The organism is Micromonospora sp. CMU55-4 (assembly GCF_011602315.1).
In the GTDB taxonomy this organism is placed as follows: Bacteria; Actinomycetota; Actinomycetes; order Mycobacteriales; family Micromonosporaceae; genus Micromonospora; species Micromonospora chalcea.
Window position 1 is genome coordinate 1 of sequence record NZ_JAAOLH010000018.1, and the last position, 56,915, is coordinate 56,915.

The window sequence follows — 56,915 nt, forward strand, 5'->3', positions numbered from 1 at the left end:
CTGATGAAGTGCGAAGGCTTATCGACTACGCCAAGTCGAGACGAGGTTAGTTCGGGACCCGGTACAAGGAAGGAGGCGAGCAGCGCACGTTGTGTCGTCCAGGGCTCTGCCGGCGGCAACTACGAAAGCCAGGGCCGGCCTCTCAGCGAGGCCGGCCCTGGATGACTACTTCCGAAGGAGTCGGCCAAGTTGATCGAGGATGGCGTGCGCTGCACAGTCCGGCATGCCCCGACGGGGAGCTGAGGAGCACTGGCATGGACGATGCTCCGAGCGTACGGCCGTTCCTGGACGCGTGCGGACGTGATGCACAGAGCTTGTAAGCGAGGTGTCAGAGTGCGCCGTGCCGCGAACCGGCGCTGCGGGTTCGCCTACTAGGAAATCAGGACTCACTCATACGTCTATCTCAACGCCTCTGGCGGGCGGCGATCGGCCGCAGCGTGCGACGCTTCTTTCCAGTCTTCATCGTGACAAAAGCTCGTGCCTCAACGGACACCGTCGCCTTGTGTATCGGTGATGGACCTTCCGCAATCCTTAAAGGCACCGTCATGCTCACGACCTCGGAATCGAAGCTATCGACCAGGAGGGGTGACTCATTGCATTTCCAGCCCACGAGGTGTCCCCTCCTCCCCATCCTTCGCTTCGGGACCCTCGTATACAAGACCACCCCTGCCTCTTCGGCGAACGTCCGAACCGCTCCGATGTTCGTAACTCGAATTTGGACCTCAAGGTGCGTCGGCCATCCGTGCAGGCTTCCGTCGACGTAGTTCCACGAAAAGTCTTCGTAGGTGAGCTTAATGCGCGGGGCACCCCGTCGGTAAGTCATTGTAGAAACTGCCATGCTCGCCAGCGCAATCAAAGCGCTCGCGGCTGCGATTGTTATCGCGACGCTGTTCGTGGCGGTCAACTGAGGTGCTCCTCGGTCTTTCGCATCATTGTTGATCAGCCTACGGACGTGGGTGGCGCTAGGTCAGCAGGGCCCCGCGCAAGCGGGGCCCTGCTATCTCCTGCTGTGGTTACCGGCCCCGGGACCCGGGCGCGAGTTCAGGGTCGACGCCGGCCCGGCGGAACAGCTCCCGCAGGCGCTGCTTGACGTCGACCGTGGCGTCCAAGGACTTCAGTACGGCCGTGGACGCGCGGTCCATGAGCTGGTCGAGTTCGTGCTCCTTGTCATGGTCCATGGGTTGCCTCCTTCCGGGTCGACTCGGGGTCCAGCATGCGGAGGAGCTTCTGACGGGCGTGCCGCAGATTCGACCGCACGGTGTCGCGCTGCTGTCCGGTGATCTCGGAAATCTCGGTGTGCCCGTAGCCGTCGTAGTGCAGCACGAAGACGACGCGCTGGGCCTCCGGCAGCGCCTGCAACATGCTCATGACCTCCGGCCGGTCCTCGTTGGCATCGAAAGACTCCATCGTGACGTCCTGCGCCACCCGCCGCGCCGCAGTGACGTCCCGCTCGGCCACCTGCCAGCCGCGATGCAGGCTCCGGAGGGCGACCGCCCGTGTGAAGGACTTCGGTGACTTGATGGTCGGCCAATTCATGAGGGCGACGTGCATCGCCTCCTGGGCGACGTCCTCGGCCTCGTGCCGGGATGCCCCCCAGCGGATCAGAAGTCCGACCAGGGGCTTGTAGTCGCCCTCGTAGTACGTGGCGAACTCTGCCACCTGCTCCTCGGTGAGCTGGATCTCGGTCTGTGACGGCATGTCTCATTCCTCCGTTCTCTCTGGACAAACCAGAGCCTCCGCTCTGCTTTGCGCATAAAAATCACCCTTCCTGCGTGCATATGCGTCCCGGACCTTCCGGTTCGCTGCGCGCCAGGTAGCGCGCACATCGGTCGTCGTGCGTGACGACGGCCAATGTCCAACTACCTGGCCCTCGTTAGTTGAGTACCGGGCGAGGGCTCAGCGTGCAACCGCTCGGCAAGAACCCCGAGGGCCAACCGGGGATCACCGGGCTCGGCGCGCCAAAAACGCGAGGACCATGACGACCGCCAACACGGCGGCGACCGCGGTGACGGCGAGCGAGTTCGACACCGCGTACGCGGAGGGAACCCCGACCAAGGCCCCGTTCATCACCACCAGGAGCTTGCCTGTGTCGTCGCGACCCTCGGGCCGCCGCTCGGCCGGCTCGCCCCCCCGTCTCGCCCATGGCGAGTTCCGGAGAGCCGTTCACCGTCTCGGGCACCTGATTCTCCAACCTGCCACCCGCTCGGGAGGCTCATGAGTGAGGTGCGCCGCGAGGGTCGCGTCGTGCAACCGCCAGGTGTCGATGACGCATCGTGGCTCGACAACGCCCCACTCAGTCAGGGGCGGACGGTCTCAACCGTGGTCTCATTCACTGCCGTACGTGGTCGTCCATGATGGTACGACGGACAACCGGACTGCTGGTCATGTGCGCTGTCGGACCGGCCCGGACGCGTGGTCGCAGACCTCGAAAGCGTGTGAGGGTTTACGCCCTCCGAGGGTTCAAATCCCTCCGCCACCGCTCGTGAACAGCGGGAACGCCCGGTCGATCCATGAGGATCGGCCGGGTGTTCCGTTTCTGGTCTCAGTTGGTACTTTTCGGCGCGTCTGCGCCGTCCGGCGGGCGTTCCCACAGCAGACCGCCGACACGCTTGGCGATGTCCCGGCGGACGTGTGCAGTCAGGTGCTGATATCGAGCCGTCATGGCGGAATTCGACCAGCCCATGATGCCCATCACGGCCGCGGCCGGCCGGGCCGCGCGGCCACAAGTCCGCGCGGCGTGGGGGAGCGCACGCCGGCCGCGTCGGCGAGCTGGCGGCGGTCGCGGGGTTGCTGCTACTGCGCCTCCGGCCGGGGGCGCTCCGGCCCCAGGATGGCCGGGGCTCCGTCGGCGGGTCACGGTCCGTGGGTGGTTGCGGAAGGAGCCATCCCGCTGGCCATCGACCCGGGCAAGCCGAGCAAACGACCGCTCAACCCGCCAGCGTCCGACCGTGCGTCAAGGTCCGCTTGACGTGGCGGGCCGGGCGGCGGCCCGCTCCCCAGCAGGGCGGGTCGATGGCAGACGGGGATGGCACCTACCGCTTCAGGCAAAGTTGGCGTTAGGTGTGGCAAACATGGTAATTACCTCGATCGCGACTAGGCGTATTAGCTCAATATCCGGGGTCAAGAAACTTGCCTCGTCGTCGGTAGGAAACAATGGGTCCGCCCCAACGGATCCACCAGCCGCCTTCGAATGCACTATTCGGCAGCGGAGATCGTAGATCCGCTCTGCTATCTCGCTCACGGTGTCTTTGTTCTTTGCGTTTTCTGAGGTGTTGATTAAACCCACATGCGCAATTGGCCCCCGTTTGGTGAAGTGGTCTTGGCGTCTGCTGCGCGCTATTTTGACGAGGGCCTCGGCCTTTTCCTGGGTCAGAGTAAGGCCAATTAGATCTTTGAAGGATTCCCGCTCACTCTTCGAGGTCTGCTTGCCTACAGTGCGAACAAGTTTAAGCAAGAATGTATCGTTGCCGAGATCGAAGCCAGGGCTGAATATGTCTCTCCTTAGACGTGCGATGCTGGTCCGCTCATCGCTGAATGGCAGGAAATATTCAATCGATTGGTAGTATGTCAAGTAGCGAGAAACCGGGCTGACTGCGTCCTCTGCACTTACGAACAAGGCGCTCGCTCGGGCATCGACAACTTGGGGCGGAAACCGGACGATGGCCGGCTCGTCCTGCCTTGGGGTGGGAAGCCGTTCTCTTTCTCTCAGTGGCTCGTGCAGCCTTGGTGCGCCCCGCCTCATGGCAGACAGCTCGAAGAAGAACGCGCTGACCACATCCTTGGCCCGCTTGACGGCAATATCAGCAGACGAAGGCTCCCGGAAGCGAACCTTGACGGAGTTGGCGGTCACCGGGTCTGCTAGGAATGGGCGCGTCACCAGCTCAAAGTATCGAGCAGCCAGCGTGGCACTAGGAGATGAGATCTCGATACAGTCACCATTTCTGTTCCCTGCGTGAAAGACGACGATCGCACGTTTGAGGCTAGAGAGGGTTGGCCGAGTTTCAAGGTGCAGCCTGCCAAACAGGGTGGGAAACTGAACCTCATGGCTCGGATCTAGTTCCGCAGAAATGCATCGCATTCGAGGTGAGATGTAGGGATGATTGGGGGGTATGTATCTCTGTCGAAAGTTCTCCCTTGAAATCATGAACTCGACGAATCGCCCGTCGGGCGAGGAGAGCCCGAGGTTCCCCTCGTGTATTGAGAAGTTCTCCTGCCTCTCGTAGAGGAAGGCGGGAATAGAAATACGAGGGAGTAGGCCGATAGCGTCCCGGTTGCCCTGGCCGGGCGGCATTATTCGGTACCAATTCTCGCCCGGCACCCTGCCGCCGCGACGTGGCTCAACGGGTACCAACTCAAATCCGTTGGCTTCGAGGCTGGCGATGGCAAGGTCAACCTCATCCTCGGTTTCGGTTCGCTGACCAGTCTCCTCATCGAGAATATCGTCGTCCTCATCGCCGACGAAATCGTCACTGGTGGTGCTAACTTCATGCTTCCTTTGAAGGTCGGGCTCTGCGGGCGCCGGCGATGGCACCTGCGTCATTGGCTGAACTTGTTCCATCCGGCAATTATTGCCACCTGGACTGTTCTAAAGTGTCGCACATCCGTCATTGACAGCGTTGGCCCCTGGGTTGCTGGCCGGGCAGTTCACCGGGGCCGTGGCGATCGTGGCCGGCGGGTTGGAGAGCGCCCGGCTGCTGCTGCGGGCGTCCGGGCGGATCTGAGCACTCGACCCCGGCCCGCCCTAGGTATTCGGGCTCGTGTATCTGCGGTGTCCTGCGGGTTAGTGTCAGCGTCCGCTCAAGGGAGGAATCGCTGTGGTTCTCACGCCTGAACAACCGTTGGCACCTGCCGGACCGGTCATGTCCCGTTCCGGTGGCTCCTTCCGGCCCCACCTGATCTGGGAGGCGGTGCTGCTGGCGCTGACCGTCGTCGCCGCGGTGGTGTGGTACTCCCAGGACGGGTCGCGGCTGTCGCCACTAGTGTTCAACATCGCCTCCGCCGGCCTGTTGGCGACCGCTTTCGCGCTGTCGCTGCGCACCGCCACGCCCAACCTCGCGGTCGTCGCCGTCGCGGCACTCGCCGGCCTGACGTACGCGGAGGTGCTCGACGCCGGCGCCCCGGTCCTCGTCGCGGCGGTCGCCGCGATCGCCGCCGCGGCGTTCTTCGGTGTCGGGATGGGCCTGATCGCCGGGCTGCTACAGGCGCCCGGATGGGCGGTGTCGCTGGGCGGGCTGGCCCTGACACAGGGCATTCTGCTCGCCACCACCGACAGCGGCGGTCCGCGGCGGCTCGCGAGCGAAGGTTGGATCCGGTCCGACGGCGCCGGTGCCGGGTGGCTGGTGCTGTTTCTCCTGCTGTCGATCGGCGGCGCGGTGGTGTGGTCGATCCCGGCGGTGCGGCGGGCACTGAGCGGCAACCGGGTCGTCGCCGGGGAGCCGCCGTCGCCGTTCGGTGCACGGCTGCTGGGCGCGGTCATCGGCCTGGGCGGTTCCAGCCTGATCGCGGGTGCGGCCGGAGTCCTGCTGGCCGGCCGGATCGGCGCCGCAACCGCATCGGCCGACATCGGCCAGCTGACGTTGGTGGCCGGCGCCGTCCTGCTCGGCGGCGTGAGCGTGTCCGGCGGGCGGGGCGGCTTCGCGGGCACCGTGCTGGGGGTCACCCTGCTGTGCCTGGTGCAGATGATCATCCTCGTCGCGGACGGCCCCCGGTGGCTGCCGACTGTCGTCTTCGCCTTGGCGATCCTTGCCGGCCTGGGCGTCAGCCGGGCGCTGGAGGCCCTGCAACCGGCACTGCCCGCGAGCGTGCCGGGCGCCGGGCCGGCCGAGCCGTCGCGGAAGTACTGACCGCTGTCAGCTCGGCCGGGCGTTCTCGCTGCCGGGGCCTGGTCAGCGCGGTACCGGCGACGAGCACTGCCGGAACATGACCCTCCGTTGGTGGCCTCGGGGCCGCGTCGGCGAGGTCACGGCGAGACGGGCGGGGCGGTGCGCCTCGACCGCGTCGAGGAAGCAGGTGATCGCGGCTTCCGGTATGCGGTCCATGAGCCCGAGCACGTGATCGCCGCAGTCAGGTGGTCGAGCCGAATGTCAGCAGGGGCCGTAGCCCTCGTCGAAGAGGCGGCGGGCCCAGTCCGCGTACCCGGCGATGATCTCGCGGACGGTGACGCCGTCGTGCAGGAACAGGTACGCGCGGTCGCCGTCGCGGGCGAGCAGCCCGGCGAAGCGGTGACTGCCGGGCGGCGCCGGCAGGTCGGTGGCGCCGGGGTACGCGGCGCGGACCTCGCCGATCGGCGTGCCGGCGCTGATGCCCTCCGGTGTGCTCATCGGGTCGTCCAGCCAGAGCAGGACGAGCCGGTCGTCGACGAAGATCGGGCTGACCGCCCCGTGCCCGACGAGTGCGGGCCCGCAGGCCTCCTCGTCGGCGCGCAGCACGCCGCGGCGGGTCAGGTCCGCCTCGGTGGCGCCGAACTCCGCGTCGCGCAGGCCCTCCAGGCTGACCACCTGGGCGGCGCCGACGGGCCGGGCCGGCCACTGTGGATGAACGCCGCTGCCCGCCACTGATGCGGCAGCAAGCAGTGCGGCAATAAAGCCGAATTGTCGTAATTTCATGCAATCCCCCAGTCACCAACGGGACCGGGGCGATGAGGTTGCTGGTGCTGGCCGGATTGGCGAAGTTCCCACTCTTCGGCCAGCTCGTCCCAGTAGTCGGCGGACAGCCCGCGCCGGCCGTGCGTCAGCCAGCCGTCGGTGTCGCGCTCTAGGTGCAGGCCCAGTTCGGCGAACGGGTCGATCCACGCGCCCGGCTCCGCGCCCAGCCTGGCCAGCGCCGTGTTGATCGGCCACTCGGTACGCGGCCGGTCCAGCGCGGCGTCGTACCGCGGCCCCCAGCTCACCTCGCCGCCGAGCCACACCACCGCCGACTGGTGGCCCAGCCCGCCCGCGAACTCCGCCTCCAGATACGCGATCGGGCCGCTGGTCGACCAGCGGGCCAGCACCTCCGCCAGCGGCGGCGAGAGCACCAGCCGGAACGGACGCTCGGCGCGCGGCTCGTCGGTGGCGAAGTCCGGCAGCCCGCCGGTCAGCTCCTGCACCAGTTGCGGGGTCACCGGCAGCAGCGCGAAGTCCTGACGGAGCGCGGCGAGTACCGCGTGGTCCAGGTCGGCGGTCTGCTCGCGAAGCAGCTCGACGTCGGCGACCACGGCGCTGAGCTGGTAACTCATCCGGTCCTCTCGGCGTCCACAGGCTGTGGATGGAACATGTGTACGACGATCTCAGGTGGCTCCGTTGGTCAGATACCTCGGGCGTCCGTCGCTCAGCGCGGCCACCGCGTGACGCAGCCGATGCCAAACGTACGGGCGAAGCAGCGCCTGCGCATCATCGAGCGCAACGAATCGTGCGTCAGCCAGTTCGCCGTCAGCCGGTTTCAACGGCTCGGCGGGAGGCAGTGCACCGCCGTCGAAGATGAACATGAGGCTGTCGTCCCACGGGCCGTGCGGTGCAACCCAGTCCACCACCAGCAACGGTCCGACGCGCAGTTCGAGACCCAACTCCTCGCGCACCTCCCGCTCGGCGGCCAGGTGCGGCGGCTCGTTCGCCTCCGCCATGCCGCCCGGCAGGTCCCAGTCCGGCTTGTAGCGCGGATCTACCAGCAGGACGTCGCCGTCACCGTTGCGCAGCAGTACGTCGGCCCCCACCCGCTTCCGGGGCTGCCGTGCGTTGCCCTCGGCGAGGTGGGCCTGCCAGGCTGCCGGATCTCGCTCGTACAGGGGACGCTCGTCGGCCATGCCGACGATTGTCGGCCGTCCTCACGCCGTCGGCAGCGGCCTCGGCGTTCGCGTACGAGAATCGCCTGGTCGATCTCGGCGGAGGTGGTCGGATCGGGGTGGAGGCGTTCGTAGCCGGGGTGACAGTGGCCGCGAGGCGGCCGGGGAAGGCGAAAGAGGAACCGATGGCGCAGTACCTGATCTCCGTACTCGACGACACGACCGGCTCGGCCACCGAGGCGGAGATGGCCGCGATCGGTGAGTTCAACGAGCGGTTGCGCGCCGACGGCCACTGGGTCTTCGCCGGTGGCCTCGCGGCACCGGAGACCGCCACCGTCGTGGACGCGCGGGACGGGAACCCGGTGTTCACCGACGGCCCCTACGTGGAGACGAAGGAGTACGTCGGCGGGTTCTGGATCATCGAGGCGCCCGACTTCGACGTGGCGCTCCCGCTCGCCGCGCTGGCGTCGCAACGGTGCAACAGGCGGGTCGAGTTGCGGCCGTTCCTGACCGCGTGACAGACATCGGCGAGGTGCTCACCCGGGTCCACCGCGAGGAGTGGGCCCGGGTGGTCGCCACGCTCGCCCGGCGCATCGGCGATCTCGACGTGGCCGAGGAGATGACCGCCGAGGCGTTCGCCGCCGCCGTCGAACGCTGGACGGCCGACGGCGTGCCGCCGAACCCCGGCGCGTGGCTCACCACAGTCGCGTACCGCAGGGCCGTCGACCGGATCCGGCGCGAGAGCCGGCGGGAGGACAAGCACCGGGAGGCGCTGATGCTGACCGACGTGCCGGAACCGCTCGGTGTCATCGACGACGACCGGCTCCGCCTGATCTTCACCTGCTGCCATCCGGCGCTGGCCATGGAAGCGCGGGTGGCGCTGACGCTGCGCCTGGTCGGCGGACTCACAGTGCCGGAGATCGCCCGGGCGTACCTGGTTCAGGAAGCCGCCATGAGCCGGCGGATCACCAGGGCCAAGACGAAGATCAAGGCGGCCGGGATCCCGTACCGGGTGCCGTCCCGCGAGGACCTGCCGGCCCGCGTCACCGGCGTGCTCGCCGTTCTCTACCTGGTCTTCAACGAGGGCTACCTCGCCTCCGACCCCGACAAGGAGGCGGTGCGCGCCGACCTGACCGGCGAGGCGATCCGGCTCACCCGGCTGGTCCGTACGCTGCTGCCCGCCGACCACGAGGTCACCGGTCTCCTGGCTCTGATGCTGCTGACCGAGGCCCGCCGGCCCGCCCGGGTCTCCGCGACCGGCGAACTCGTCGTCCTCGCCGAGCAGGACCGCAGCGCCTGGGACCGCGACCTCATCGCCGAGGGCCACGCCCTGGTCCGCGCGTGCATCGCCGCCGGCCGGCCGCCGGGCCGCTACCAGATCCTCGCCGCGATAAACGCCGTCCACACCGACGCCCGCGACGCGCGGGACACCGACTGGTCGCAGGTCGCCGCGCTCTACGACCATTTGGTACGCGTCGACCCGTCGCCGATCGTGCGACTCAACCGGGCGGTGGCGGTCGCCGAACTGGACGGGCCGCAGGTGGCGCTCGCCGAGGTGGAGGGGTTGCCGCTGGACGGGTATCACGCGTACCACGCGACGCGGGCCGAGCTGCTGCGGCGGATGGGGCGGGGTAGGGAGGCGCGGGCGGCGTACGAGCGGGCGATCGAGTTGGCGGGGAACAGCGCGGAGACGGCGTATTTGAGGCGGCGCCGGGACCAGTTGGGCTGCCGGTGAGGGACACCGCGGTTCGGGCCGTCACTGATGCGAGCGATACCCCCGTTCAGCAGAATCGGGTGGGGCAGAGCCACCCGGGGATGTTGAAGTCGTCATCGTCGTTGCCCGAACGTGGCGGGAGAGGGGGACGTCCACTGCTGGAGCCCTTCGGCGTCGGCCGTTGCTCCTGATCGCGCACCAGCAGGACGATGAACTGGCCCGGTCGAACCGGTTGCCCTGCCGCCGGGATGCTTCCCACCACGATCGATGATCCTGAATGGGACACCTTCAGCCCGGCCCGTGTCGCCACCTCCTCTGGCGGCTCGTTGCTGTACGGGGAGCAGGGGCGGTCGACGGCGGTAAGCGCACCCTTTTGTGCCATACCTTTGGCGTAGCGGAACAGGACCAACTGCTGCAGACCGGCGAGCGGGCCGTCGTCCTTGGTCGTACTCCCCGCCGCGATGCCCTTCGGGAGCCGGGGCATCGTCGGATGAGCAGCGAACCATGCCGCTTCTTCTGCCCTGAGTACGTGCAGTGAAATGGTTTCGTCCGGCGGGACGACTCTGCCCGGAGGCGGGCTTGTCGCAATGACGGTCCAGCTGGCATCCCACGCCCTCCTGCAGAGAGGCGCGGCGTCTGAGGTCCTCGAACGGAGGTTGAAGGCGGCGATCGAGCTGCGGGCACTGGGGAGGTCAAAGCCCACTACGTCTGGAACGGTCGGCACAACCGGGACGGTGCTCGGCGTGGCGGGCTCTGTTGTTCTTCCGTACAGGGGCGCCGGCCTCCCCTGACCGACGGACTTCGGCCCTGTTTCCGGCGGTGGCGCAACGACCGCAGCGATGGAGATGGCAACGGCCCAGGCGAGGAACGCCAGGCCCACCGTCTTCCATACCCTTGAACCGTGCGCCCGCGACCATGTCCAAGCCGCGACGGCCGCGGTGATCGCCAGGCAGCCGAGGAGCGCGATGCCGTACTCCTGAACCACGCCGCCAAGGACGATCAGTAAGGCGCCGAGCATTGCGGCAATGAGTGCGCCATGGCGCTTCAACCGAAGAAGGACCGGCTCCGGGGCAGCCTTCACGGGACCGAAGGTCTCCAGTGGCACGTCGGCGATGGCGGCAAGCTCGCCTCGCGTCGTCGCCGCGCCCAGCGCAAGCCTCAGGTCGGCGAGCTGATTCAGCTCGTCGTTCGTGATTCCGTTTTCGGACAAGGGCCGGGATGCGATCTCAACCGCGACCTCCCGGTCAGAATCAGTGGCCGGAAGCCGACCGGTGTACTCATGAGCTGCTTGTGCGCGGGCAGCCTTGGCACCCTCATCCATCGGGAAGCGCGGCCGTCTCCCGGCCCGGCGGTCAGCCTCATCCACGCGTCGATTCGCCGCGGAGATCAGGCTAAACAGCCCAACCACGAGGAGAACCGATGCCGCGATCGGCCACCACAGGAAGATCAGCAGGATGTCTGCGACGGGCTTGCCCGTCAGACGAAACATGGCAGACACGGGTCAGCCCGCCCAGCGCGTTCTCTGTCCGGCCGGAGATGCCGGTCTGGAGGTCACTGACCTTCGTGACGATGGGTCCGAGCGGACCCGCGTCGGTGCTGCCGATCGGCGCCGCCGCCCAGCAGGGACCGGTTCGGAACAGGCCAGCTCGATTCCGTCGAAGGTACGTATCAAGATGACCATCGTCGTAGCTTCGTATCCGGCCTCGCGACCGTGCCATCCAGCAATCGGATGATCATGGTGACGCTGGTCGGTGCGGCGGCCTGACGTGCTGGTCCCTCCGTGGATGACCGTCCGGTACCGGCACATGGCCGACCAGGTGCGGCGCGACGCCGCCCAGCTCAGCGGACTGCTCTGGGACACCCGCTGGGGAGTTCGGCGAGGATGACGGCGGCAGGAAGAGGGCAACTGAGACGAGAGCAGCCGCAGAGACGACGAAGGGTCGGCCCCGCACACTCCGCGCCGCATCCCTGCCCCGGCCGGCGGTGACTCGGCCCACGGTGCGCCGGTGCGACGGCCGCCGCGCCCCCGGCTGGCTGCCAGCCCACCAACTTCCCGCTCAACGGCCTGTCGTTCCGCGGCAGCCCTCCGGCTTCCCGCCTCCCGCGCCAGCCGCCGGGCAGACTGATGGGCGCTGTGGCCGAGTCTGTTGCTGCTGGGGGAGGGGCCGGTTGAGCAAGACCGTTGCTGTGATCCTGGACGACGATCACTGGCTTTGGACGTATGACATCAACCTCACGATTTTGGCGGTTGAGGTGCTGCACGTCGCCGATGCCGCAGAGTTGGCCGGCGAACCGTGGTGGGACGCCCTTCGCCGCGACCTCGGCATGGCAGTCAACGCACGGGGAAGCCTAGGGCTCGAAGTCCCGGCTGGCTTGACCGGCCGACAGCGAAAACGACTGCTGGAACTGTTCGCGAGGGCGGCTCAACGACTGAGAGCACGTCCCCACATCACGGCCGCAGACGCAGCCGAGCACTACGTCGTCGAGCAACAAGCGGTGTTCCTGCACGGCGCATCGTCTGTCGACACATCTGCCGTGGCTGACCTCGCTGTAGCCGTATTCAACCTAATTCGGGGCGACCTGCCACCGCCACCGCCCGGCACTACGGCGTGGTTCTACGGAGACGGCCCCCCTCGCGGGCTGTGACCCTCGGTTCCTGGAATGTCGGCTATCCGGCAACCAACTCTTCTGAACGCCTGGCATCATCCTGAATTGAACGATGACCCAGGAACGCGAGCGTGGCAAGGAACCGACGGCGGCTGCCGAGCAGGCGGCCTCTGAGGAGGGGCTCCTGGTCCTGGCTGGCCGTCGGACGGCCCTACCCTTGCCGGAGGCGCTTACCACCTTCCGAGAGCTTGTTTCCGCCGACATGGAATGGGCGGATTCGCGAAAGACACGATTCCGTCGTCGTTCAACCTGGTCCAAAGGGCTGTCGCTCGGTTTGACCGCGCTGTCGACGGTGGTCCTAGGAATCCCACAGATCCCGTTTAATGCATCGATCGCGTTGCCGATGGTCGCAGTGGTAACGCTGCTGGGATCACTCGAACTGTTCCATAACTGGCGATCGCGATGGATTTTGATGGAAGAGACGCGCTACCGCCTCAACCGCCTGCGCGACGAAATCGACTATGTCCTTGTAACTAATCCGGCGGACCAGGTCACCCGTGAACAAATGGATCGCTTCTTTGCCGATCAACAACAGATTTGGGCGGATGTTAGCCGGCAGTGGGTGGAGTTCAGGCGACAGGGCGACACCCAACAGCCCGGCCCGATTTCCCAAGCAACTGTCAGGTAGTCATGCGGTGTCGCGACACTACGTGCCGCCGACAGATGGCCGTCGCTCACCAAGTCATGACTGGCACAACCCCAACCCGGCCTGAGCGTTGACCAGCGAGCAGCGGCCCCTGTGCGACGGGCTGTCAGTGGGGCCAGAGCAGGGCAAGTGAGACGACAACTGAGACGGCAGCGACCGTAGAGACGACTCAGGGCCGGTCCCCGTGGGGGCCGGCCCTGTCGTTTTTCCTGCTCAAGCGAGCGGAGGATACGAGATTCGAACTCGTGAGGGTGTAAACCCAACACGCTTTCCAAGCGTGCGCCCTAGGCCTCTAGGCGAATCCTCCGCGAGCCAGGATACAGGTCCCGCGACGGCGGGCCACCCCACCCTCCCGGAAGATCCACAACCCTTCGGGTAGGCTTGGCGTCACCTCCCGTGCGGCGGTACCTCGTGAACCTCCCCAGGGCCGGAAGGCAGCAAGGATAAGCGAGCTCTGCCGGGTGCACGGGAGGCCTTTCTGTCTCCCGGGCCGGGTAACGTCGCTGCGGGTCGGGTCACGGGGTGGTGGGTGGTCACCCGGGGCCGACCGGCGCAGAATGGCTCGGTCGAGAGGAGGCGGGACGGGTGGCACTGGCCCTTTACCGCAAGTACCGGCCGCGGACGTTCGCCGAGATCATCGGCCAGGATCACGTCACCGAGCCGTTGTCGCAGGCGCTGCGCAGCGGCCGGTTGAACCACGCGTACCTCTTCTCCGGCCCCCGGGGCTGCGGCAAGACCTCCAGCGCCCGGATCCTGGCCCGCTCGCTCAACTGTGAGCAGGGCCCCACGCCCGAGCCGTGCGGGCAGTGCGAGTCCTGCCGTTCGCTCGCGACCGACGGCGCCGGCTCGATCGACGTGATCGAGATCGACGCGGCCAGCCACGGTGGTGTCGACGACGCCCGTGAGCTGCGCGAGAAGGCGTTCTTCGCGCCGGCCCGCAGCCGCTTCAAGATCTACGTCATCGACGAGGCGCACATGGTCTCGTCGGCCGGCTTCAACGCGTTGCTGAAGCTGGTCGAGGAGCCCCCGGAGTACGTCAAGTTCATCTTCGCCACCACCGAACCGGAGAAGGTCCTCGGCACGATCAAGTCGCGGACCCACCACTACCCGTTCCGGCTGATCCCGCCGAAGGTGCTCCGTCCCTACCTTGAGCAGCTCTGCGAGGCCGAGGGCGTCACTGTCGATCCGGCTGTATTCCCGCTGGTGGTCCGCGCCGGTGGCGGCAGCGCCCGGGACAGCCTCTCCGTACTCGACCAGCTCATCGCCGGCGCCGGCCCGGAGGGTGTCGGCTACGCCCGGGCCGCCGCGCTGCTCGGCGTCACCGACTCGGCGCTGATCGACGAGATGTGCGACGCGCTCGCCGCCGGTGACGGCGCCGCCGCGTACGCCACTGTCGACCGGGTCGCCGAGGCCGGCCACGACCCGCGCCGCTTCGCCTCCGACCTGCTGGAACGCCTCCGCGACCTGATCGTGCTCCAGCAGGTGCCGGATGCCGCCGCCAAGGGCCTCATCGACGGCCCGGCCGACCAGATCGAGCGGATGGCCGCCCAGGCGCAGCGCCTCGGCCCGGCCACGCTGTCCCGCTGCGCGGACATCGTGCACAACGGTCTGGTCGAGATGCGCGGCACCACGGCGCCCCGGCTGCTGCTGGAGCTGATCTGCGCCCGGATGCTGCTGCCCGGCGTGGACGACTCGTCCGGCGGCCTGCTCCAGCGCCTGGAGCGGATGGAACGCCGGCTGACGCTGGGCGGCGTCGAGCCGTCGCCGTCCGCGCACCCCACCCAGACCCCTGAGGTACGCCCGGCGGCTCCCGCCCCGGGCGCGGCTGCCGCCGCGGTCCACCCGGATTCCGCCGGCACGCCGGCGGCTCCCGGTGCCCCGACCGGTGCCGCCGCCGCACGTGCCGCCGCAGCCGCCGCTGCCGGTTCCCGCAGCGCCGCGCCCGGTTCCCGCCCGGGCTCTGCCGTCGGGGCTACCGGCTCCCGTCCCGCCCCGGCCGGTGCGGCTGCCGACGCCGGCCCGGCCGCTGCCGATTCCGGCTCGTCGACGACCGAGGCGGCAGCGGCTGGCGGAACTCACCCCGGCACGGACGCCGGGTTCTCCGCGTCGGCCTCCGAGCGGTCAACTGCCGGCCCGACGACTTCCGGTCAGGCCGCCGCCCGACGCCCGGTGCCGCCGTCTGCGGTGATGCCCGACCCGGCCACGCCCGAGCCGCCCCGCCCCGGCGCGGCGAATCCGGGGGCGCTCGACGCGGTGGCGGTGCGCCGGGTCTGGCCCGAGGTAGTAGGCAAGGTGAACCGGAGCAACAAGCGGATCGCCGCGCTGATGCGGGACGCGGTGGTGCGCGACCTGGACGGCGACACGCTCGTACTGACCGTGAAGTCGACGGTGCTGGCGAAGATGATGGCCGACCATGCGGCCGTGCTGACCGACGCGCTCTACGAGGAGTTCGGCGGTCGCTGGCAGATCCGCTGCGAGGTGGCGGGCGAGCGCGGCGCCGCATCGCTCGGCGGCCCGTCCCGCCCGTCCGGCGCGGTACGAGCGCAGACCGACAGCACGCCCGACCGCGCACCGTCCGACAGCGTCCCGGGCCGCCCGGCGTCCGCTGCGGCGGCTCCGGCGTCCGACACCTCACCCGGTCGCCCGGCCCCCGGAGTGGCGGCCAACGCTCAGGCGCGCTCCGATTCCGGCAGCTCGGGCGACTTCTCCCACTCGACCACACCCGACGCGAGCCGTCCTGCCTCGACGGACGCCGGACCGGGCCGTCCTGACTCCGGTGCTGCCGGTCGTCCGGCATCCGCCGGTCTCGGCGACGCCCCGGGACAGCCGGTGTCCGGCTCGGCCGGTGCCACGGGCAACCGAACCCTCGGCAGTCAGGGCGCGGCCGGGCAGGCCGACGAGGACGACTGGCCGGAGCCGGTGCGGCCCGGTGGCGCGGCGACCGCTGCCGCCTCGGCCGCGAGCGCCGGCGACGCGGAGGACTGGCCGGCGGCGGCACGTCCGGGCGGGGGCACGGCGACCGCTACCGCCCCTGTCGCCGTACCCAAGCCTGCCGCACCCCCGACGGCGCCGGCCGGTGGCGCGAGGCCGGGGGGCGGTGGGCCGAAGAACAGCGCGATCGCGGCGGCGCGTGCCGCAGCGGCGGCGGCTGCTGCGGGCGGTGGTCCCGGCAAGGGGTCGCGCGCGGCGCAGCCGGCGCGGAAGACGGCCGACGCCGAGTGGGCGGGCGAGCCGCCCTACGACCCGGACTTCGACGGCCCGGTGCGGGGTGGGCGGGCGCCCGCCGCGGCGCCGGCCTACGAGGGGTTCGACCCGGGCGACGAGCCGCTCGACGACGTGATCGACGAGCGGACGGCCCGGCAGTCGAGCGAGGAGCAGGCGGTTCAGCTGCTGCGTGAGACGTTCGGGGCCGAGAAGATCGACGAGGTGGACGCGCGCTGAGCGCGCGCCGACCGCGATTGAGCGGCGCCGTGGCCCGACTAGGCTGGGCGCGGCCGAGCAGACGAGTGGAAGAAGGAGCGGTCCGTGCGCCCAGGTGGACAGCCGAACATGCAGCAGATGCTGAAGCAGGCGCAGAAGATGCAGCAGCAGATCGCCAAGGCCCAGGCCGAGCTGGCCGAGGCGGAGCTGACCGGCACCGCCGGCGGTGGCCTGGTCACCGCCACAGTCGCCGGCACCGGTGAGCTGAAGGCGATCAAGATCGACCCGAAGGCGGTCGACCCGGAGGACGTCGAGACGCTCGAGGACCTGGTGGTCGCGGCCGTGCACAACGCCGCCGAGGCGGCCCGTGAGCTGACCGAGAAGAAGATGGGCCCGGTCGCGGGCGGCATGGGCGGCCTCGGCCTGCCCGGGTTCTGAGCCGGCAGATGTACGAGGGTGCCATCCAGGACCTGATCGACGAGCTGGGCCGGCTGCCGGGCGTGGGGCCGAAGAGCGCCCAGCGGATCGCGTTCCATGTGCTGTCGGCGGATCCGGCCGACGTGAACCGGCTGGCCGGCGCGCTGCGCAAGGTCAAGGACCTGGTCCGGTTCTGCACGACCTGCTACAACGTGGCCGAGTCGGAGCAGTGCCGGATCTGCCGTGATCCGCGGCGTACCGACGAGGTGCTCTGCGTGGTCGAGGAACCCAAGGACGTGGTGGCGATCGAGCGGACCGGCGAGTTCCGCGGGCGCTACCACGTGCTCGGTGGCGCGATCAATCCGCTGGAGGGCATCGGCCCGGACAACCTGCGGATCCGTGAGCTGATGACCCGCCTCGGCAGTGGTTCGGTACGGGAGCTGATCCTCGCCACCGACCCGAACACCGAGGGCGAGGCGACCGCCACCTATCTGGCGCTGATGGTCAAGCCGATGGGGATCGCGGTGACCCGGCTGGCGAGTGGGCTGCCGGTCGGCGGCGATCTGGAGTACGCCGACGAGATCACGCTGGGCCGGGCCTTCGAGGGGCGCCGAGCCGTCTGAGTTGTGCCGCGTCGCTTCCGGCGGGTGCCCTGCGGGGTGCCCGCCGGACGTGTTCACGGGCGGAACGCAGGCGCGTGGCGATCTGACACGAACGTGCGTCCGGGACCGGATCGACGTAATAAATTCGGCCTTCAAACCGACGAAAATTCGGCGTTAGGCAGTGTTCTCCTTCGAATCGAATGCCTCGATCCAGAACAGACACGATTCGATACCAACCCGCCCCCCGCCCGTTTCCGCGCCGTCCACCCGAGGGCTAAGGTCTGCGCACATCGGTGACCCTGTCACCACGTTGTCCGTACCCCCAAGGACGAGGTGAAGCACCATGCGTGCATCCAGGCCGAAGGTCGCAATCGCGGCCGTCGCGGTCGCGGCCCTCGCGGTTGCAGGCTGCGCCGAGAGCGACCGTGAAAGTGGCTCCGGAGGAGATAGCAAGAAGGACACCCTCGTCTTCGGCGTCGCCGGAGACCCGAAGGTGCTCGACCCCAGCTTCGCCAGCGACGGTGAGTCGCTGCGCGTGGCGCGCCAGGTCTTCGAGACGCTGGTCCGTCCGGAGGAGGGCGGCACCAAGGTGACGCCGGGCCTCGCGGAGTCCTGGACGCCGGACGCGGCGGGCACCACCTGGACCTTCAAGCTCCGCTCGGGCGTGAAGTTCCACGACGGCACCGACTTCAACGCCGAAGCCGTCTGCGCCAACTTCGACCGCTGGTACAACGCCAAGGGCCTCATGCAGAGCCCGGACGTGACCGCGTACTGGCAGGACGTCATGGGCGGGTTCGCCAAGAACGAGAACCCGGACCTGCCGCCGAGCCTCTTCAAGTCGTGCACCGCCAAGGACGCCACCACTGTGGACCTGGCGTTCACCCGGGTCTCCAGCAAGATCCCGGCCGCGCTCATGCTGCCGTCGTTCTCGATGCAGAGCCCGAAGGCGATGGAGCAGTACGACGCCAGCAACGTGACCGGCACCGCCGAGGACATCAAGTACCCGGCGTACGCGATGGAGCACCCGACCGGCACCGGCCCGTTCAAGTTCAAGGCGTGGGACGTCGCGAACAAGACGCTCACCATCGAGCGCAACGACGACTACTACGGCGACAAGGCCAAGCTGAAGACCATCATCTTCAAGACGATCTCGGACGAGAACGCCCGCAAGCAGGCGCTCCGCTCGGGTGACATCCAGGGCTACGACCTCGTCGGCCCGGCCGACGTGGAGCCGCTGAAGAAGGAGGGCTTCAACGTCCTCACCCGGCCCGCCTTCAACATCCTCTACCTGGCGATCAACCAGAAGGGGAACCCGAAGCTGGCCGACCTCAAGGTCCGGCAGGCCATCGCGCACGCCCTGAACCGGCAGGCGCTCGTCGACTCGAAGCTGCCCCCGGGCGCGAAGGTCGCGATGAACTTCTTCCCGGACACCGTCGAGGGCTGGAACGGCGACGTCACCAAGTACGACTACGACCCGGCCAAGGCGAAGGCCCTGCTGGCCGAGGCCGGCGCGTCGAACCTGACGCTGAAGTTCCACTACCCGACCGAGGTCACCCGGCCGTACATGCCGAACCCGAAGGACATCTTCGAGCTGCTCTCGGCGGACCTCAAGGCGGTCGGCATCAACGTCCAGGCCATCCCGCTGAAGTGGAGCCCGGACTACCTCAACGCCACCACCTCCGGCAACAAGCACGACCTGCACTTCCTCGGCTGGACCGGTGACTACGGCGACGCGTACAACTTCATCGGCACCTTCTTCGACCGCCCGAAGGACGAGTGGGGCTTCAACAACCCCCAGCTCTTCGAGCAGTTCAAGGACGCCGACACCACCGCCGACGCGGCGGCCCGGACGGAGAAGTACAAGGCACTGAACAAGACGATCATGGACTTCCTGCCGGGTGTGCCGATCTCGCACTCCCCGCCGGCGATCGTGTTCGGCAAGGACGTGACCGGGATCAAGGCGAGCCCGCTCACCGACGAGCGGTACGCGACCGCAGAGTTCAAGTGATCTGAAGGCACCGTACGCGGGCGGGCGCTGTGACCACAGCGCCCGCCCGCACCCCTCCGCACCCCCTCCGAGGCGCCCGTGTTCCGGTTCATCGTCAGACGCCTGCTACAGCTGATACCCACGCTGTTCGGGCTCTCCGTCCTGCTGTTCATCTGGCTCCGCCGACTTCCCGGCGGTCCCGAGACCGCGATCCTCGGTGAACGGGGCACGCCCGAGACGCGCGCCGCGATCCGGCGCAACCTCGGCCTCGACGAGCCGATCCTGGTCCAGTACGCCCGCTTCCTGCGGCGGATGATCCGGCTCGACCTGGGCACCTCGACCGGTACGAAGCGGGCGGTCACCACGGAGTTCCTGGAGCGGTTCCCCGGCACCGTCGAGCTGACGATCATGGCCATGGTGCTGGCGATCGGCATCGGGATCCCGCTCGGCTACCTCGCGGCACGCCGCCGCGGCCGGTTCCTGGACCACGCCTCGGTCGGCGGATCGCTCATCGGCATCTGCATCCCGGTCTTCTTCCTGGCGTACGTGCTCAAGGCGATCTTCGCCGAGAACCTGGGCTGGTTCCCCTCCAGCGGCCGGCAGGACCCGACCATCGGCGCGACCCGGGTCACCAACTTCTTCGTCCTCGACGGGATCATGACCCGCGAGTGGGACGCCGCCGCCGACGCGCTCTGGCACCTCGTGCTGCCGGGCATCGCGCTGGCGAGCATCCCGCTCGCGATCATCGTCCGGATCACCCGGGCCAGCGTCCTGGAGGTGCTCAACGAGGACTTCGTCCGGACCGCCGAGGCCAAGGGCCTGACCGAGCGGACCGTACGCCGCCGGCACGTGCTGCGTAACGCCATGCTGCCGGTGGCCACCTCGATCGGTCTGCAGACCGGTCTCCTGCTCTCCGGCGCGGTGCTCACCGAGACCGTGTTCGCCTTCAGCGGCATCGGCGCGTTCGTCGCCGAGTCGATCAGCCAGCGCGACTATCCGGTGCTGATGGGCTTCATCATGATCATTGCGGTGGTGTACGTGCTGGTGAATCTCCTGGTCGACCTCTCCTACAGCGTGATCGACCCGAGGGTGAGGGTGCGATGACCATCACCGGAGGAAAGAAGCGCGAGAAGATCGACCGGCTCGCCGAGCTGTCCGCCCGCGAGGACGAGCAGGGGGTGAGCCTCTGGAAGGAGGCGTTCCGCCGCCTGCGGCGCAACCCGGCGGCCATCATCGGCGTGGTCATCCTGGCCGTCTTCGTCCTAGTCGCGGTGATCGGGCCGTTCTTCGTCCCGTACAGCCCGACGGACTCCATCGGCATCCGGGAAGGGCTGGTCAAGTCCGGCCAGGGCATCATCCCGGGCGCCTCCGCCGACCACTGGCTCGGCTTCGACCACCAGGGCCGGGACGAGTTCAGCCGGCTGATCGTCGGGGCCCGGCAGACGCTGCTGGTCGGCGTGGTCTCCACCCTGATCGGTCTCGCCGTCGGCGCGCTGATCGGCGGCGTCGCCGGCGCGGCGGCCGGGCTGGGCGGACGCTGGGGCCGCTGGATCGACACCACCCTGATGCGCTTCATCGACATGCTGCTGGCCATGCCGAGCCTGCTGCTCGCGGTGAGCATCGCGGCGCTGCTCGGCGCCAGCCTCACCACCGTGATGATCGCTGTCGGTGTGGTGTCCGTGCCGATCTTCGCCCGGTTGCTGCGCGGCTCGATGATCGCGCAGTCCAACAGCGACTACGTGCTGGCGGCGACGGCGCTCGGCGTGAAGCGGTCGAAGATCGCCCTCACCCACGTGGTGCCGAACTCGATCGCCCCGGTCATCGTCCAGGCCACGCTGACGCTGGCGACCGCGATCATCGAGGCCGCCGCGCTCTCCTTCCTCGGCCTCGGCAACCCCGACTCGGCCATCCCGGAGTGGGGCGTCATGCTCGCCGACGCGCAGCCGTACCTGGGCATCCGGCCGGGCCTGGCGATCTACCCGGCGCTCGGCATCATCATCACCGCGCTCGGCTTCACCCTGCTCGGCGAGGCGATGCGCGAGGCCCTCGACCCGAAGCTGCGGAAGTAGGTCAGTCAGTCATGGCACTGCTCGAAGTGGACGACCTCTCCGTCACGTTCGCCCGTCGTGGGCAGCGCACCGTGCACGCGGTGGACGGGGTGTCCTTCTCGGTCGACGCCGGTGAGGTGGTCGGCCTGGTCGGCGAGTCCGGCTGCGGCAAGAGCGTCACGTCGCTGGCGATCATGGGCCTGCTACCCAAGCAGCCGGGCCTGCGGGTCGGCGGCAAGGCGGTCTTCGACGGCACCGACCTGCTCCAGCTCGACGACCGGTCCCGCCGCGACATCCGCGGCCGGGACGTGGCGATGATCTTCCAGGACCCGCTCTCCTCGCTGAACCCGGTCATCCCGATCGGGCTGCAGGTGACCGAGGTGCTGGCCCGCCACCGGGGGATGAAGGGTGAGGCGGCCGCCAAGGAGGCCGCCGCCCTGCTCGACCGGGTGGGCATCCCGGACCCGCGTCGCCGGCTCAAGGAGTACCCGCACCAGCTCTCCGGCGGCATGCGGCAGCGGGCGCTGATCGCCATGGCGGTCGCCTGCCAGCCCCGGCTGCTGATCGCCGACGAGCCGACCACCGCGCTCGACGTCACCATCCAGGCGCAGATCCTGGAGCTGCTCAAGGACCTGGTCCGCGACTCCGGCACCGCGCTGGTGATGATCACCCACGACCTCGGCGTGGTCGCCGGCATGTGCGACACCATCAACGTTCTCTACGCCGGCCGGGTGGTGGAGACGGCCACCCGCCGTCCGCTGTTCCGCCAGCCCCGGCACCCGTACACCGAGGGGTTGCTCGGTTCGGTGCCCCGCCTGGACGCCGGCCGCGGCGAACGGCTGAACCCCATCCCCGGCTCGGTGCGTGACGTGCTGCCCTGGCCGGACGGCTGCGCGTTCGCCCCGCGCTGCGCCCGCCGCGTCGACGAGTGCGTGGGCGAGCCGCCGGAGATGGTGCTCACCCACGACGCGCGCAGCTACCGCTGCGTCAACCCGGTGCCGATCCCCGGCCTGACCCCGGAGTCGGACGTCCGCGCCACCGCGCCGACGACCGCCGAGCCGGGTACGGTGCCGGCCCAGGCCGAGCCGGCCGACCCGCCCGCGGCGCCCGGTTTCGGACCGGCTCCGCGCGAGGAGGAGACCCCATGAGCGACAACGACATCCTCGTCGAGGTCCGCGACCTGAAGGTGCACTTCCCGATCCGCCGGGGTGTGCTCTTCGACCGGACCGTCGGGCACGTCAAGGCCGTCGACGGGGTCGACCTGAGCATCCCGCGCGGCAAGACGTACGGGCTGGTGGGCGAGTCGGGCTGCGGCAAGTCCACGCTCGGCCGGGCGCTGCTCCAGCTCAACCCGCCGACCAGCGGCGAGGTGAAGTTCGACGGCGTCGAGTTGACCACGCTGCCGGCCGGAAAGCTGCGGACGATGCGCCGCCGGATGCAGATGATCTTCCAGGACCCGATGTCCAGCCTGGACCCGCGGCAGAACGTCGAGTCGATCCTCACCGAGGGCCTCCAGACCCACGGCATCGGCACCGACCGGAACGACCGGCGGCGGATCATCGGCGAGACGCTCGACGCCGTCGGCCTGCCGAAGTGGGCGCTGTCCCGCTACCCGCACGAGTTCTCCGGCGGCCAGCGCCAGCGCATCGGCATCGCCCGCGCGCTCGTCCTGGGCCCGGAGCTGATCGTCGCCGACGAGCCGGTCTCCGCGCTGGACGTGTCGATCCAGGCGCAGGTGGTGAACCTGCTGGACGAACTCCAGGACAGCCTCGGCCTGACCTACCTGGTCATCGCGCACGACCTGGCGGTGGTGCGGCACATCTCCGACATCGTCGGCGTGATGTACCTGGGCGCGCTGGTCGAGGAGGCGCCGAGCGACCGGCTCTACACCGAGCCGCTGCACCCGTACACCCGGGCGCTGATGTCGGCGGTCCCGGTGCCGGACCCGGACGTGGAGGACCGGCGCGAGCGCATCCTGCTCGCGGGGGACCTGCCGTCGCCGGCCAACCCGCCGTCGGGCTGCCGGTTCCACACCCGCTGCCCGTGGGCGCAGCCGACCCGCTGCGCCGACGAGCGGCCGGAGCTGCGCCAGATCGGCGCCAGCCGGGTCGCCTGCCACTGGGCCGAGCAGATCGCCGCCGGTGAGCTGCGCCCGCACGAGGTGACCGCGAAGATCACCCGGCCGGAGGGCGAGGGTGAGGAGCCGGGCGTGGTCTCCGCGCCCAGCGAGCCCGGCTCGTACGTCTGATCCGACAAAGGCGCGTCCCCACCGGGCCGGGTGGGGACGCGCCTTTTGTCTGTCGGTCAGCCCTCGGGGCGGTTGAGCAGCCCCACCGCGATCGTGTGCACGGCGTCCAGCGCCGCCGGGTCGGCCAGCGGCGCGGAACCGCCGGTGACCGCGTACCACTCGTCGGCGTCCTTGTACTGCACCCGCAGCGTCACCCGGCCGTCGGCGTGCTCGGTGCGCAGCGTCAGCTCGCCGGTCACCACGCCCACCTCGTCGGTCATGACCCCGCCCGGACCGGGGACGATGTCGGTGGTCCGGTCCGCCGGTCCGGCCGGCGCGCCCCCGGCCGGCGCCCCCGGCACCGCGTCGGCGGTCATGCCCGCCCCGGCGACGTCCGCCGACTCCGGCTGCCGGCCGTCCGCCGTCATCCCGGCCGAGGCCGGACCGGCGGGTGCGGCGTCTGTCTCCGGCGTGCCCGCCGGGGCCGGTGTGGCATCCGGCCCGGTCACGGTTTGCTCGCCCATGTGCAGCCCTCCAGCATGTCGGTGAGAGCGGCCTTCTCGGCACTTGTCACAGTCAGCCGCCAGTAGTGCTTGACCGTCACCCAGTCCGCCGCGTACTGACACCAGGACGACCGGTTCGGCGGCTTCCACTGGGACGGATCCTGGTCACCCTTTGCCCGGTTGGACCGCGCCGAAACCGCGATGAGCTGCGGCCGGGTCAGGTCGTTGGCGAAGTCGCCACGCTTCGAGTCGTCCCACTCGTCCGCGCCCGACCGCCACGCGGCGGCCAACGGCACCGTGTGGTCGATGTCCACGCCCGACGGATCGGTCAGCACCACCCCGTCGTAGACGCTCTCCCACCGGCCACCCACCACGTTGCAGCCGGACAGCTTGATGTCCTCGCCGTCGCGCTGCAGCACGCTGTCGCGTACGTCGCAGTTCTTGCCGGTGCCCCGCCAGTGCGGGAAGCGGGAACGGCTGTAGCCCTTCATCGACCCGGCGGTGGCCACTGTCAGCTCACCGAGCTGCTTGTTGACGTTCCCGGCGGCGCTCGGCGGCGCCTCCGGCTCGGTGACCGACACCTCGCAGCCGGCCACGCCGAGGGCGAGCACCGCGCTCAGCGCGGCCGCCAGCCCGGCTCGGGCTCCTGATCTCGTACGCACAGACGACACCTCTCCAGCTTGCGTGCTCCGGGCGAGTCCGCACAGTACCCGGCGGCGGTTTCTGCGATTCGTGGCGTCGAGGATGGGCGGCGGGCAGAGTGGTGAGACGTGACCGCACCCGCACCCGCTCCCGCGCTGCGTACCGGCTCCGCCGCCGGACGCGGCACGCTGCTCGCCGCGATCCTCGCCTCCGGCATGGTGTTCCTCGACAGCACTGTCGTCAACGTCGCGCTGCCGCGCCTCGGCGCGGAGCTGGACGCCACCGTCGCCGGTCTGCAGTGGACCGTGAACGGCTACCTGCTCATGCTTGCCGCGTTCGTGCTGCTCGGCGGCGCGCTCGGGGACCGGTTCGGGCGGCGGCGCATATTCCTGCTCGGCGTGGTCTGGTTCGCGGTGGCGTCGGTGCTCTGCGGGCTCGCCCAGGACACCGGCTGGCTCATCGCCGCCCGGTTCCTCCAGGGCGCCGGCGGGGCGCTGCTCACCCCCGGGTCGCTGTCGGTGCTCCAGGCCAGCTTCCACCCGGACGACAGGGGCCGGGCCATCGGCACCTGGTCCGGACTGTCCGGCGTGTCCACAGCGCTCGGCCCGCTGCTCGGCGGCTGGCTCATCGACACGCTCTCCTGGCGGTGGATCTTCTTCGTCAACCTGCCGTTGGCCGTGGGCGTGGTGTTCGCCGCGCTGCGCTGGGTGCCGGAGAGCCGCGACGAGGCGGCGTCTCGTACCGGAAAGGGGCGGCGGTTCGACGTGGCCGGTGCGCTGCTCGGCGCGCTCGCGCTCGGCGGAGTCACGTACGCGCTGATCGACGCCCCGGCGCGCGGCGCCTCCCCGGCGGTGCTGGTCGCGGCAGTGCTCGGGGTGGTCGCCGTGGTGGTGTTCGTGCTGGTCGAGCGGCGGCGCGGCGACACCGCGATGCTGCCCACCGGGCTGTTCTCCAGCCGGCTGTTCTCCGTGCTGAACGTCTTCACCGTCGTGGTGTACGCCGCGCTCGGCGGGTTCACCTTCTTCCTCGCCGTCTACCTGCAGAACGTGGTCGGCTGGTCGGCGCTGCTCACCGGCCTGGCCACCGTGCCGATGACGGTGCTGCTGCTGGTCGGCTCGCCGCGCGCGGGCGCGCTGTCGGCCCGCATCGGACCCCGGCTGCCGCTCACCGTCGGCCCGGTGATCGCCGCCGTGGGTCTGCTGCTGCTGCGCCGGGTCGGGCCTGGTGCGTCGTACTGGGTGGACGTGCTGCCGGGCGTGGCGCTGTTCGGCGCCGGGCTCACGCTCGTGGTCGCGCCGCTGACCACGTCGGTGCTCGGCGCGGTCTCGGACCGGTTCGCCGGGGTGGCGAGCGGCTTCAACAACGCCGCGTCCCGGGCCGGCGGCCTGCTCGCGGTGGCCGCGCTGCCGCTGCTGGTCGGGCTGTCCGGCACCGGGTACGAGCAGAAGGGCGCGCTGGCAGGCGCGTACCGGGGGGCGTTGGCGTGGTGCGCGGGGCTGCTGCTCGCCGGCGCGGTGCTAGCCGCCGTGCTGATCCACCGCCCCGGGCGCAAGCGTTAAGAAGGGCCCCCTCCTATGCAGAATGCGTTAAGAAGGGGCCCTTCCTTACACCTCAGGCGCGGGTGCGGTTCACCGCGCTCGTGACCGCCTTGATCGAGGCGGTGACGATGTTCGCGTCCACTCCGACGCCCCACACCGTACGGCCGTCCACCTCGCACTCCACGTACGCGGCGGCCTGCGCGTCCCCACCGGAGGACAGCGCGTGCTCGTGGTAGTCGAGCACCCGTACCGCCACGCCCAGGGACTGCAGCGCGTTGACGTACGCGTCGATCGGGCCGTTGCCGACGGAGGTCAGCGCGCGGGTCTCCCCGCCGAAGCCGACGCGGGCGTCGATCTCGACCTTGCCGTCGACGGTGCCGATGGTGTACTCGGCCAGCTTCACGGCCGGGTCGACCTGGTGGTCGACCAGGTAGTTGCGGGCGAAGATCTCCCACATGGCGCCCGGCTCGACCTCGCCGCCGTCGTGGTCGGTGACCTGCTGCACCACGCCGGAGAACTCGATCTGGAGGCGGCGCGGCAGGTCGAGCTGGTGCTCGGTCTTCATGATGTACGCGACGCCGCCCTTGCCGGACTGCGAGTTGACCCGGATGACCGCCTCGTAGGTGCGGCCCAGGTCCTTCGGGTCGATCGGCAGGTAGGGCACCGCCCAGGTGAAGTCGTCCACCGGCACCCCGGCCGCCGCCGCGTCGGCGTTCAGCGCGGCGAAGCCCTTGTTGATCGCGTCCTGGTGGGAGCCGGAGAACGCGGTGTAGACCAGGTCGCCCGCGTACGGGTGGCGCTCGTGCACCGGCAGCTGGTTGCAGTACTCGACGGCGCGCTTGATCTCGTCGATGTTCGAGAAGTCGATCATCGGGTCGATGCCCTGGGAGAACATGTTCAGGCCCAGCGTCACCAGGTCGACGTTGCCGGTGCGCTCACCGTTGCCGAACAGGCAGCCCTCGATCCGGTCCGCGCCGGCCAGCAGGCCCAGCTCGGCGGCGGCCACGCCGGTGCCCCGGTCGTTGTGCGGGTGCAGGCTCAGCACCAGGCTGTCCCGCCGGGGCAGGCGCCGGTGCATCCACTCGATCGAGTCGGCGTAGACGTTCGGCATGGCCATCTCGACCGTGGCCGGCAGGTTGATGATCAGCTTCCGGTCCGGCGTCGGGTCGATCACGTCGATCACCGCCGAGCAGACCTCCAGCGCGTACTCCAGCTCGGTGCCCGTGTACGACTCCGGCGAGTACTCGTAGTGGATGTCGGTGTCCGGGGTGTGGATCTCCGCGTACTTCTGGCACAGCCGCGCGCCCTGGGTGGCGATGTCGGTGATGCCGTCGCGGTCCAGGCCGAAGACCACCCGGCGCTGCAGCGTCGAGGTGGAGTTGTAGAAGTGCACGATGGCCCGGCGGGCGCCGCGCAGCGACTCGAAGGTCCGCTCGATCAGGTGCTCCCGGCACTGGGTCAGCACCTGGATGGTGACGTCCTCCGGGATCAGGTCCTGCTCGATCAGCTGCCGTACGAAGTCGTAGTCGGTCTGGCTCGCCGACGGGAAGCCGACCTCGATCTCCTTGTAGCCCATCTGCACCAGCAGCTGGAACATCCGGCGCTTACGCTCGGGCGACATCGGGTCGATCAGCGCCTGGTTGCCGTCGCGGAGGTCGACTGCGCACCAGCGGGGCGCGGCCTCGACGCGGCGGGTGGGCCAGGAGCGGTCCGGCAGGTCGACGCCGAACTCCCTGTCGTACGGGACGTAGCGGTGGACCGGCATCCGGCTGGGGCGCTGGCTGGCGAACGGATCGGTGGCGGTGACAGGTTGAGCCATCTCGGAGTGCTCCCTGGAACATGTGGCGTCAGCAGATCGGAAAGGTGTCGGCGGGCTGCCGGGCGACGGTGCGCGGCGGTGCCGAGAAGAAGATCGGATGTGCTGGACGGCGCGTAGCGACTCCGCGACGAGGTGCCGGCCGGTCAGGCCTCGTCGCGGCAGCCAAGGAGAAGGTACGCGCGCCACATGACAAGGTCACCCTACGTGGTGGGACGTGCGGTGGGAAGGCTGGTCCGGACTATGGGACCAGAGTCACGGAGCCGGAGGGCTTCGCCACGTCCGGTAGCCGAGGTGTCCGTTCCGCCCGGGTCACCGCGGGCACGATCGCCAGTCCGACGAGGATGAAGATCGCCGCGGCCGGGTACCAGCCCCAGCCGCCGGTGCTCACGCCGAGCGCGGTCAGCCCGGCCGGAGCGATCAGGAACTGCAACTGGGAGCCGAGCCCGAACGCGCCGACGTACGCGCCGCGCTGGGCGGCGGGTGGCAGCGTGGCGGTGAGTCCCCAGGCGCCCGCCGACTCGATCAGCTCCGCCAGGATGAGCAGTGTCGCGGCGGCCACCAGCGCGACCACGGTGAGCGCTCCCCGGGTCGCGCCGGAAATCGGCAGGACCAGGCAGAACAGGGCGATCAAAACCGCGCCCCGACGGGACGCCCGGGCCGCGCCCGGCGCGTCGTCCGCGCCCCGGCTGGCGCGTACCTGGAACAGCACGATCAGCACGGTGTTGAGCAGCACCAGCCCGGCGATGATCGTCTTCGGCGCGTCGGTGTGGGTGAGGATCCACAGCGGCATCACCGTCAGGTAGAGCGTCTGGTGCGCGGTGAGCAGCCCGGAGAGCAGCGCGACGGTCATGAACGGCCGGTCCCGCAGCACCGCCAGCCGGCTCATCGGCTCGGCCGTGCGGGTCACCTCCGGCAGCCGGGGCAGCCGGCGGACGAAACCGGCGGTCACCAGGAAGACCACGGCGATGAACCAGACCATCCCGCGGTACGCCCAGATCGTGTCGACGGCCAGCACCAGGCCGCTGATCAGCGCGCCCACCCCGAAGCCGACGTTCAGCGAGGAGCGCTGGTAGGCCATGGCGGTGACCCGTTCCTCCGGGCGCAGCACGTTGATCGAGTAGACCTGGCGGGCCACGCCGGTCGCCGCGCCCGTCACGGCCAGCGCGATCACCACCGCGAGGAACCCGGCGAAGCCGCCGACGAACGGGTACGCCGCGAACAGCGCCGCGTCCAGCAACAGGCAGACGATCCACACCCGCTGCGGCCCGTACCGGTCGGTGAGCCCGCCCAGCGGCACGGTGCCGAGCAGTGACGCGCCGGCGGCGAGGGAGAGGCCGAGACCCACCTGGGCCGGACTCAGCCCGAGCGCCCGGGTGAAGAACACGGCGCTGCCAGCCTGGAACAGTCCGGTGCCGACGGCGTAGACCATCGCCTGCACGGCCAGGGCGCGGGTCAGCCCGGCCGGTGGTACGACGTCGCGGACGGCGGTGCGGATGCTCTCTCTGGCCCCCATGACCGATGAGCAGATCGTGCCCCCCACGCGCCGGTCGAGCCTTTTAGGCTGAGTCGAATCGGGGGGTGCGCATGTCCGAGATGCGGTTCACGCTGGCCGACGTCGCGGGCGTGCGGTTCGGTGTGTCGCCGGCCAACGAGACGGTCATGAGCCTGTGGGCGCTCGCCGATCCGGCCCGCTATCCGGTGCACCTGCAGTGGATCGACCGGGCCCGGGCGACGCTGCGCCGCCCGGAGGTGGCCGAGCGCGTCGCTCCGCTGGTGCACCTCACCCTGCCGCGCCGCTGGCTGCCCGACTTCCTCACCCCGGCGGCCCGCCCGGGGGTGGAGATGGACGGCCAGCTCGACCAGATCGCCGCGACGCCGCCCGACGTGGTGGTCCGGGACCTGCTGGCGACCACGCCGAGCGGACCACTACGCCCGTTCGGGCGGGCGTTGCTCGCCGACCCGACCGAGCTGTTGCCGCCGCTCGTCGAGGCGATGCGGGTCTGGTACGACGAGGCGATCGCCTCGGACTGGCCGCGGATGCGAGCGGTGCTCGACGCCGACGTCGCGTACCGGGCGGCCCAGCTCGCCGAGGGCGGGACGGGGAATCTGTTCGAGCGGCTCCACCCCGGCCTGCGGTGGCTCGGCGACCGGGTGGTCAGCGACGACCCGTTCGAGCGGGACTTCGACCTGCGGGGGCGAGGGCTGGCGTTGAACCCGAGCGTGTTCAGCCGCCAGCGGGTGCTGTGGAACCTGCTGGAGGACTCGTTGCCGGCCGCGGCGTACCCGGTTCGGGCGGTCGGGACGCTGTGGGAACGCGGAGCTGAACCGGCCGGCGACGCGCTCGCCCGGGTGGTCGGCGGCGGTCGGGCCGCCCTGCTGAACCTGCTCGACGCGGCGACGACCACCACGGACCTCGCCCGGCTCACCGGGCTGTCCGCCGGGAACGTGTCCCAGCACCTCTCCGCGCTGCACGCCGCCGGTCTCGTCACCCGGTCCCGCGCCGGGCGGCACGTGCTCTACCGCAACACCGAGGTCGGTGCCGCGCTGCTCCGCGCCGCGCGTGGCGGCTGAGCGGAACGCGTCACGGCGCTCCCGGGCTCGGGGCGTCCCGGCTCACCGGCTCGCCGTCGGTCACCGCGCCGGCCAGCTCGACGGTGCCCGGCGCGGCGCCGGGCTCGCCGGTCAGCGTCAGCGTGCCGAAGCCGGCCCGGACCGCCGCCGGTGTGCCGTCCTCCCGGAAGCAGTAGATGCCCACGTCCAACGGCGCGTTCAGCGAGGCGGAGGTCGTGTCGACCGAGTAGCACCGGCCGGTGACGCTGGGCAGCGGCGCGGCGGGGGAGACAGCGAGCGGCGCGCGCCTGTCGGTCAGCACCTCCAGCCAGTCGGTGAACGGGTGCTGCACGCGGGGGTCCAGCCGGCGGGGCACCGCGTCGTCGGCGTCGCCGAGCCGGACACAGCTGGCCGCCTGCGTCCAGCCGGCCGAGGGCAGCGCGCACTGGAACAGCCCGTCGGAGGTGGCGGCGAGCGAGACGTCCACCGTCCCGTCCCGCCCCCAGCCGGGCACGTCGACCCGCCAGCTGCCGTCGTTGGCGCTGGTCACCGCCACCGTGCGGGGAGCGCCTTCGGCCGGGGTGAAGGAGTACGCGGCAGTGTGGTGCCGGTCCTGCGCGGCGGCGGCCAGCCCGGCCAGCTCGTCGCGGGCGGCGTCCACCTGCACCGGCACCGGGTCGGCGGAGCCGGTGGGCGCCGTCTCGGGCCGGTCGTTCACACAGGCGGCCAGCAGCGTCGGCAGGATGAGCGCGAGCGCGCCGGTCGCCCGGCGGGCCGCGCGTCGATGAGCGTGCACCGGCTCATTCTGCGTCGTCCGGGCGGCCGCGGACAGCCCACCGTACGGCTGTACCGCTTGGCGTGTCGCGTACTCCCGGGCTGGTGAGCCGCCCCACGCCGGGGCCGGATGGTGGGATCACCCGACCCGGCGTCGCGGGCCGCCCGATAGGCTGAGGCGGTCTGACACGCGCCGCCGGACCGAGAGACCCGGCGGCGTCGGCACGCTCAGGGTCGTCGCTGGGAGGGAGTGCACCGTCGTGGCACTCGTGGTGCAGAAGTACGGCGGGTCCTCCGTCGCCAACGCCGAGCGGATCAAGCGGGTGGCCGAGCGCATCGTGGCCGCGCGCAAGGCCGGCGACGACGTGGTCGTGGTGGTGTCCGCCATGGGCGACACCACCGACGAGCTGCTCGACCTCGCCAACCAGGTCAGCCCGCTGCCGCCCGGCCGCGAGCTGGACATGCTGCTCACCGCCGGGGAGCGGATCTCCATGGCGCTGCTCGCCATGGCCATCCACAACCTGGGGTACGAGGCCCGCTCGTTCACCGGTTCCCAGGCGGGCGTGATCACCACCTCGGTGCACGGCCGGGCCCGGATCATCGACGTGACCCCGGGGCGGCTCAAGGGCGCGCTGGACGAGGGCGCGGTGGTCATCGTCGCCGGCTTCCAGGGCGTCTCGCAGGACACCAAGGACGTCACCACGCTCGGGCGGGGCGGCTCGGACACCACCGCCGTGGCGCTCGCCGCCGCGCTGGAGGCGGACGTCTGCGAGATCTACACCGACGTGGACGGCATCTTCACCGCCGACCCGCGGATCGTGCCGAACGCCCGGCACATCACCCGGATCACCTACGAGGAGATGCTGGAACTGGCCGCCTGCGGCGCGAAGGTGCTGCATCTGCGCAGCGTTGAGTACGCGCGGCGCGCGGGCTTGCCGATCCACGTCCGTTCGTCATACTCGACCAACACCGGCACGATGGTCACCGGATCGATGGAGGACCTTCCTGTGGAACAGGCACTGATCACCGGGGTCGCCCACGACCGCAGCGAAGCGAAGATCACGATCGTCGGCGTGCCCGACGAGCCGGGCGCCGCCGCGCGCATCTTCGACACGGTCGCCGGCGCGGAGATCAACATCGACATGATCGTGCAGAACGTGTCCACCGAGGGCACCGGCCGCACCGACATCTCGTTCACGCTGCCCAAGGCGGACGGCCCGACCGCGATGACCGCGCTCAGCAAGATCCAGGAGACGGTCAAGTTCAAGGGCCTGCTCTACGACGACCACGTCGGCAAGGTCAGCCTGATCGGCGCCGGCATGCGCTCGCACCCGGGCGTGGCCGCCGGCTTCTTCGCCGCCCTCGGCGCGGCCGGCGTCAACATCGAGATGATCTCCACCTCGGAGATCCGGGTCTCCGTGGTCTGCCGCGACACCGACCTGGACAAGGCGGTCCGCGCCATCCACGACGCCTTCGAGCTGGGTGGTGACACCGAAGCCGTCGTCTACGCCGGCACCGGGCGGTAACGCGCCGTGGCGTCGCTGCCCACCCTCGCCGTGGTCGGGGCGACAGGTGCCGTCGGTACGGTGATGTGCCAGATCCTCTCCTCCCGGCGCAACGTGTGGGGCGAGATCCGGCTGCTCGCCTCCGAGCGGTCGGCCGGCCGGCGCGTGCAGTGCCGGGGCGAGGAGCTGACCGTCCAGGCCCTCACCGCGGACGCTCTCGACGGCGTCGACGTGGCCATGTTCGACGTGCCGGACGACGTCTCGGCGCAGTGGGCCCCGGTCGCCGTCGGGCGCGGCGCGGTGGTGGTGGACAACTCCGGCGCGTTCCGGATGGACCGCGAGGTGCCGCTCGTCGTCCCCGAGATCAACCCCGACCAGGTGCGCAACCGGCCCCGGGGCATCATCGCCAACGCCAACTGCACCACGCTGGCCATGATCGTGGCGATCGCCCCGCTGCACCGCGCGTACGGTCTGCGCGAGCTGGTGCTCGCGTCGTACCAGGCGGTGTCCGGGGCCGGGCAGGCCGGCGTGGACGCGCTGCACCTGCAGCTCGGCAAGATCGCCGGGGACCGGGCGCTCGGCTCCCGCGCCGGTGACGTGCGCCAGGCCGTCGGCGACGAGCTGGGTCCGTTCCCGGCGCCGCTGGCGCTCAACGTCGTACCGTGGGCGGGCTCGCTCGCAGACGACGGCTGGTCGTCGGAGGAGTTGAAGCTCCGCAACGAGTCCCGCAAGATCCTCGGGCTGCCCGATCTCAAGGTCTCCGCCACCTGCGTACGGGTGCCGGTGGTGACCGGTCACTCGGTCGCCGTGCACGCGGTCTTCGCCACCGAGGTGGACGCCGAGGAAGCCCGCGAGGTGCTGCGCAACGCGCCGGGCGTGATCCTGGTCGACGACCCGGCGTCCGGGGAGTTCCCGATGCCGATCGACGCGGTCGGCACCGACCCGTCCTGGGTGGGCCGCATCCGCCGCGCGGTCGACGACCCGAGAGCCCTCGACCTCTTCGTGACCGGCGACAACCTCCGCAAGGGCGCCGCCCTGAACACGGCCCAGATCGCCGAACTCCTCGCCAGGGACCTAACCCGCCCGTAACGCGCCCCCTCCCGCGCGCCGCCCCCGGCGCGTCGATCTTGCACTTTGGGCCCGGACCGTGGGGCATATGCCCCATTCGACCGGGCGGAAAGTGCAAGATCGCGGGGGAGAGGGGTGGGGGCGGGAGCGGGGAGTGGGGTCAGGCGGCGGAGAGGTGGACTCCGTCTCGGCCGTGGCGCTTGACCGCGTAGAGGGCCTGGTCGGCTCGGTGCAGGGTGCGTTCGGGGGACTCGCCGGGCCGCGGCAGCGCGATGCCGACGCTGATCGTCCGGCCGGTACGGCGGGCCGCCTCGGTGAGCCGCTCGGCGATCCGGACCGCCTCCTCCGGGCGGCTCACCTCGATCACCGCCACGAACTCGTCCCCGCCGGTCCGGTACAGCTCGTCGCCCTGGCGCAGCGCGCCCTCCAGTGCCCGGGCCAGCCCCACCAGCAACCGGTCGCCGGCCTGGTGGCCGTACGTGTCGTTGACGTCCTTGAACCCGTCCACGTCGATCGCCAGCAGGGCGGTACGCCCCGGCGTGGCGGTGGCGATCCGCTGCCCGAACGAGCCGGTGTGCCGTAGCCCGGTGAGCGGGTCGGAGCTGGCCTGCTCGCGCAGCCGGGCGAGCGTACGCAGCCGGTCCAGGCAGGTCCACGCCTGCCCGGCGAGCAGTTCGATCAGGTTGACAGTGGTCGGGTCGGGGCGCAGGCGCTGCTCGTCGGCGACCAGCAGCACGCCGCCGGCAGCCGGCGTGCCGACCGGCACCGCCACCAGTGTGCGCGCGCCCGCCCGGGTCAGCGGCAGGTACTCCTCGGTGGGCGGGTGCCCCGCCTCGCCCAGCGTGTACGCCGAGCCGTACCGGTGGGCCCGGTCGATCATGCGGTCCAGCGCGGCCGGGCCGGCCTCGGCCAGCTCGGCGCGGATGCGTGCCTCCAACTCGCCGGGGGTGTCGGTGGGCGCGCCGAGGCGTGGGCCGCTCCGCCCGGTGAGGACCAGCACGGCGGCGGAGAGCGCCGACACGTCCCGGGCCGCGGCGAGCGCGGCGGTCATCAGGTCCCAGTCGGTCGGGGCGGCGGTGAACGCGGCGGCGTGCCGGAGCAGCTTCTCGCTGCGGCTCTCGGCCGGTGACCCGCCGAGCGCGGCGATCCGCCCGCCGAGGCGGTCGGCCACCAGTTCGGCGGTCTCCCGCCACGCCGCGAGCGGGACGGGCTCGCACCACTGCAGGTCGAGCACGCCGATGGGCCGGCCGTCCGGGTCACGTACCGGAACGCAGAGTTCGGCGGTGACGTCCGGCCGGACCGGCAGGTAGTCGGGGTCGGCGCTCACGTCGGGCACGACGGCGGTCACCCCGGAGGCGTACACCCGCCGCACCACCGAGGGTTCGGGTCGGTGGCGGGCGGGCGCGTCGGCGGTCGCCGGGACGTGCGAGAAGACCTGCCACGCGCCGGTGGCGGCGACGCAGCGCAGACGGTCGTGGACCCGGAGCAGGACGGCGGCGGTCGCCGGGGTGTGCCGGGCGAGCGCGGCGACCGTCCACTGGCACGCCTCCGGGACGGTGGACGCCGTGGGGAGGCGCACCGTGACGTCGCGGAGTACTCGCTCGTGATCCACGTCGTTCCTGCTCGGAGGGGGTAGGTCGCGATCAAGCGTACTCAGCGCGACCGTCACCGACCTTCGTACACATGTGCTATCCACAGGCTGTGGACGCAGCCTGTGGGCGGGATCGGGCCTGCGCGGGGAGGGCGCGCGGCGATAGCGTGAGGGCCCGGGCACCCCGAGGAGGCGGCCGATGCTCATCGCCCAGCTCAGCGACCCGCACGTGACCACCGGCCCGCTCGCGGCCGACCCGGCGTCCGGGTTGCACCGGGCGCTCGGCACGGTGCTCGCGCTGCGTCCCCGGCCCGACTGCGTGGTGATCACCGGCGACCTGACCGCCAACGGCCGGCCGGACGAATACCTCGCCCTGCGCGAGATCGTCGGCGCGTTCCCGCTACCGGTGCACCTGGCCACCGGCAACCACGACGACCGCGAGTCGCTGCTCGACACGTTCGGCGGCACCCCCTACCTGGCCGGCGGCTTCTCGGCGCACTACCACGTCGACCTGCCGGACGCGACGCTCGTGGTGCTCGACTCGCTCACCCCGGGCAGCACCGGCGGCCGGCTCGGCGACGAGCAGCTCGCCTGGCTCGACGGGGTGCTCGGCGGGCGTACCGACGCGCCCGCCGTCGTGTGCCTGCACCATCCGCCGGTCGCGGTCGGCGTACCGGGCATGGACGCGATGGGCCTCGCGGACGCCGACGCGCTCGCCGCCGTGGTCGGCCGGCACCCCCATGTCGTACGCGTCGCCGCGGGGCACCTGCACCGCCAGGTGACAAGCGCGTTCGCCGGTACGGTGCTGACCGTCGCGCCGAGCACGTGGATCCAGGTGAGCCTGAGTATGTCCGACGAGGAGGAGCCGGGGTTCGTCGCCGAGCCGACGGCCTTCCTGCTGCACCTGGTCGCCGACGGCGGCTGCGTGACACACACCGTCCAGGTCAGCCACGCCGCCGGGCGCACCTGCTGGTTCTGACGGCGACGCCGATGCTCTGGTACGTCGCGTACGGCTCGAACCTGCACGCCGCCCGGCTCGACTGGTACCTGCGTGGCGGACGCCCACCCGGCGGGCTGCGCACGTACCCCGGCTGCCGGGACTGCCGGCCACCGCGCCGGACCGTCCCGGCGCTGATCCCCGGCGGGGTCTATTTCGCGGGCGAGTCGCGGGCCTGGACCGGCGGCATGGCGTTCTACGACCCGCAGATGCCCGGCCGGGCGGCGGCGCGCGGCTACCTGGTGACCGTCGAGCAGTTCGCCGACATCGCGGCGCAGGAGATGTACCGGCCGCCGGGCGCCGACCTGGCCGGTATCCGCGCGGCGGTCGAGACCGGGCGGGCGAGGCTCGGGCCGGGCCGCTACGAGACGCTGCTGCGGGTCGGCGTCCGCGAAGGGCTGCCGATGCTCACGTTCACCGCGCCGCACCGCGCGGTGGAGGTGCCGTGGACCCGGCCCGCTCCGCTCTATCTCGGGATGCTGGCGCGCGGTCTGCGGGAGGCGCACGGCTGGGACACCGCGCGGATCGTCGGCTACCTGGCGGGCCGTCCGGGAGTCGCCGGGCGGTGGAACCGGCGGGCGTTGCGCGGGCTCGTCGCCGCCACCCACAGCCGGCTTTCGAACCGGCTCTCCGGGGCTTCGGTCGAATTCGGACAGTCCGTTGCGGATGTCGATCCGTCAGACGTGAACGACCGTTCGGCTCGCGATGGGTGTCCGCCAGGCGCTGATTCCAGCGAGGACGGTTGCCAGCGCAAGGAATTGCGCGTGACATGAGCGTCGGCGCCGGCTCCCTGTCCCTGGGAGCCGGCGCCCTTCACGACGCGGGCATCGACAGCGAGCGCCGCGCGGAAATTCACCAGACCGTCATGTCCGACTCGTCCGGCGGACCGGTACGGGTCTCCCACCACGTCGACGATTCCGAATGCCACCCCGGTCGACCTGAGGCCCGGTGGATGAGAAGCTACCCCCGAGCGGGGGTGGCGTTCCCCGATTGCCGCCTTCCACGATCGACCCCTGTCATGGCACGGACCAGGGCCACCGGGCGAACCATCGTCCGGACACCAGCATCGGTATCTCACGAGGAGTTCCATGTCCGTCACCGGGATGCGACGCCGGGCCGTAGTCGGCCTGGCCGCACTCGCCGCGACCGCGTTCACCGCTGTCGCCGTCACCCCCGACCAGGCCGAGGCGCGCCCGAAGCCGGTCGACGTCCAGCTGCTCGCGATCAACGACTTCCACGGCAACCTGGAGCCGCCGAGCGGGTCCAGCGGCACCATCGACGGCCAGCCGGCCGGTGGCGCGGAATACCTGGCCAGCCACCTGAAGTCGATGCGCGCCGAGGCCAAGAAGCAGGGCAAGGGCACCGTCACTGTCGCCGCCGGTGACCTGATCGGCGCCTCGCCGCTGCTGTCCGCCGCGTTCCACGACGAGCCGACCATCGAGGAGATGAACCTCGCCGGGCTGGAGTTCGCGAGCGTCGGCAACCACGAGTTCGACGAGGGCGCGGCCGAGCTGCTGCGCATGCAGCGCGGCGGCTGCCACCCGGTGGACGGCTGCGCCGACGGCACCCCGTTCGGTGGCGCCAAGTTCAAGTACCTCTCGGCGAACGCGTTCAAGACCTCCACCGGCCTGCCCCTGATGCAGCCGTTCGGCATCAAGATCGTCAAGGGTGTGCCGATCGGCTTCATCGGGATGACCCTGGAGGGCACCCCGAACATCGTCAGCCAGCAGGGCGTCGCCGGCCTGCGGTTCAGCGACGAGGCCGACACTGCCAACAAGTACGCCAAGATCCTGCGCCTGCTCGGCGTCAAGAGCATCGTCGTGCTGCTGCACGAGGGCGGCGTGCAGAACGGCGGCGGCATCAACGACTGCACCGGGTTCAGCGGCCCGATCGTCGACATCGCCAACCGGATGGACCCGTCCATCGACGTGATCGTCAGCGGGCACACCCACGCCGCGTACAACTGCAACATCAACGGCAAGCTGGTCACCAGCGCCAGCTCGTTCGGGCGCCTGGTCACCCAGATCGACCTGAAGATCGACCCGCGTACCCGCGACGTGGTGAGCGCGTCCGCGAACAACGTGGTGGTCACCCGGGACGTGGCGCCGGACAAGCCCTCGACCGACCTGATCAACCGGTACAAGACCGCGCTCGGCCCGGTGGCCGACCGGGTCGTCGGCGAGACCACCGCGGCGATCACCAAGACCCAGGAGAACCTGTACCAGACCGGGGTCGACGTCAACGGCAAGCCGACGTACCAGACCGGTGAGTCGCCGCTGGGCAACGTGATCGCCGACGCGCAGCTCGCCGCGACCGACACCGAGCAGAACGCGGTCGCCGCGTTCATGAACCCCGGTGGCGTACGCGCCGACCTCGACGCCGGCCCGGTCACCTACGCCGAGGCGTTCACCGTGCAGCCGTTCGCCAACAACCTGGTGACGCTCGACCTGACCGGCGCGCAGCTCTACTGCATGCTGGAGCAGCAGTTCACAGTGGCGCGCGTGCTCTACGCGTCCTCCACCGTCAACTACGTCGTGGACGTCGACGGCACCACCGCGCCGGCCGGCACGCCGTGCGCCGGCACCCGGGTGGTCCGGGGCAGCCTCACCATCAACGGCACCCCGGTGACGGACACCGCCACCTACCGGGTCACCGTGAACAACTTCCTCGCCGGTGGCGGCGACGGCTTCAGCGTCCTGACCGGCGGCACCAACGCGGTGACCGGCCAGATCGACCTGGACGCCTTCACCGCGTACCTGACCGAGAAGTCGCCGGTCTCCCCGCCGGCGCTGGACCGGATCCGCACCACCACCGAGGTCGCCGCCGGCTGACCGCCGACCGCACCGCAGACGGGCCCCGGAGCGAATGCTGCGGGGCCCGTTCGCGTGTCAGGCCGCCGGGGACGTGTCCCGGGTCGCCCGCGCGGGCTCGGGCTCCGGCGCCTCGGCGGCCGTCAGGCGGCCGTCCTGCGCGGCGGTGAGCAGCGGACGCAGCGACAGCGCGAGCAGCGAGGCGGCCAGGCAGCCGCCCACCACGACCGCCACCCAGACCCGGCCGTTCGCCGCGCCGATCAGCGGCCCGGCGGTGACCGGGCCGACCACACCGCTGATCCCGAAGATCATCGAGCTCATCGCGTTGTACCGGCCACGCAGCTCGTCGGTGGCGAGCGCGTTCGTGAGCGCGGGCATGACCGGAGACAGCATCGTCTCGCCGAACCCGAAGATCGCCGAGCAGGCCACCACGCCGAGCGCCGCGAGCAGCGCGTTGCCGCTGCCCACCACGCCGGCCGCGCCGAGCACCAGCCACGCGCCGGCGAACACCGCGCCGACGGTGGCCAGGGCACGGGTACGGCTGCGCCCCTCCAGCCGCCGGATCACCAGCAGCTGGGAGAGCACGATCATGACGGTGTTCGCGGCGAGCGCCCACGCCACCACGCGCGGCGTCACCTCGACCACCCGCACCGAGTACGCCGCGAAGCCCACCTCGATCTGCGCGTACCCGCAGGTGGTGAGCACCAGGCCGAAGATGACCAGGCGGCGGAACGGCCGGTCCCGCAGCACCGTGAGGTAGCCGCCGGTCCTCCGATCGGCGGCCTTCGCCCCCGTGGCCGCGACCGGCCGGCGCCCCACGTGCGGCAGCGTCAGCAGGATCAGCGCCGGCGTCAGGTAGCTCACCGCGTCCAGCAGGTAGATCACCTCGAACGTGACCGGACGGGCCACGTCGACCACCGCGCCGGAGATCAGGCCGCCCGTGCCGATACCGAGGTTGAGCAGCGCGAAGTTGAGCCCGAAGACGCGCTGCCGCTCGCCGTCGTCGGTGAGCGAGGCGAGGATCGTGTTCTGCCCGGCCCAGATCGCCGAGCTGCCGACGGCGATGAGCGTCATCACGCCGAACGCCGAGGCGGTCGAGTCGACGAGCGCCAGTGAGCCGACGCCGATCGCCTCGATCACCAGGCAGGGCAACACGACCCGGCGCGCGCCGAAGCGGTCGATGAACGTGCCGGCCAGCGGCGAGAGCGCCAGCGTGACAGCGCCGAACCAGCCGATCACCAGCCCGGCCCGGGTGTCGGTCAGGCCGCGTACGTCGGTGAGGTAGATGAACAGGAACGGCAGGGTGAGGCCGCGACCGACCGCGGAGAACAGGGTGCCGAGCAGGATCCGGCGGGCTTCGGGACGGGCGGGCAGGGCGCGGCGCAGCATGGCAGGGATTCTGTGCTTCGGGTACGACTCTCGCGACCCGTTTACCCCTTACACACGCGGTCGCTGGGCCGGAAGGTGAGCGAACACACGTGCTCTGCCATGCTGACCCGGTGACGACGACCTGGCGGCACCTGCCCGCACCGGCCCGCGAGATCGCCGAGACGGCCACCGACGCGGTGGGCGCCGCGCAGGCCCGCGACGCCGAGGCGTACGCCCCGGCCGTCGAGCGGCTGGCCACCGCCGACCGGTCCGGGCTGGTGCTCGGCGGTGTGGTCCGGCTGCTGCTGGAGGAGGGGCATCCGGACGGGCTGGACGGCGACGACGTACGCCAGGTGCTGGAACAGTGCGTCCGGTCGGCGGCGGCCTGGTGGCCCGACGTCGACCCGCACGTGCTGCTGGTGCTGCTGGCCGGGGCGCTCGGCGTCTACGACCCCGGTGACGACGACAATCCGCCCGGCCCGGCAGCGGTCGCCCGGCACGCGCCGCTGCTCGTGGCCGACCTGCTGGCGGTCACCGGACGACCGTTCGCCGAGTACCTGACCGCCGCGTTCGCCGAGGTGGCGCGCACGGAGACGCACGACTGACGGACCCGTTGGCCGGCGGCTCACCGGCCGGCGGCTGGCGCGTCGGTTTACGGGCCCGCGGCTGGCGCGTCGGCCTACGGGCTCGCGGCCAGGAAGACGAACGCGGCGAGCAGCACCAGGTGCACGCCACCCTGGAGCACTGTGGCCCGACCCGGCACCACGGTGAGCACCGCTGTGACAGCGGTCAGCGCCAGCAGCGTCATCTGGGTGCCGCCCAGGCCCAGCATCAGCGGCCCGTCCAGCCAGATCGAGGCGATCGCGATGGCCGGGATGGTCAGGCCGATGCTGGCCATGGCCGAGCCGAGCGCGAGGTTGAGGCTGATCTGCACGCGGTCCCGCCGGGCCGCCCGGGCGGCGGCGAGCGTCTCCGGCAGCAGCACCAGCAGCGCGATGACCACGCCGACGAACGCCTGCGGCAGGTTCGCCGCGCTGACCGCGGTCTCGATCGCCGGAGAGATCGTCTTCGCGTCGCCGACCACCGCGACCAACGCCACCACCAGCAGGGCCAGGCTGGCCAGGGCGGTACGTGTGGACGGCGGCTCGGCGTGGCCGTCGCCGGTCTTGTCCTCGGCGAGGATGCTGCCCTCCTGGGTGACCGGGAGGAAGTAGTCGCGGTGCCGGCCGGTCTGCACCATCACGAACAGCAGATAGAGGGCCAGCGAGGCGACCGCCGCGAAGGCGAGCTGGGCGGGGGAGAACTCCGGACCCGGCCGGCTCGTGGTGAACGTCGGCACCACCATGCTGAGCGTGGCGAGCGTCGCCACCGTCGCCAGCGCCCCTCCGGTGCCCTCCGGATTGAACACCGCCACCTGCCGGCGCAGCGCGCCGAGCAGCAGCGACAGGCCGAGGATGCCGTTGCAGGTGATCATGACGGCGGCGAAGACGGTGTCCCGCGCCAGCGCCTGCGTCTTGTCCCCACCGCTGATCATCAGCGTGACGATCAGACCGACTTCGATCACGGTGACCGCCACCGCCAGCACGAGCGAGCCGTACGGCTCACCGACCTTGTGCGCCACCACCTCGGCGTGGTGTACGGCCGCCAGCACAGCCGCGGCGAGCAGGGCCGCCACCACGAAGATGAGCGGGCCGGGCAGCTCCCGTCCCCAGGTCATCACGAGCACGAGCACGGCGACCAGGGGCGCGACGGTGGTCCAATCGGTCAGGCGGGATCGGATCATCGGCGGCATGCGCATAACTTTGCCAGGCGGCAGGGTCGACGCCGCGTGGCGGGGTGGCCTCGGGCAGTCCTGTCGATCTATTCGGTCGAGGCCGTTTGCTCCACATGGGTGGGCAGGTCACGGAGGTTCGCGATCACCGGTCCGATCCAGCCGGGATCGGTGTCCTGGTGCTCGGTGGTCCGCAGCACCGTCATGCCGACCGCCGCCGCGCCGGCCAGTTCGCCGTCCGCGCCGTCGCCCACGTAGACGCATTCCGCCGGCGCGACGCCCAGGCGCTGCGCGGCGGTGCGGTAGATCGCCGGGTCCGGCTTGGCCAGCCCGACCGCGCTGGAGAAGACCGCGACGTCGAAGCGCCGGGCGAGTGGGCCGGCCGCCCACGCCTCGGCGGTCTCGGAAGTGGCATTGCTGATCAGGGCCAGCCGGTGGCCGCGCTCGCGCAGCGCGTCGAGCACGTCCAGGGTGCCGACCGGGACGCGGCCCAACACGCGGCGGGCCAGCGCACGCCGATGCGCGGCGGCGCGGCTTACCTGCTCGTCCGTCGGCGAGCCGCCGAGGCGTTCGGCGAGGATGCGGACGGTCTCCTCCGCGCTCCACCGGACGAGCCGGTCCCGCCACGTCGCGTGGTACGCGGCGACGAGCGCCGCCGGAGCCACCCCGACCAGGAGCGCCATCTCGCCGACCACCCGGTCCCGCTCGTCGTCGGCGCCGTGGACCAGGGTGTGGAAGAGGTCGAAGACGACCGGCCGTGGCATGCCGGGATCCTACTGCGAGGGTGATCACGGTTGGGGAAACGCAGAGGGCACATCCGATGGATCGGATGTGCCCTCTTACCTCTGGTCGGGGTGGCCGGATTCGAACCGACGACCTCTTCGTCCCGAACGAAGCGCGCTACCAAGCTGCGCCACACCCCGAGGCGTGCCGACAAATAGTAGCCCACCCGCCCGCACGGTCAAACTCGGTACCCCCCGCCCCGCGCGGGCGGCAGATCTTGGTACGAACCGGCCCTCGGAGGGGCGGGCGCGTACCAAGATCTGCCGGGAAGCGGGGACGCCGGGCGGCGGGGTCAGCGGGAGATCAGCGTGAGGATGCTGGCCTCGGGGGGGCAGGCGAAGCGGATGGGGGCGGTGGGGTGGGTTCCGAGGCCGGCGGAGACGTGCAGCCACGAGTCCGAGCCGGGCCAGCGGTGCAGTCCGCGCGCCATCGAGCGGGGCAGCCCACAGTTGGTCACCAGCGCGCCGTACCCGGGCACGCACACCTGGCCGCCGTGGGTGTGCCCGGCGAGCAGCAGGCCGAAGCCGTCGGCCGCCATCCGGTCCAGCACCGCGGGCTCGGGGGAGTGGGACAGCGCGATCGACAGCGCCGCGTCGCCGCTGACCGGGCCGGCCACGGCGTCGTAGTCGTCGCGTTCGATGTGCGGGTCGTCCACGCCGACCAGCTCGATCTCCCGCCCGCCGGCCTTGAGCGAGGTGCGTGCGTTGTTCATGTCGACCCAGCCGGCGCCGGTGAGGATGTCGCGTAGTTCCTCGTACGGCAGGGGCGTGCCCTCGGTGTACTCCCGGTCCGGCAGGAAGTAGGTGAAGGGGTTCTTCAGGACCGGGCCGGTGTAGTCGTTGGAGCCGAAGACGAACGCGCCGGGCAGGTCGAGCAGCGGTTGCAGCGCGCGCAGCACGCCCGGCACCGACTCCGGGTGGGCCATGTTGTCGCCGGTGACCACGACCAGGTCCGGGTCGAGCGCGGCCAGCGAGGCCACCCAGTCCTGCTTGCGCCGCTGGGCGGGCATCATGTGCAGGTCCGAGAGGTGCAGCACCCGCAGCGGTTCGGCGTCGGTCGGGAGCACCGGCACGTCGTACCGGCGCAGGGTGAACATGTTGCGCTCGATGAGCGACGCGTACGCGAGGGTGGCCGCCCCGGCGGCGACGGTTCCGGCCGCGAGACGGAATAGTGTGCGCTTTCGCATGGCGTTCAGGGTAGTTTCACCGTCCATGAGCACGCTGAAGGACCGTCTCACCGCCGACATGCGCGCCGCCCTGAAGGCGCGCGACGAGCTGACCACCTCCACGCTTCGCATGGCCCTCGCAGCCGTGGGCAACGCCGAGGTCGCCGGCCGGGAAAAGCGCGAGCTCAGCGACGACGAGGTGCTCGCGGTGCTGGCCAAGGAGGCGAAGAAGCGCCGCGAGGCGGCAGTGGCGTTCGCCGACGCCGGGCGCGCCGAGCAGGCCGGCAAGGAGACCGCCGAGGGTGAGGTGCTGGAGCGCTACCTGCCCAAGCAGCTCTCCGACGAGGAACTGGCCGAGCTGGTCTCGGGGGCGCTCGCCGCGGGCGGCTTCACCGGCAAGGCGCAGATGGGCCCGGCCATGAAGGCCGCCCAGACCGCGGTGGCCGGCCGGGCCGAGGGGGGCCGGGTGGCCGCCGAGGTACGCCGCCAGCTGGGCCTCTGACCGTCCCGTAGACACAAGAAGAAGCGACGGCCACCCCCTTCACGGAGGTGGCCGTCGCTTCGTCCGGGATCAGTTCCCCGGTCGTCCTGGTCGGCCGTTACCCGGTCCGCCCGGGCCACCTGGTCGGTCCGGCGTCGCGGTGCCGCCCTGGTCCGAGTCGCCCTTGCCGGAGCTGACCTCGATCATGACGACGCCGCCCTTGATGGTGCGCCCGTTCGGGCTGGTGCCGGCCGCGGTGCCCGCCGGGCAGTCCGACGCCACCTTGTTGCTGGAGACCACCGGCTCGAAGCCGGCGCCCTTGAGCCGGGACTTCGCGCTCTCGATGGACGCGCACTTCACATCCGGGATGGACCGCTGGTCACCCAGGACGATCTTGCCGCTGGGCGGGGTGAAGTTCTTCCGGTCCTTGCCCTTCATGGCGTCCCGCAGCGTCTCGTAGACCGCCGGGTTGATGCCGGTGGGCACGTCGTGGCCCATCTTCTGGTTGGTCTGCGGCCAGTCCGGGTCGGCCATGATGCCGGCCACCGCGTACTGCTTGGTCATGGCAACCAGCGAGGAGGTCTTCTCCGAGTCGGTGGTGCCGGACTTGCCGGCCACCGGCGCGTCGACGATGTTGCGGACGTTGCCGGCGGTGGCGGTGCCGCACTTCGTGGTCGAGGAGCGGTCACCCACCGGGCAGCGGGCGGCGTCCACGGCGGCCCGGGCCACCTCGGTGCTGACCCGCTGCTCGCAGCGCGGGTTCGCGACGTCGAGCTTCTCGCCCTCCGGGCCGCGGATCTCCTGCACCGGGATCGGCTCGCAGTACTTGCCGTCGGCGCCGAGCGTCGCGTACGCGTTCGCCAGCTCCAGCGGGGTGGTCTGCGAGACGCCGAGGCTGAACGCGCCCCACTGGTGCGGGTTGGCGGCAAGTTGCGCGTCGCTCGACGAGCGGAACGAGATGCCGAGCTTCTGCGCCGCCTTCACCACGTTCTCCGCGCCGACCCGCTGCTGCAGGTCGATGAAGAACGTGTTGACCGAGAAGCCGAAGCCGCTCCACATGTTGTGCATGCCGGCCATCGAGGCGTTGGCGTTCTTCGGGCAGTACTTGTTGGTGCCCGGGCAGGCGGCCGGCGAGTTGAACTCGACCGGGTAGTTCGACTTGAACACCGGCTGCGCGTTGATCGGGTAGCTGAGCGGGTAGCCCTTCTCCAGCGCGGCCACCAGCGTGAAGATCTTGAAGGTCGAGCCCGCCTGGTAGCCGGCGATGCCGGGGCCACCGGTGATCAGCGGGTTCACCGTGTTGGGGTAGTTGCCCCGGATCTTCTTCTTGGCCTTCGCCGGGTCGCTGGAGATCTTGTTCTGCGGGTCGTCCGGGTCGTCGAGCTTGAAGTTGCGGTTGACGGCGACGGCGCGTACCCGGCCGGTGCCGGGCTCGACGGCGGCCACCATCCGGGCCGCCTTGCTGCTCTCGCCCAGGTTCTTGCGGACGGCCTTGTCAGCGGCCTTCTGCGCCTGCACGTCGAGCGTGGAGATGATGGTGTAGCCGCCGCTCTTGAGCCGCCGCTCACGGTCGTACGAGGTGGCGCCGAACGTCTCCTGCTGCAGCCACCAGCGGTAGAGGTAGTCGCAGAAGAAGCCCCAGGAGCGGGTGGTGGTCTGGGTGCAGCCGTTCGGGGTGCGCTTGCCCTTGACGACGAGCTTGATCTTCTTGGCGGCGTCCGCCTCCTGCTGGGTGATCGCCCCGATCTGCACCATGTTGTCGATGACGTAGTCGCGCCGGCCGACCGCCTCGGGGTAGCCCGCGGGGGTGGTCGGGTCGAACGCGGTGGGCGCCTTCACCATGCCGGCGAGCATGGCCGACTCCTGGATGTCCAGCTTGCTCGGCGGCTTGTTGAAGTAGACCTGGCTGGCCGCCCAGATGCCGTACGCGCCGTTGCCGAACGCGGCGATGTTCAGGTAGCGCTCCAGGATCTCGTCCTTGGAGAGCTCCTTGTCGATCTGCAGCGCCAGGCTCATCTCGCGCAGCTTGCGGGCGCTGGTGTCCTCGGTGGCGGCGACCACGTCGGCCGGGTGGGTGGCCGAGTAGGAGATGGCCAGCCGGACGTACTGCATGGTCAGCGTCGACGCGCCCTGCCGGGAGGAGCCGGCGGCCTGGTTGTTGACGAACGCCCGTGCCACACCGTTGAGGTCCACGCCGTTGTGCTTGTAGAAGTCGTGGTCCTCGGCCGCGATGATGGACTTCTGCATGTGCGGCGAGATGTCCTTGAGCTTGACGTCCTTGCGGTTCTCGTCGTACATCGTGGCCAGCACGGTCTTGCCGTCGGACGCGAGCAGCTTGGTCATCTGCGGCGACCGGGCGACTGTGAGCTCCTTGGGCAGCGCGCCGAATGTCTCCGAGCCGGCCTTCGCGGCCAGTCCGGTCATCGCCACCGCGGGGAAGGCCGCCGCAGCGACCACCACTCCGGCCAACAGGCCGCAGATCAGCAGCGATGCGGCGTTGGTCAGCACGTTGTGGTCACGTTTCCGCATCCAGGTCACCTCGACAGGGTACGCGAGCAGGGATCGGCGGGCGCGCGGGGAACTTTCCCCATTTCCTGCATGCGCCGGCCTCGTTGTGCTAAACGCACGAGCCCTGGTCCTGGGTTGCGTGAGATCCGGCGGAAGTCTCTCTGAAACCCGGGAGGGGCGCAGCGTTTTCACGTACCCGGGCGGGGTAGACGCCGGGCGAAAGCCCGGGAAGCCGGGAGTGTCCGGAATGATGGATTTCGCCGACAACGTTGCGTAATCGGGCGACTACACAGCATGATGGTGGCGGCGAAGGCAGCCGTGCGTCGTTCGTGCCGCCCTGGGGAGGCCGGCGCGGACGACCGGGGGGAGTTCGAGGGCTGCTCGCACGAAGTCGGTAGGTACTGCAAGGGGGGACGTGTACAGATGGGCATGATCACTGACTGGCCGTCACTGGCGGCATGTCAGAACGGAGACCCGGACGCGTTGTTCGTACAGGGCGCCGAACAGAACGTGGCGAAGAGGATCTGCCGGAGCTGCCCAGTTCGGTACGAGTGCCTGGCCGACGCGCTCGACAACCGGATCGAGTTCGGTGTGTGGGGTGGCATGACCGAACGCGAGCGCCGGGCGTTGCTGCGCCGTCACCCGCAGGTGACCAGCTGGCGCAAGATGTTCGAGGCGGCCATGAAGAAGAACGCCAAGGAGAAGGCCGGCAAGGACAAGGTCCTGGTGACCACTGCCACCTGACCGCCAGGTCAGCTCCGGCTGATCGCCTCGCCGATCGTCCGCAGCCCGTCGACGTCGTGCACGTCGGCGGGCTGCGCGGCCACCGACACCGCCGGCACCGCCGGGAACGCCTCGGTGAACCGGGCCGCCACCTGCTCCTCGCGTACCGCCTGCTGGGCCAGCGCGGCATGCGCGCGCAGCACCTCGACGGTGCCCTCGTGCCCGCCCGCCGCGGCCAGCCGCTCCGCGGCGGCCAGGCTCTCCGCCGCGGACAGGGCCGCCGCCGGCCGGTGCACCCGGTTGAGCACCAGCCCGGCCAGCGGCATCTGCTCTTCCCGCAGGCGACCCGCGAAGTAGGCGGCCTCCCGGACCGCGTCCGGCTCCGGGGCCGCGACCAGCAGGAACGCCGTCTCCCGGGCCTGCAGGATCCGGTACGTCTGCTCGGCCCGCTGCCGGAACCCGCCGAACATCGAGTCGAGGGCGGCGACGAAGCCGGACAGGTCGGTGAGCAGTTGGGCGCCGAGTACCTTCTGCACCACCTTGGAGAACATCCCGAAGCTCGCCGTCACCAGGTTGAACATGCTGCGTCCGCCGGTGCGCGCCGGGGCCAGCAGCAGCCGCAGCATGCGGCCGTCGAGGAATCGGGACAGGCGGGCCGGAGCGTCCAGGAAGTCGAGCGCGGACCGCGACGGCGGCGTGTCCACCACGATCAGGTCCCACTCGCCCCGGGCGTGCAACTGGCCCAGCTTCTCCATCGCCATGTACTCCTGCGTACCGGCGAAGGTGGAACTCATGGCCTGGTAGAACGGGTTGGCGAAGATCTCCGCGGCCTTCGCCGGGTCGGTGTGCTGGAGCACCACGTCGTCGAACGTGCGCTTCATGTCCAGCATCATGGCGTGCAGCTCGCCGCCGCTGGCCTCGACGTCGATGCCCTTGACCTGGCGGGGTGTGTTGTCCAGCTCGGTCAGGCCGAGCGACTGCGCCAGCCGGCGGGCCGGATCGATGGTGAGCACCACGGTCCGGCGGCCGTGCCGCTCGGCCGCGCGCAGCGCCAGCGCCGCGGCGGTGGTCGTCTTGCCCACGCCGCCCGCCCCGCAGCAGACCACGATCCGTACACCGTCGTCGGCGAGGATCTGGTCGACGTCAAGCGGAGGCGCCGCGTCTTCGGAAGGCACCAATCGAGCGTATCGGTCCCGAGGGGCACTCTGCTCCGTGCCGGTCGCAGGTGTGAGTCAATCCGCCCGGACGAGGGTCTCGGCGAGCGCCTCCAACCCGGCCCGGTCGACTCCTCCGGGCAGCAGCGGCAGTTCGATCATGGGCAGGCCCAGCTCCACCAGGTCGCCCCGGAGCGAGTCCTCCAGCTCTCGGCGTACCTGCTGGTCGTGGGCCTCCTCGACGAGCCCGGCCACGGTCGGGCCGTCGGTCGGCAGGCCGGCGGCGGCCAGCCCGCGCTCCAGCTCGGCCGCGGTCACGGCCCGGCCGGCCGGCACCGGCGGGCGGACGCCGTTGACGATCACCCGGCCGACCGGGAAGCCGAGCTGGGTCAGCTCGGCGACTGCGTCCAGCGTCTCCTGGACCGGCATCTCCTCCAGCAGCGTGACCACGTGCACGGCTGTCATCGGCGACCGGAGCAGCGCGGAGACGCCCTCGCTCTGGGTCTTGATCGGGCCGACCTTGGCCAGCCGGGCGGTCTCCGCTGTCACGTTCAGGAAGCGGCCGATGCGCCCGGTCGGCGGCGCGTCCAGCACGACCGCGTCGTACGTCCGGCGCGAGCCGCTGGTCCGGGTGGTCGCCTCCTTGACCTTGCCGGTGAGCAGCACGTCGCGCAGGCCCGGCGCGATCGTGGTGGCGAAGTCGATCGCGCCGAGCTTGCGCAGCGCCCGGCCGGCCGCGCCGAGCTTGTAGAACATGTCCAGGTATTCCAGGAGCGCCGCCTCGGCGTCGACCGCCAGCGCCCGCACCTCACCGCCGCCGGGCGCGTCGGCGAGGTGCCGCTCCTCGTACGGCAGCGGGTCGGTGCCGAAGAGCTGGGCGATGCCCTGCCGGCCCTCCACCTCGACCAGCAGGGTGCGCCGGCCCCCGGCGGCCAGGCCGAGGGCCAGCGCGGCGGCCACGCTCGTCTTGCCTGTGCCGCCCTTGCCGGTCACCACGTGCAGGCGGGCCGGCCATCTGCCGGCGGACTCGGCCGGCTGCTCACTCGCTGCCACCCGTCGAGCCTAACCAGCCGGCCGGATCAGCCGACCTCGCAGACCCACCAACCCGTCTTCCGCACCACTGTGAAGCGCAGGGACTGCTCGGCGACCTTCTCGTCGGCGGTGGTCATGGTCACCCGGGCGGAGACGGTGGCCCGGTCGCCGGTCTCGTTGTCGACGGTCGGGTTGCTCCAGCGGAACCGGGGGTTCTGGTACTGCTCGGCGTACTTGCGCACCTCGGCGACCTTGGCGGCGATCTTCTCGTCGTCCCGGGCCGCCGAGCAGACGAACGTGGCCGCCTTCTCGGCGTCCCGCTCCTGGTAGACGGCCTTGAGGAAGCCGTCCACCGCGATCTGCGGCTCCTTCGCTCCCTGGCCGTTCTCGGCGTCGCGCAGGACCAGGAACGCGGCAGTGCCCCCACCGCCGCAGAGCAGGACCGCGGCGGCCAGCACCAGCGAGGCGATGAGCAGCGCCGGTCGCTTGCGTGGCGGGCCACCGGGCGGGCCGGGCGGATACGCCGGTGGCCCGGCGGCGGGAACGGCGCCCGGCGGTGTGCCGCCGCCGGGCGGTGATTGTGGGTGCGGGTCGCCGGGCGTGCCGGTGTCGCCACCGGCGGGCGGTTGGGTCATCTGTCTCCCCCGGGTTGCGGCTCCCGTCGCCGCCCCAGGCGACGGGCACGGGTCGAGGTGGTCGGGCGCGCGTCCGCGCGTGCCCAGTCCGGAAGGGTAGCGGTCGGCGGGGCGCTTGCCAGCCCCGCGTACGCACCGGCGGGAGGCGAGTTCGCGGTCGCGTTCCGGACCAGGCTTGTGTCACATATGTGACTGGTTGTGACGAAGCATGCGCGTCCCGTTGCCGGGACTGGCTGGAGGTCCTACGTTCGTCCCGACACGGAGAGCCGGACCCGCCGGACGGTGCCGAGGCGGATGGCGGTGTCAGTGAGCAGGTACGACGCCCGGAGGCGACGCATGCGCGACGCGGAGAACACCCCCCGAGCCCAGTTCCCCGGCGACCGGTCCGGCCGGCCCGGCGAGGCCGACGTGCCCGCCTCGTTCAACGAGCGGTCGTACCGCCTTCCGGTCGAGGTGGTCCGGACGCCGTCCCGCCCCGGCGCGAAGGGGCGGGACGAGGACGAGCCCGGCTACGTCATCCACCTGCCGGTACGGGTGGCCGACCTCGCCGCGGCCACCGCGCTCGCCGGCACCGTGGCCACCTCGCTGAGCTTCCTGGTGGAGCTGGACGCGGGCGAGACCACCGTCTCCACCGCCGACGACCAGAACAACAGGCACCGGGTCTTCTGCGATCTGCTGCTGCCCGACCGCAGCCGGTGCCCGCAGCGCTTCGAGCACGAGGGCCCGTGCGGCGAGCCGCCCTCCGCGCCGGAGCCGCGTCCCGCGTCCCGTTGACGACGGCGGACCGTAGGCTGTGCCTGACCGAAGTCCAAGTCAGGCAAGGGAGCCCTCCTCCGATGCAGAAGTGGGAATACGCCACGGTGCCGCTGCTGGTCCACGCGACCAAGCAGATCCTCGACAACTGGGGCGAGGACGGCTGGGAACTGGTCTCGGTGGTGCCCGGCCCGAACCCGGAGCAGCTCGTCGCGTACCTGAAGCGCCCGAAGGGCTGAGCGGCATGAGCAACGGACCCCACGCGAAGCTCGCCGAACTCGGCCTCGCGCTGCCCGAGGTGGTGCCGCCGGTGGCCAGCTACGTGCCGGCCGTCCAGTCCGGGCAGCACGTCTACGTCTCCGGCCAGCTGCCGATGGCCGAGGGCAAGCTGCTCGCCACCGGCAAGGTCGGCAACGGCGTCTCCGCCGAGCAGGCGAAGGACCTGGCGCAGCGGTGCGCGCTGAACGCGCTGGCCGCGATCGACGCGCTGGTCGGGCTGGAGAACGTGGTGAAGGTCGTGAAGCTGACCGGCTTCGTGGCCAGCGCGCCCGGCTTCACCGGCCAGCCCGGTGTGATCAACGGTGCCTCGGATTTGTTCGGCGCCGTGTTCGGCGAGGCCGGCCGCCACGCCCGCAGCGCGGTGGGCGTGGCCGAACTCCCCCTCGACGCCCCGGTAGAGGTAGAGGTCATCGTCGAGGTCGTCTGACCCGCCCCGCCGAGCCCGCGATCTTGCGGTTGCCGCCCTGGCAGAAGCCCCAGACGGGGACAAACCAGCGGCGGGAACTGCAAGATCGCGGGGAGTGGCCGGGGGAGTCGTACGATCGCTGCCATGGGTGGGCGTGTGACCGGGGCCGCTGGGGCGCTTGCAGATGGGCTGCCGGGGTGGGTGACGCTGTTGCGCGCGCCCAATCCGGGGCCGATGACGCTCGACGGGACCAACACGTGGGTGCTGCGGGCCGGGCCGGACGCGCCGGCCCTGGTGGTCGACCCGGGCCCCGCCGACGAGGGGCACCTCGCCGCGATCGCGGCCCAGGGGCCGATCGGCGCGGTGCTGATCACGCACGGGCACCCCGACCACACCGAGGGCGCGCCCCGGCTGCGTGAGCTGCTCGACGGCGTACCCGTGCTCGCCGCCGACCCGGCCCACACCGCCGGCGGTGACCCGCTCACCGCCGACACGCGCCTCGACCTGGGGCTCGACCTGCGGCTGCTGCCCACCCCCGGGCACACCGCCGACTCGGTCTGCCTCCTCGCCGAGCACGACAGCGATCGGGTGGTGCTGACCGGCGACACGATCCTCGGGCGGGGCACCACCGTGGTGGCCCACCCCGACGGGCACCTCGGCGACTATTTGTCGAGCCTGGAACTGCTCTCCACGTACCGGGAGGTCCCGGTGCTCCCGGGCCACGGCCCGGCGCTCGCCGACTGCGGCGCGGCGGCCGACTTCTACCTGGCCCACCGGCGGGCCCGGCTGGACCAGGTGCGCGCCGCCGTGGCCGCGGGCGCCACCACCGCGCCCGAGGTGGTCGCCGTGGTCTACGCCGACGTCGACAGGTCGCTGTGGTGGGCCGCCGAGTGGTCCGTCCGCGCCCAGCTCGAACACCTCGGAGTGGAGCAGCCGTGACCTGCCCGGTGTGCGGGACGGTAGCGGTACCCGGGGCGCGGTTCTGTCACAACTGCGGCGCGGCGCTGCCGGCCGCCGCCACGCTGCCCGCCGCCGAACGCCGCGTGGTGACAGTGCTCTTCGGTGACCTGTCCGACTTCACCTCCTGGTCGGAGGACCTGGACCCGGAACGGGTCGGCGCGGTCACCGACCGGGTGCTCGCCGCCCTCGCGGGCGCGGTCAAGACGTTCGGCGGCCACGTCGACAAGCTCACCGGCGACGGGATCATGGCGGTCTTCGGCGCGCCGGTCGCCCACGAGGACGACGCCGAGCGGGCGGTCCGCGCGGCGCTGTCCATGCAGCGCGCGGTGCGGCGGGTGCTCGACGACGAGCGGGGCGGCGGCGCGCCGCTGGGCCTGCGCGTCGGCCTCAACACCGGGGACGTGATCGCGGGCATCCAGGCGGCGATCGAGTACACGGTCATCGGCGACACGGTGAACACCGCCGCGCGGCTCGCCGACGCCGCCGCGGTCGGCGCGGTCTACGCCGGGGCGCGCACCTCCGCCGCCACCCGGCACGTCGCCTCCTGGCGGGCGCTGCGCCCGCTGCGGCTCAAGGGCAAGCGGGAGCCGGTCGAGGCGTACGAGCTGCTGGGCCTGCTGGACGCGCCCGGCACCCGGTCCGGTCTCGGCGACGAGGCGCCGTTCGTGGGCCGGGAGACCGAGATCGGCCGGGTCGCCGGCCGGCTCGCCGAGGTGATCGACCGGGGCGAGCCCCGGGTGCTGCTGATGACCGCCGAGGCGGGCATCGGCAAGTCCCGGTTCGCGGCCGAGGTGGAACGCCTCGCCGCCGGATACGACGTCGGCGCCGGCCGGTACGCCGCGCACACCGGCGCCCGGGTGCTGTCGGTGCGGTGCGCCGCGTTCGGCGAGCGCCGCCGCCTGGCCCCGCTGGCCGACCTGGTCCGCGCCGCCGTCGGCCTGCCCGGCGACGCGGCCACCGCCGTCACCCGCCCGGCCGTCGAGGAGCGGCTGCGCCGCCTCGGCCAGCGCCTGTCCCGGCTCCCCGGCGACCCGCCACCGATCGCCGTGGACCAGCTCCTGGCCCTGCTCGGGTACGCCGAACTGCCGCCCGCCACGGAGAACGGTGAGTGGAACGCGGCCGGGCCGCCACCGGACGACGAAGCCGTGCCGACCGCTGTCGCGGACCTGCTCACCGCGCTCGCCGTGGAGGCGCCGCTGGTGATCGTGGTGGACGACCTGCACGACGCCACGGCCGAGACGCTCAAGGCGTTGGCGCTGACCCTCAACCGGCTCAGCGGGCCGGTGCTCGTGCTGCTGCTCGGCCGTCCCGAGCTGGTACGGACCGCCGGCGCGCTGACCCGGGTCGCGGACGCCGAGGTGCACGCGCTGCCGCCGCTGCGCGGCGCGGACGCCTCCCGGCTGCTCACCAGCTACCTCGCCGGTGGCCGCATGCCCCAGGCCGACACGGACCGGCTGCTCGCCACCGCCCAGGGCAACCCGTTCTACCTGGCCGAACTCGTGACGCTGCTGATGGAGCGCGGCGCGCTGACCGCCGGGCCGGGCCGCGGCGCGGACGTCGGCTGGCGTCTCGCGCCCGGCTCGCTCGGCAGCCGGCTGCTCTCCCGGGACCTGGCCGCGGTGCTCGCGGCGCGTATCGACGCGCTGCCGCCGGATGCCCGCTCGGCGCTGCGCGACGCCGCGGTGGTGGGCGACACAGTGCCCGCCGGTGCGCTGGAGGCGCTGCGCGAGCAGCGGCTCGGGCAGGACGGCCGGCCCGCCGCGGTGGCCGCCGTCGAGCTGGACCGGGCCGTGGAGGAGCTGCTGCAACGCCGCATGCTGCACCGCACCCGCACCGGGTTCGCCTTCGCCACCCCGCTCATGCGGGAGGCCGCGTACGCCGGGGTGAGCAAGGCCGAGCTGGCCGAACGGCACGCGGCGCTGGCCCGCTGGGCCGCGCCGGAGAGCGTGGACGGGACGGGCGGCGCCCCGGCGGGCGCCTTCACCGAGGCCGCCCGGGACGACTTCGTCGCCGAGCACGTCGAGCGGGCCACAGCGCTCGCCGACGCGGTCAAGCTGCGCCCGGACGCGCCGGCCCGGGCGGTCACCCCGCTGGGCGTGGCCGCGCTGGGCCGGGCCGCCCGCCGGTCACTGCGGTCGGGGGAGCCGGCTCTCGCGGTCGAGTACGCCGAACGCGCGGCCGAGCTGGCCCGCGACGGCGTACCGCCGGCCGACCGGGTGACGCACGCCCGGGCGCTGCTCCAGATCGGCCGCCCGGCCGACGCGCTCGCGTTCGCCGAGAAGATCGCCGCGAACACCGGTGACCCGGCCACCCGGACCGCCGCGCTGCTGCTGGCCGGGCAGGCCCAGCAGACGCTGGGTGACGCCGAGCGGGCCGAGCGCAGCTGGCAGGAGGCGTTGCAGGTGGCCACCGACGCCGACCTGCCCACCATGCGGGCGTCGGCGATGCGGCGGCTCGGCATGGCCGACTTCATCGCCGGCCGGCTCGGGCAGGCGAGCAGCCGGCTGGCCGCGTCCTATCAGGTCAGCCTGGCCGCCCGGGATCCGCGCGGGCAGGCCTGGTCGTTGCAGAACCTGGCCTGGGTGACCACCACCCGGGGCGACTTCGCCGGCACCGACGCGGTGCTCGGGCGGGCCGCCCGGCTCTTCGCCGAGCTGAAGGACCCGTACGGGCGGGCCTGGCTGCGCGGCACCACCGCGTTCGCCCGGCTGCTCGCCGGACGGCTGCGGGAGGCGTGCCGGATGGCGCGGGTGTTCCTGCCGTTCGGGGAGCGGGTCGGCGAGGCGTGGGCGGTCGGCACGCTGCGCGCGGTCGAGGCGTACGCCACCGCCGAGCTGGGCGACCTGGCCGAGGCGGACCGGGCGGCGCGGCGCGCGTACCGGGACTTCGCCGAGGTGGGCGACGACTGGGGACAGGGCTTCGCGCTCGTGGTGCGCGGCGTGGTGGCGCGCGGGCTGGGCGAGCCGGAACACGCCGCTGACCTGTTCACCGACGCGCTCGAGTACGCCGACCGCACCACCCACCCGCTGCTGACCGGCATGGCCGGGACGCTGCGCGGCTTCGTGGCGCTGGACATGGGCGACCACGAGACCGCCGAGCGGGAGGCACGGTCGGTGCTGACCCGGGTGGAGCCGCACAACCCGCAGGCCCCGGCCCAGGTCGCGCCCCGGGTGCTGCTCGCCATGGCCCGCCTCGCGGCCGGTGACCCGGGCACCGCCGTGGGGCTGCTGGCCCCGGTCGCCACCGGCGCGGCGAACGCGCCCTCGCTGCTGTTCTCCCGGCGGCAGACGATGGCCCGGTACGCCGCCGCGCTGCTCGCCCACGGCCAGCGCGAACAGGCGCTCGACTGGGCGCAGCGGTCGATCACGGCGCCGGCCGAGGACGTGCGCAGCCAGGTGGTGGCGCGGCTGGTGCTGGCCGAGGCGCTCGACGCCTGCGGCCGCCGGGCCGAGGCGCTGACCAACGCGGAGGAGGCGGTACGCCTCGCGTACGCCACCGAACAGCGCAGTGAGCGGATGGTCGCCGACGCGTTGCGGGTCCGCCTCTCCGGCGGCTGATCGCCCGCTGTTCTGACGGTTCCGGGGATGTGTTCGTCGGTGGAGCCGGTTAGCGT

50 protein-coding genes, 2 tRNA genes and 1 other RNA gene are annotated in these 56,915 nt (G+C 71.3%); 29 read left to right on the forward strand and 24 right to left on the reverse strand.

Annotated elements, in window-relative coordinates; genetic code table 11:
• Window positions 1-403 precede the first annotated feature (403 nt).
• The 4 genes from HA073_RS25640 to HA073_RS25655 form a co-directional block, all read right to left on the reverse strand.
• Window positions 404-904, reverse strand: a complete 501-nt coding sequence (locus tag HA073_RS25640; RefSeq protein WP_166457480.1) for a hypothetical protein — start codon at window positions 902-904, stop codon at window positions 404-406.
• 109 nt (window positions 905-1,013) lie between these two features.
• Window positions 1,014-1,178 (reverse strand): hypothetical protein, encoded by a 165-nt coding sequence (locus HA073_RS25645; RefSeq protein ID WP_166457481.1) that lies wholly within the window; start codon window positions 1,176-1,178, stop codon window positions 1,014-1,016.
• Entirely contained in the window at window positions 1,168-1,698 is a 531-nt protein-coding gene (locus HA073_RS25650) for an RNA polymerase sigma factor (protein WP_166457482.1), read from the reverse strand. Before HA073_RS25650 ends, HA073_RS25645 begins: the two co-directional genes overlap by 11 nt.
• Before the next feature lie 1,342 nt (window positions 1,699-3,040).
• Window positions 3,041-4,558 (reverse strand): hypothetical protein, encoded by a 1,518-nt coding sequence (locus HA073_RS25655; protein WP_166457483.1) that lies wholly within the window; start codon window positions 4,556-4,558, stop codon window positions 3,041-3,043.
• 301 nt (window positions 4,559-4,859) lie between these two features.
• On the opposite strand from HA073_RS25655, the gene HA073_RS25660 reads away from it, so the two are divergent.
• Window positions 4,860-5,843, forward strand: coding sequence for a hypothetical protein (locus tag HA073_RS25660; protein WP_166457484.1), 984 nt, complete (start codon window positions 4,860-4,862; stop codon window positions 5,841-5,843).
• 240 nt (window positions 5,844-6,083) lie between these two features.
• Here the strand turns inward: HA073_RS25660 and HA073_RS25665 are convergent, their stop codons facing one another.
• From HA073_RS25665 to HA073_RS25675, 3 genes are read right to left on the reverse strand one after another with little or no spacing between them, the layout of a single operon-like run.
• The gene (locus HA073_RS25665; protein ID WP_166457485.1) at window positions 6,084-6,605 is read right to left on the reverse strand and encodes a hypothetical protein; all 522 of its coding nucleotides are present in this window, start codon (window positions 6,603-6,605) and stop codon (window positions 6,084-6,086) included.
• Window positions 6,602-7,216: a hypothetical protein gene (locus HA073_RS25670; RefSeq protein ID WP_166457486.1), complete on the reverse strand. Its 615-nt coding sequence runs from the start codon at window positions 7,214-7,216 to the stop codon at window positions 6,602-6,604. Before HA073_RS25670 ends, HA073_RS25665 begins: the two co-directional genes overlap by 4 nt.
• A gap of 51 nt (window positions 7,217-7,267) precedes the next feature.
• Window positions 7,268-7,780, reverse strand: coding sequence for an NUDIX hydrolase (locus HA073_RS25675; RefSeq protein ID WP_166457487.1), 513 nt, complete (start codon window positions 7,778-7,780; stop codon window positions 7,268-7,270).
• 164 nt (window positions 7,781-7,944) lie between these two features.
• Between HA073_RS25675 and HA073_RS25680 the strand changes: the two genes are divergently transcribed.
• The gene (locus HA073_RS25680; RefSeq protein WP_064446821.1) at window positions 7,945-8,277 is read left to right on the forward strand and encodes a YciI family protein; all 333 of its coding nucleotides are present in this window, start codon (window positions 7,945-7,947) and stop codon (window positions 8,275-8,277) included.
• Window positions 8,274-9,494, forward strand: a complete 1,221-nt coding sequence (locus HA073_RS25685) for an RNA polymerase sigma factor (protein ID WP_166457488.1) — start codon at window positions 8,274-8,276, stop codon at window positions 9,492-9,494. The genes HA073_RS25680 and HA073_RS25685 overlap by 4 nt, the downstream gene beginning before the upstream one ends.
• Before the next feature lie 46 nt (window positions 9,495-9,540).
• Here the strand turns inward: HA073_RS25685 and HA073_RS25690 are convergent, their stop codons facing one another.
• Window positions 9,541-10,962 carry a PASTA domain-containing protein gene (locus tag HA073_RS25690; protein WP_166457489.1) on the reverse strand — a complete coding sequence of 474 codons (1,422 nt, stop codon included), beginning with the start codon at window positions 10,960-10,962 and terminating at the stop codon, window positions 9,541-9,543.
• A 680-nt stretch (window positions 10,963-11,642) separates the two neighbouring features.
• Between HA073_RS25690 and HA073_RS25695 the strand changes: the two genes are divergently transcribed.
• Complete coding sequence (locus tag HA073_RS25695; RefSeq protein ID WP_166457490.1) at window positions 11,643-12,119, forward strand: hypothetical protein; 477 nt, start codon at window positions 11,643-11,645, stop codon at window positions 12,117-12,119.
• Between the two features lie 73 nt (window positions 12,120-12,192).
• A complete protein-coding gene (locus HA073_RS25700) occupies window positions 12,193-12,768 on the forward strand; it encodes an SLATT domain-containing protein (RefSeq protein ID WP_166457491.1) in 576 nt (191 codons plus the stop codon).
• A 240-nt stretch (window positions 12,769-13,008) separates the two neighbouring features.
• Here the strand turns inward: HA073_RS25700 and HA073_RS25705 are convergent.
• Window positions 13,009-13,093 (reverse strand) — tRNA-Ser (locus tag HA073_RS25705).
• An 81-nt stretch (window positions 13,094-13,174) separates the two neighbouring features.
• Between HA073_RS25705 and ffs the strand changes: the two genes are divergently transcribed.
• The 9 genes from ffs (at window position 13,175) to HA073_RS25750 (ending at window position 23,508) form a co-directional block, all read left to right on the forward strand.
• Window positions 13,175-13,264, forward strand: an RNA gene (gene ffs / locus HA073_RS25710) — signal recognition particle sRNA small type.
• 107 nt (window positions 13,265-13,371) lie between these two features.
• Window positions 13,372-16,227: a DNA polymerase III subunit gamma and tau gene (locus tag HA073_RS25715; protein WP_166457492.1), complete on the forward strand. Its 2,856-nt coding sequence runs from the start codon at window positions 13,372-13,374 to the stop codon at window positions 16,225-16,227.
• A 108-nt stretch (window positions 16,228-16,335) separates the two neighbouring features.
• Complete coding sequence (locus HA073_RS25720) at window positions 16,336-16,644, forward strand: YbaB/EbfC family nucleoid-associated protein (RefSeq protein WP_030502117.1); 309 nt, start codon at window positions 16,336-16,338, stop codon at window positions 16,642-16,644.
• A gap of 8 nt (window positions 16,645-16,652) precedes the next feature.
• Window positions 16,653-17,246, forward strand: coding sequence for a recombination mediator RecR (recR, locus tag HA073_RS25725; protein WP_069088852.1), 594 nt, complete (start codon window positions 16,653-16,655; stop codon window positions 17,244-17,246).
• A gap of 322 nt (window positions 17,247-17,568) precedes the next feature.
• Entirely contained in the window at window positions 17,569-19,233 is a 1,665-nt protein-coding gene (locus tag HA073_RS25730; protein ID WP_166457493.1) for an ABC transporter substrate-binding protein, read from the forward strand.
• Between the two features lie 78 nt (window positions 19,234-19,311).
• A complete protein-coding gene (locus HA073_RS25735; RefSeq protein WP_166457494.1) occupies window positions 19,312-20,316 on the forward strand; it encodes an ABC transporter permease in 1,005 nt (334 codons plus the stop codon).
• Complete coding sequence (locus HA073_RS25740; protein WP_043327839.1) at window positions 20,313-21,281, forward strand: ABC transporter permease; 969 nt, start codon at window positions 20,313-20,315, stop codon at window positions 21,279-21,281. The genes HA073_RS25735 and HA073_RS25740 overlap by 4 nt, the downstream gene beginning before the upstream one ends.
• Before the next feature lie 11 nt (window positions 21,282-21,292).
• Window positions 21,293-22,408: an ABC transporter ATP-binding protein gene (locus HA073_RS25745; protein ID WP_166457495.1), complete on the forward strand. Its 1,116-nt coding sequence runs from the start codon at window positions 21,293-21,295 to the stop codon at window positions 22,406-22,408.
• Entirely contained in the window at window positions 22,405-23,508 is a 1,104-nt protein-coding gene (locus HA073_RS25750) for an ABC transporter ATP-binding protein (protein WP_166457496.1), read from the forward strand. The genes HA073_RS25745 and HA073_RS25750 overlap by 4 nt, the downstream gene beginning before the upstream one ends.
• A gap of 56 nt (window positions 23,509-23,564) precedes the next feature.
• Here HA073_RS25750 and HA073_RS25755 read toward each other — a convergent pair whose 3' ends face one another.
• Together HA073_RS25755 and HA073_RS25760 are read right to left on the reverse strand one after the other, a co-directional pair.
• Window positions 23,565-24,011: a hypothetical protein gene (locus HA073_RS25755; RefSeq protein WP_069089553.1), complete on the reverse strand. Its 447-nt coding sequence runs from the start codon at window positions 24,009-24,011 to the stop codon at window positions 23,565-23,567.
• A complete protein-coding gene (locus tag HA073_RS25760; protein ID WP_069089554.1) occupies window positions 23,993-24,652 on the reverse strand; it encodes an HNH endonuclease family protein in 660 nt (219 codons plus the stop codon). The genes HA073_RS25755 and HA073_RS25760 overlap by 19 nt, the downstream gene beginning before the upstream one ends.
• A 108-nt stretch (window positions 24,653-24,760) precedes the next feature.
• Between HA073_RS25760 and HA073_RS25765 the strand changes: the two genes are divergently transcribed.
• Window positions 24,761-26,191: an MFS transporter gene (locus HA073_RS25765; protein WP_104114936.1), complete on the forward strand. Its 1,431-nt coding sequence runs from the start codon at window positions 24,761-24,763 to the stop codon at window positions 26,189-26,191.
• 52 nt (window positions 26,192-26,243) lie between these two features.
• Here the strand turns inward: HA073_RS25765 and leuA are convergent, their stop codons facing one another.
• Window positions 26,244-27,989 carry a 2-isopropylmalate synthase gene (leuA, locus tag HA073_RS25770; protein WP_113973603.1) on the reverse strand — a complete coding sequence of 582 codons (1,746 nt, stop codon included), beginning with the start codon at window positions 27,987-27,989 and terminating at the stop codon, window positions 26,244-26,246.
• 238 nt (window positions 27,990-28,227) lie between these two features.
• Window positions 28,228-29,502 (reverse strand): MFS transporter, encoded by a 1,275-nt coding sequence (locus tag HA073_RS25775; RefSeq protein ID WP_166457497.1) that lies wholly within the window; start codon window positions 29,500-29,502, stop codon window positions 28,228-28,230.
• Between the two features lie 71 nt (window positions 29,503-29,573).
• On the opposite strand from HA073_RS25775, the gene HA073_RS25780 reads away from it, so the two are divergent.
• Window positions 29,574-30,560 carry a DUF5937 family protein gene (locus HA073_RS25780; RefSeq protein WP_166457498.1) on the forward strand — a complete coding sequence of 329 codons (987 nt, stop codon included), beginning with the start codon at window positions 29,574-29,576 and terminating at the stop codon, window positions 30,558-30,560.
• A 10-nt stretch (window positions 30,561-30,570) separates the two neighbouring features.
• Here HA073_RS25780 and HA073_RS25785 read toward each other — a convergent pair whose 3' ends face one another.
• Window positions 30,571-31,335, reverse strand: coding sequence for a hypothetical protein (locus HA073_RS25785; protein WP_166457499.1), 765 nt, complete (start codon window positions 31,333-31,335; stop codon window positions 30,571-30,573).
• A gap of 238 nt (window positions 31,336-31,573) precedes the next feature.
• Between HA073_RS25785 and HA073_RS25790 the strand changes: the two genes are divergently transcribed.
• Both HA073_RS25790 and HA073_RS25795 read left to right on the forward strand, forming a co-directional pair.
• On the forward strand, window positions 31,574-32,839 hold the full coding sequence (locus HA073_RS25790; protein ID WP_030502103.1) for an aspartate kinase: 1,266 nt from the start codon (window positions 31,574-31,576) through the stop codon (window positions 32,837-32,839).
• Window positions 32,840-32,845: 6 nt separating this feature from the next.
• Window positions 32,846-33,907 (forward strand): aspartate-semialdehyde dehydrogenase, encoded by a 1,062-nt coding sequence (locus HA073_RS25795; protein WP_166457500.1) that lies wholly within the window; start codon window positions 32,846-32,848, stop codon window positions 33,905-33,907.
• A gap of 139 nt (window positions 33,908-34,046) precedes the next feature.
• Here the strand turns inward: HA073_RS25795 and HA073_RS25800 are convergent, their stop codons facing one another.
• Window positions 34,047-35,498 (reverse strand): diguanylate cyclase domain-containing protein, encoded by a 1,452-nt coding sequence (locus tag HA073_RS25800; protein ID WP_043327849.1) that lies wholly within the window; start codon window positions 35,496-35,498, stop codon window positions 34,047-34,049.
• A 178-nt stretch (window positions 35,499-35,676) separates the two neighbouring features.
• Here HA073_RS25800 and HA073_RS25805 point away from each other — a divergent pair, with 178 nt between their 5' ends.
• The 3 genes from HA073_RS25805 (at window position 35,677) to HA073_RS25815 (ending at window position 39,305) form a co-directional block, all read left to right on the forward strand.
• Entirely contained in the window at window positions 35,677-36,456 is a 780-nt protein-coding gene (locus HA073_RS25805; protein ID WP_043327850.1) for a phosphodiesterase, read from the forward strand.
• An 11-nt stretch (window positions 36,457-36,467) separates the two neighbouring features.
• Window positions 36,468-37,247 carry a histone deacetylase gene (locus HA073_RS25810; protein WP_240925965.1) on the forward strand — a complete coding sequence of 260 codons (780 nt, stop codon included), beginning with the start codon at window positions 36,468-36,470 and terminating at the stop codon, window positions 37,245-37,247.
• A gap of 315 nt (window positions 37,248-37,562) precedes the next feature.
• Window positions 37,563-39,305, forward strand: coding sequence for a bifunctional UDP-sugar hydrolase/5'-nucleotidase (locus HA073_RS25815; protein WP_043327851.1), 1,743 nt, complete (start codon window positions 37,563-37,565; stop codon window positions 39,303-39,305).
• Between the two features lie 57 nt (window positions 39,306-39,362).
• Here the strand turns inward: HA073_RS25815 and HA073_RS25820 are convergent, their stop codons facing one another.
• A complete protein-coding gene (locus HA073_RS25820) occupies window positions 39,363-40,673 on the reverse strand; it encodes an MFS transporter (RefSeq protein ID WP_166457501.1) in 1,311 nt (436 codons plus the stop codon).
• A gap of 110 nt (window positions 40,674-40,783) precedes the next feature.
• On the opposite strand from HA073_RS25820, the gene HA073_RS25825 reads away from it, so the two are divergent.
• The gene (locus HA073_RS25825) at window positions 40,784-41,257 is read left to right on the forward strand and encodes a hypothetical protein (protein ID WP_223201289.1); all 474 of its coding nucleotides are present in this window, start codon (window positions 40,784-40,786) and stop codon (window positions 41,255-41,257) included.
• A 74-nt stretch (window positions 41,258-41,331) separates the two neighbouring features.
• Here HA073_RS25825 and HA073_RS25830 read toward each other — a convergent pair whose 3' ends face one another.
• The 4 genes from HA073_RS25830 to HA073_RS25845 form a co-directional block, all read right to left on the reverse strand.
• Window positions 41,332-42,435: a calcium:proton antiporter gene (locus tag HA073_RS25830; protein WP_043330855.1), complete on the reverse strand. Its 1,104-nt coding sequence runs from the start codon at window positions 42,433-42,435 to the stop codon at window positions 41,332-41,334.
• Between the two features lie 77 nt (window positions 42,436-42,512).
• Complete coding sequence (locus HA073_RS25835; RefSeq protein ID WP_043327853.1) at window positions 42,513-43,187, reverse strand: HAD family hydrolase; 675 nt, start codon at window positions 43,185-43,187, stop codon at window positions 42,513-42,515.
• 82 nt (window positions 43,188-43,269) lie between these two features.
• Window positions 43,270-43,346, reverse strand: a tRNA-Pro gene (locus HA073_RS25840).
• A 152-nt stretch (window positions 43,347-43,498) separates the two neighbouring features.
• Complete coding sequence (locus HA073_RS25845) at window positions 43,499-44,392, reverse strand: metallophosphoesterase (RefSeq protein ID WP_043327854.1); 894 nt, start codon at window positions 44,390-44,392, stop codon at window positions 43,499-43,501.
• Window positions 44,393-44,417: 25 nt separating this feature from the next.
• Here HA073_RS25845 and HA073_RS25850 point away from each other — a divergent pair, with 25 nt between their 5' ends.
• On the forward strand, window positions 44,418-44,873 hold the full coding sequence (locus tag HA073_RS25850; protein ID WP_064446806.1) for a GatB/YqeY domain-containing protein: 456 nt from the start codon (window positions 44,418-44,420) through the stop codon (window positions 44,871-44,873).
• A gap of 69 nt (window positions 44,874-44,942) precedes the next feature.
• On the opposite strand, the gene HA073_RS25855 is transcribed toward HA073_RS25850, so the two are convergent.
• On the reverse strand, window positions 44,943-47,381 hold the full coding sequence (locus tag HA073_RS25855) for a transglycosylase domain-containing protein (protein ID WP_043330857.1): 2,439 nt from the start codon (window positions 47,379-47,381) through the stop codon (window positions 44,943-44,945).
• Between the two features lie 402 nt (window positions 47,382-47,783).
• Between HA073_RS25855 and HA073_RS25860 the strand changes: the two genes are divergently transcribed.
• The gene (locus HA073_RS25860; RefSeq protein ID WP_043327856.1) at window positions 47,784-48,104 is read left to right on the forward strand and encodes a WhiB family transcriptional regulator; all 321 of its coding nucleotides are present in this window, start codon (window positions 47,784-47,786) and stop codon (window positions 48,102-48,104) included.
• An 8-nt stretch (window positions 48,105-48,112) separates the two neighbouring features.
• On the opposite strand, the gene HA073_RS25865 is transcribed toward HA073_RS25860, so the two are convergent.
• Genes HA073_RS25865 through HA073_RS25875 form a run of 3 tightly spaced genes read right to left on the reverse strand, consistent with a single transcriptional unit; the run spans window position 48,113 to window position 50,904 of the window.
• Window positions 48,113-49,261: an ArsA-related P-loop ATPase gene (locus tag HA073_RS25865; protein WP_174535410.1), complete on the reverse strand. Its 1,149-nt coding sequence runs from the start codon at window positions 49,259-49,261 to the stop codon at window positions 48,113-48,115.
• A gap of 54 nt (window positions 49,262-49,315) precedes the next feature.
• Window positions 49,316-50,290, reverse strand: a complete 975-nt coding sequence (locus HA073_RS25870; protein ID WP_043327858.1) for an ArsA-related P-loop ATPase — start codon at window positions 50,288-50,290, stop codon at window positions 49,316-49,318.
• A 26-nt stretch (window positions 50,291-50,316) separates the two neighbouring features.
• Window positions 50,317-50,904, reverse strand: coding sequence for a hypothetical protein (locus HA073_RS25875; protein ID WP_069088218.1), 588 nt, complete (start codon window positions 50,902-50,904; stop codon window positions 50,317-50,319).
• 336 nt (window positions 50,905-51,240) lie between these two features.
• On the opposite strand from HA073_RS25875, the gene HA073_RS25880 reads away from it, so the two are divergent.
• From HA073_RS25880 to HA073_RS25900, 5 genes are all read left to right on the forward strand, one after another.
• Window positions 51,241-51,678 (forward strand): hypothetical protein, encoded by a 438-nt coding sequence (locus HA073_RS25880; RefSeq protein WP_043327859.1) that lies wholly within the window; start codon window positions 51,241-51,243, stop codon window positions 51,676-51,678.
• A 62-nt stretch (window positions 51,679-51,740) separates the two neighbouring features.
• Entirely contained in the window at window positions 51,741-51,896 is a 156-nt protein-coding gene (locus HA073_RS25885) for a DUF4177 domain-containing protein (RefSeq protein WP_013289021.1), read from the forward strand.
• 5 nt (window positions 51,897-51,901) lie between these two features.
• A complete protein-coding gene (locus HA073_RS25890; RefSeq protein WP_043327860.1) occupies window positions 51,902-52,363 on the forward strand; it encodes a RidA family protein in 462 nt (153 codons plus the stop codon).
• 123 nt (window positions 52,364-52,486) lie between these two features.
• Window positions 52,487-53,281: an MBL fold metallo-hydrolase gene (locus HA073_RS25895; RefSeq protein ID WP_166457502.1), complete on the forward strand. Its 795-nt coding sequence runs from the start codon at window positions 52,487-52,489 to the stop codon at window positions 53,279-53,281.
• Entirely contained in the window at window positions 53,278-56,859 is a 3,582-nt protein-coding gene (locus HA073_RS25900) for an adenylate/guanylate cyclase domain-containing protein (RefSeq protein WP_064446802.1), read from the forward strand. The genes HA073_RS25895 and HA073_RS25900 overlap by 4 nt, the downstream gene beginning before the upstream one ends.
• Window positions 56,860-56,915: the final 56 nt, after the last annotated feature.

Bases quoted from the DNA above. Each gene is read 5' to 3' on its own strand.
- HA073_RS25645 (WP_166457481.1), bottom strand. From the start codon at position 1,178: ATGGACCATGACAAGGAGCACGAACTCGACCAGCTCATGGACCGCGCG.
- HA073_RS25650 (WP_166457482.1), bottom strand. From the start codon at position 1,698: ATGCCGTCACAGACCGAGATCCAGCTCACCGAGGAGCAGGTGGCAGAG.
- HA073_RS25655 (WP_166457483.1), bottom strand. From the start codon at position 4,558: ATGGAACAAGTTCAGCCAATGACGCAGGTGCCATCGCCGGCGCCCGCA.
- HA073_RS25660 (WP_166457484.1), top strand. From the start codon at position 4,860: ATGTCCCGTTCCGGTGGCTCCTTCCGGCCCCACCTGATCTGGGAGGCG.
- HA073_RS25665 (WP_166457485.1), bottom strand. From the start codon at position 6,605: ATGAAATTACGACAATTCGGCTTTATTGCCGCACTGCTTGCTGCCGCA.
- HA073_RS25670 (WP_166457486.1), bottom strand. From the start codon at position 7,216: ATGAGTTACCAGCTCAGCGCCGTGGTCGCCGACGTCGAGCTGCTTCGC.
- HA073_RS25675 (WP_166457487.1), bottom strand. From the start codon at position 7,780: ATGGCCGACGAGCGTCCCCTGTACGAGCGAGATCCGGCAGCCTGGCAG.
- HA073_RS25680 (WP_064446821.1), top strand. From the start codon at position 7,945: ATGGCGCAGTACCTGATCTCCGTACTCGACGACACGACCGGCTCGGCC.
- HA073_RS25690 (WP_166457489.1), bottom strand. From the start codon at position 10,962: ATGTTTCGTCTGACGGGCAAGCCCGTCGCAGACATCCTGCTGATCTTC.
- HA073_RS25700 (WP_166457491.1), top strand. From the start codon at position 12,193: ATGACCCAGGAACGCGAGCGTGGCAAGGAACCGACGGCGGCTGCCGAG.
- HA073_RS25720 (WP_030502117.1), top strand. From the start codon at position 16,336: ATGCAGCAGATGCTGAAGCAGGCGCAGAAGATGCAGCAGCAGATCGCC.
- recR (WP_069088852.1), top strand. From the start codon at position 16,653: ATGTACGAGGGTGCCATCCAGGACCTGATCGACGAGCTGGGCCGGCTG.
- HA073_RS25730 (WP_166457493.1), top strand. From the start codon at position 17,569: ATGCGTGCATCCAGGCCGAAGGTCGCAATCGCGGCCGTCGCGGTCGCG.
- HA073_RS25740 (WP_043327839.1), top strand. From the start codon at position 20,313: ATGACCATCACCGGAGGAAAGAAGCGCGAGAAGATCGACCGGCTCGCC.
- HA073_RS25745 (WP_166457495.1), top strand. From the start codon at position 21,293: ATGGCACTGCTCGAAGTGGACGACCTCTCCGTCACGTTCGCCCGTCGT.
- HA073_RS25750 (WP_166457496.1), top strand. From the start codon at position 22,405: ATGAGCGACAACGACATCCTCGTCGAGGTCCGCGACCTGAAGGTGCAC.
- HA073_RS25755 (WP_069089553.1), bottom strand. From the start codon at position 24,011: ATGGGCGAGCAAACCGTGACCGGGCCGGATGCCACACCGGCCCCGGCG.
- leuA (WP_113973603.1), bottom strand. From the start codon at position 27,989: ATGGCTCAACCTGTCACCGCCACCGATCCGTTCGCCAGCCAGCGCCCC.
- HA073_RS25775 (WP_166457497.1), bottom strand. From the start codon at position 29,502: ATGGGGGCCAGAGAGAGCATCCGCACCGCCGTCCGCGACGTCGTACCA.
- HA073_RS25780 (WP_166457498.1), top strand. From the start codon at position 29,574: ATGTCCGAGATGCGGTTCACGCTGGCCGACGTCGCGGGCGTGCGGTTC.
- HA073_RS25805 (WP_043327850.1), top strand. From the start codon at position 35,677: ATGCTCATCGCCCAGCTCAGCGACCCGCACGTGACCACCGGCCCGCTC.
- HA073_RS25810 (WP_240925965.1), top strand. From the start codon at position 36,468: ATGCTCTGGTACGTCGCGTACGGCTCGAACCTGCACGCCGCCCGGCTC.
- HA073_RS25815 (WP_043327851.1), top strand. From the start codon at position 37,563: ATGTCCGTCACCGGGATGCGACGCCGGGCCGTAGTCGGCCTGGCCGCA.
- HA073_RS25820 (WP_166457501.1), bottom strand. From the start codon at position 40,673: ATGCTGCGCCGCGCCCTGCCCGCCCGTCCCGAAGCCCGCCGGATCCTG.
- HA073_RS25830 (WP_043330855.1), bottom strand. From the start codon at position 42,435: ATGATCCGATCCCGCCTGACCGATTGGACCACCGTCGCGCCCCTGGTC.
- HA073_RS25835 (WP_043327853.1), bottom strand. From the start codon at position 43,187: ATGCCACGGCCGGTCGTCTTCGACCTCTTCCACACCCTGGTCCACGGC.
- HA073_RS25845 (WP_043327854.1), bottom strand. From the start codon at position 44,392: ATGCGAAAGCGCACACTATTCCGTCTCGCGGCCGGAACCGTCGCCGCC.
- HA073_RS25850 (WP_064446806.1), top strand. From the start codon at position 44,418: ATGAGCACGCTGAAGGACCGTCTCACCGCCGACATGCGCGCCGCCCTG.
- HA073_RS25855 (WP_043330857.1), bottom strand. From the start codon at position 47,381: ATGCGGAAACGTGACCACAACGTGCTGACCAACGCCGCATCGCTGCTG.
- HA073_RS25860 (WP_043327856.1), top strand. From the start codon at position 47,784: ATGGGCATGATCACTGACTGGCCGTCACTGGCGGCATGTCAGAACGGA.
- HA073_RS25875 (WP_069088218.1), bottom strand. From the start codon at position 50,904: ATGACCCAACCGCCCGCCGGTGGCGACACCGGCACGCCCGGCGACCCG.
- HA073_RS25880 (WP_043327859.1), top strand. From the start codon at position 51,241: ATGCGCGACGCGGAGAACACCCCCCGAGCCCAGTTCCCCGGCGACCGG.
- HA073_RS25885 (WP_013289021.1), top strand. From the start codon at position 51,741: ATGCAGAAGTGGGAATACGCCACGGTGCCGCTGCTGGTCCACGCGACC.
- HA073_RS25890 (WP_043327860.1), top strand. From the start codon at position 51,902: ATGAGCAACGGACCCCACGCGAAGCTCGCCGAACTCGGCCTCGCGCTG.
- HA073_RS25895 (WP_166457502.1), top strand. From the start codon at position 52,487: ATGGGTGGGCGTGTGACCGGGGCCGCTGGGGCGCTTGCAGATGGGCTG.